54 protein-coding genes (1 of these 54 running past the window's edge) are annotated in these 55973 nt (G+C 60.4%); 37 read left to right on the top strand and 17 right to left on the bottom strand.

Annotated features, from left to right (window positions below; all coding sequences use genetic code 11):
- The 3 genes from NAV32_RS10585 to pdxH all read left to right on the top strand — a co-directional run.
- Nucleotides 1-1016 carry the 3' portion of a serine hydrolase domain-containing protein gene (locus NAV32_RS10585; protein WP_256052760.1) on the top strand. 133 nt of this gene lie to the left of the window's left edge, so only the last 1016 of its 1149 coding nucleotides appear in the window; its start codon lies off the left edge, out of view; its stop codon occupies nucleotides 1014-1016.
- A gap of 131 nt (nucleotides 1017-1147) precedes the next feature.
- Nucleotides 1148-1783 carry an OmpA family protein gene (locus NAV32_RS10580; RefSeq protein ID WP_256052759.1) on the top strand — a complete coding sequence of 212 codons (636 nt, stop codon included), beginning with the start codon at nucleotides 1148-1150 and terminating at the stop codon, nucleotides 1781-1783.
- A gap of 120 nt (nucleotides 1784-1903) precedes the next feature.
- A complete protein-coding gene (gene pdxH / locus NAV32_RS10575) occupies nucleotides 1904-2551 on the top strand; it encodes a pyridoxamine 5'-phosphate oxidase (RefSeq protein ID WP_256052758.1) in 648 nt (215 codons plus the stop codon).
- A gap of 51 nt (nucleotides 2552-2602) precedes the next feature.
- Here pdxH and NAV32_RS10570 read toward each other — a convergent pair whose 3' ends face one another.
- Nucleotides 2603-2833 carry a hypothetical protein gene (locus NAV32_RS10570; RefSeq protein ID WP_256052757.1) on the bottom strand — a complete coding sequence of 77 codons (231 nt, stop codon included), beginning with the start codon at nucleotides 2831-2833 and terminating at the stop codon, nucleotides 2603-2605.
- A gap of 219 nt (nucleotides 2834-3052) precedes the next feature.
- Here NAV32_RS10570 and NAV32_RS10565 point away from each other — a divergent pair, with 219 nt between their 5' ends.
- The 7 genes from NAV32_RS10565 to NAV32_RS10535 all read left to right on the top strand — a co-directional run bounded on the left by NAV32_RS10565 (nucleotide 3053) and on the right by NAV32_RS10535 (nucleotide 9470).
- Complete coding sequence (locus NAV32_RS10565) at nucleotides 3053-3514, top strand: hypothetical protein (RefSeq protein ID WP_256052756.1); 462 nt, start codon at nucleotides 3053-3055, stop codon at nucleotides 3512-3514.
- 237 nt (nucleotides 3515-3751) lie between these two features.
- Complete coding sequence (locus tag NAV32_RS10560) at nucleotides 3752-6544, top strand: monovalent cation/H+ antiporter subunit A (protein WP_256052755.1); 2793 nt, start codon at nucleotides 3752-3754, stop codon at nucleotides 6542-6544.
- Nucleotides 6544-6873, top strand: a complete 330-nt coding sequence (locus NAV32_RS10555; protein WP_256052754.1) for a Na+/H+ antiporter subunit C — start codon at nucleotides 6544-6546, stop codon at nucleotides 6871-6873. The genes NAV32_RS10560 and NAV32_RS10555 overlap by 1 nt, the downstream gene beginning before the upstream one ends.
- A complete protein-coding gene (locus NAV32_RS10550; protein ID WP_256052753.1) occupies nucleotides 6870-8378 on the top strand; it encodes a monovalent cation/H+ antiporter subunit D in 1509 nt (502 codons plus the stop codon). The genes NAV32_RS10555 and NAV32_RS10550 overlap by 4 nt, the downstream gene beginning before the upstream one ends.
- A complete protein-coding gene (locus NAV32_RS10545; RefSeq protein WP_256052752.1) occupies nucleotides 8375-8869 on the top strand; it encodes a Na+/H+ antiporter subunit E in 495 nt (164 codons plus the stop codon). Before NAV32_RS10550 ends, NAV32_RS10545 begins: the two co-directional genes overlap by 4 nt.
- Nucleotides 8863-9132, top strand: a complete 270-nt coding sequence (locus tag NAV32_RS10540) for a K+/H+ antiporter subunit F (protein ID WP_256052751.1) — start codon at nucleotides 8863-8865, stop codon at nucleotides 9130-9132. The genes NAV32_RS10545 and NAV32_RS10540 overlap by 7 nt, the downstream gene beginning before the upstream one ends.
- A gap of 8 nt (nucleotides 9133-9140) precedes the next feature.
- A complete protein-coding gene (locus tag NAV32_RS10535) occupies nucleotides 9141-9470 on the top strand; it encodes a Na+/H+ antiporter subunit G (protein ID WP_256052750.1) in 330 nt (109 codons plus the stop codon).
- Nucleotides 9471-9508: 38 nt separating this feature from the next.
- Here NAV32_RS10535 and NAV32_RS10530 read toward each other — a convergent pair whose 3' ends face one another.
- On the bottom strand, nucleotides 9509-12211 hold the full coding sequence (locus NAV32_RS10530) for a [protein-PII] uridylyltransferase (protein WP_256052749.1): 2703 nt from the start codon (nucleotides 12209-12211) through the stop codon (nucleotides 9509-9511).
- 23 nt (nucleotides 12212-12234) lie between these two features.
- The gene (gene map / locus NAV32_RS10525) at nucleotides 12235-13017 is read right to left on the bottom strand and encodes a type I methionyl aminopeptidase (protein WP_256052748.1); all 783 of its coding nucleotides are present in this window, start codon (nucleotides 13015-13017) and stop codon (nucleotides 12235-12237) included.
- A gap of 209 nt (nucleotides 13018-13226) precedes the next feature.
- Between map and rpsB the strand changes: the two genes are divergently transcribed.
- The 23 genes from rpsB (at nucleotide 13227) to ispD (ending at nucleotide 39164) form a co-directional block, all read left to right on the top strand.
- On the top strand, nucleotides 13227-13967 hold the full coding sequence (gene rpsB, locus NAV32_RS10520; protein WP_256052747.1) for a 30S ribosomal protein S2: 741 nt from the start codon (nucleotides 13227-13229) through the stop codon (nucleotides 13965-13967).
- A 125-nt stretch (nucleotides 13968-14092) separates the two neighbouring features.
- Nucleotides 14093-14962 (top strand): translation elongation factor Ts, encoded by an 870-nt coding sequence (gene tsf, locus NAV32_RS10515; RefSeq protein ID WP_256052746.1) that lies wholly within the window; start codon nucleotides 14093-14095, stop codon nucleotides 14960-14962.
- Nucleotides 14963-15168: 206 nt separating this feature from the next.
- Nucleotides 15169-15912 (top strand): UMP kinase, encoded by a 744-nt coding sequence (gene pyrH, locus NAV32_RS10510; RefSeq protein ID WP_256052745.1) that lies wholly within the window; start codon nucleotides 15169-15171, stop codon nucleotides 15910-15912.
- Nucleotides 15909-16466, top strand: coding sequence for a ribosome recycling factor (gene frr, locus NAV32_RS10505; RefSeq protein WP_256052744.1), 558 nt, complete (start codon nucleotides 15909-15911; stop codon nucleotides 16464-16466). Before pyrH ends, frr begins: the two co-directional genes overlap by 4 nt.
- A gap of 152 nt (nucleotides 16467-16618) precedes the next feature.
- Nucleotides 16619-17380: a polyprenyl diphosphate synthase gene (uppS, locus tag NAV32_RS10500; protein WP_256052743.1), complete on the top strand. Its 762-nt coding sequence runs from the start codon at nucleotides 16619-16621 to the stop codon at nucleotides 17378-17380.
- Nucleotides 17374-18189: a phosphatidate cytidylyltransferase gene (locus NAV32_RS10495; protein WP_256052742.1), complete on the top strand. Its 816-nt coding sequence runs from the start codon at nucleotides 17374-17376 to the stop codon at nucleotides 18187-18189. The genes uppS and NAV32_RS10495 overlap by 7 nt, the downstream gene beginning before the upstream one ends.
- On the top strand, nucleotides 18186-19376 hold the full coding sequence (gene ispC / locus NAV32_RS10490) for a 1-deoxy-D-xylulose-5-phosphate reductoisomerase (protein WP_256052741.1): 1191 nt from the start codon (nucleotides 18186-18188) through the stop codon (nucleotides 19374-19376). The genes NAV32_RS10495 and ispC overlap by 4 nt, the downstream gene beginning before the upstream one ends.
- A 72-nt stretch (nucleotides 19377-19448) precedes the next feature.
- A complete protein-coding gene (gene rseP / locus NAV32_RS10485; RefSeq protein ID WP_256052740.1) occupies nucleotides 19449-20801 on the top strand; it encodes an RIP metalloprotease RseP in 1353 nt (450 codons plus the stop codon).
- Nucleotides 20802-20869: 68 nt separating this feature from the next.
- The gene (gene bamA / locus NAV32_RS10480) at nucleotides 20870-23224 is read left to right on the top strand and encodes an outer membrane protein assembly factor BamA (RefSeq protein ID WP_256052739.1); all 2355 of its coding nucleotides are present in this window, start codon (nucleotides 20870-20872) and stop codon (nucleotides 23222-23224) included.
- A gap of 50 nt (nucleotides 23225-23274) precedes the next feature.
- The gene (locus tag NAV32_RS10475; RefSeq protein WP_256052738.1) at nucleotides 23275-23778 is read left to right on the top strand and encodes an OmpH family outer membrane protein; all 504 of its coding nucleotides are present in this window, start codon (nucleotides 23275-23277) and stop codon (nucleotides 23776-23778) included.
- A complete protein-coding gene (gene lpxD, locus NAV32_RS10470; protein WP_256052737.1) occupies nucleotides 23778-24836 on the top strand; it encodes a UDP-3-O-(3-hydroxymyristoyl)glucosamine N-acyltransferase in 1059 nt (352 codons plus the stop codon). The genes NAV32_RS10475 and lpxD overlap by 1 nt, the downstream gene beginning before the upstream one ends.
- A 96-nt stretch (nucleotides 24837-24932) precedes the next feature.
- A complete protein-coding gene (gene fabZ, locus NAV32_RS10465; RefSeq protein ID WP_256052736.1) occupies nucleotides 24933-25373 on the top strand; it encodes a 3-hydroxyacyl-ACP dehydratase FabZ in 441 nt (146 codons plus the stop codon).
- On the top strand, nucleotides 25370-26146 hold the full coding sequence (gene lpxA / locus NAV32_RS10460) for an acyl-ACP--UDP-N-acetylglucosamine O-acyltransferase (protein ID WP_256052735.1): 777 nt from the start codon (nucleotides 25370-25372) through the stop codon (nucleotides 26144-26146). The genes fabZ and lpxA overlap by 4 nt, the downstream gene beginning before the upstream one ends.
- Nucleotide 26147: 1 nt before the next feature.
- Nucleotides 26148-27281: a lipid-A-disaccharide synthase gene (gene lpxB, locus NAV32_RS10455; RefSeq protein WP_256052734.1), complete on the top strand. Its 1134-nt coding sequence runs from the start codon at nucleotides 26148-26150 to the stop codon at nucleotides 27279-27281.
- Complete coding sequence (rnhB, locus tag NAV32_RS10450) at nucleotides 27281-27907, top strand: ribonuclease HII (RefSeq protein ID WP_256052733.1); 627 nt, start codon at nucleotides 27281-27283, stop codon at nucleotides 27905-27907. Before lpxB ends, rnhB begins: the two co-directional genes overlap by 1 nt.
- A gap of 80 nt (nucleotides 27908-27987) precedes the next feature.
- Nucleotides 27988-31509, top strand: coding sequence for a DNA polymerase III subunit alpha (gene dnaE, locus NAV32_RS10445; protein WP_256052732.1), 3522 nt, complete (start codon nucleotides 27988-27990; stop codon nucleotides 31507-31509).
- Between the two features lie 188 nt (nucleotides 31510-31697).
- Entirely contained in the window at nucleotides 31698-32648 is a 951-nt protein-coding gene (locus NAV32_RS10440; protein WP_256052731.1) for an acetyl-CoA carboxylase carboxyltransferase subunit alpha, read from the top strand.
- 116 nt (nucleotides 32649-32764) lie between these two features.
- On the top strand, nucleotides 32765-34048 hold the full coding sequence (gene tilS / locus NAV32_RS10435) for a tRNA lysidine(34) synthetase TilS (RefSeq protein ID WP_256052730.1): 1284 nt from the start codon (nucleotides 32765-32767) through the stop codon (nucleotides 34046-34048).
- A 171-nt stretch (nucleotides 34049-34219) separates the two neighbouring features.
- A complete protein-coding gene (locus NAV32_RS10430; protein WP_256052729.1) occupies nucleotides 34220-35851 on the top strand; it encodes a CTP synthase in 1632 nt (543 codons plus the stop codon).
- A complete protein-coding gene (gene kdsA / locus NAV32_RS10425; RefSeq protein WP_104097124.1) occupies nucleotides 35848-36693 on the top strand; it encodes a 3-deoxy-8-phosphooctulonate synthase in 846 nt (281 codons plus the stop codon). Before NAV32_RS10430 ends, kdsA begins: the two co-directional genes overlap by 4 nt.
- 33 nt (nucleotides 36694-36726) lie before the next feature.
- A complete protein-coding gene (gene eno, locus NAV32_RS10420) occupies nucleotides 36727-38016 on the top strand; it encodes a phosphopyruvate hydratase (RefSeq protein WP_256052728.1) in 1290 nt (429 codons plus the stop codon).
- A gap of 174 nt (nucleotides 38017-38190) precedes the next feature.
- The gene (gene ftsB, locus NAV32_RS10415; protein ID WP_256052727.1) at nucleotides 38191-38469 is read left to right on the top strand and encodes a cell division protein FtsB; all 279 of its coding nucleotides are present in this window, start codon (nucleotides 38191-38193) and stop codon (nucleotides 38467-38469) included.
- Entirely contained in the window at nucleotides 38466-39164 is a 699-nt protein-coding gene (gene ispD / locus NAV32_RS10410) for a 2-C-methyl-D-erythritol 4-phosphate cytidylyltransferase (RefSeq protein WP_256052726.1), read from the top strand. The genes ftsB and ispD overlap by 4 nt, the downstream gene beginning before the upstream one ends.
- 24 nt (nucleotides 39165-39188) lie before the next feature.
- Here the strand turns inward: ispD and NAV32_RS10405 are convergent, their stop codons facing one another.
- Both NAV32_RS10405 and NAV32_RS10400 read right to left on the bottom strand, forming a co-directional pair.
- The gene (locus tag NAV32_RS10405) at nucleotides 39189-40355 is read right to left on the bottom strand and encodes a hypothetical protein (protein ID WP_256052725.1); all 1167 of its coding nucleotides are present in this window, start codon (nucleotides 40353-40355) and stop codon (nucleotides 39189-39191) included.
- A 190-nt stretch (nucleotides 40356-40545) separates the two neighbouring features.
- Nucleotides 40546-41439, bottom strand: coding sequence for a LysR substrate-binding domain-containing protein (locus NAV32_RS10400; protein WP_256052724.1), 894 nt, complete (start codon nucleotides 41437-41439; stop codon nucleotides 40546-40548).
- A gap of 124 nt (nucleotides 41440-41563) precedes the next feature.
- Between NAV32_RS10400 and NAV32_RS10395 the strand changes: the two genes are divergently transcribed.
- Nucleotides 41564-42679, top strand: coding sequence for an S-(hydroxymethyl)glutathione dehydrogenase/class III alcohol dehydrogenase (locus tag NAV32_RS10395; protein WP_256052723.1), 1116 nt, complete (start codon nucleotides 41564-41566; stop codon nucleotides 42677-42679).
- Between the two features lie 92 nt (nucleotides 42680-42771).
- Nucleotides 42772-43617, top strand: a complete 846-nt coding sequence (gene fghA / locus NAV32_RS10390) for an S-formylglutathione hydrolase (protein ID WP_272890242.1) — start codon at nucleotides 42772-42774, stop codon at nucleotides 43615-43617.
- Nucleotides 43618-43743: 126 nt separating this feature from the next.
- Here the strand turns inward: fghA and NAV32_RS10385 are convergent, their stop codons facing one another.
- The 6 genes from NAV32_RS10385 to NAV32_RS10360 all read right to left on the bottom strand — a co-directional run bounded on the left by NAV32_RS10385 (nucleotide 43744) and on the right by NAV32_RS10360 (nucleotide 50062).
- On the bottom strand, nucleotides 43744-45090 hold the full coding sequence (locus tag NAV32_RS10385; RefSeq protein ID WP_256052722.1) for an 8-oxoguanine deaminase: 1347 nt from the start codon (nucleotides 45088-45090) through the stop codon (nucleotides 43744-43746).
- Between the two features lie 9 nt (nucleotides 45091-45099).
- Entirely contained in the window at nucleotides 45100-45801 is a 702-nt protein-coding gene (locus NAV32_RS10380) for an ABC transporter ATP-binding protein (RefSeq protein ID WP_256052721.1), read from the bottom strand.
- Between the two features lie 2 nt (nucleotides 45802-45803).
- Complete coding sequence (gene livG, locus NAV32_RS10375) at nucleotides 45804-46571, bottom strand: high-affinity branched-chain amino acid ABC transporter ATP-binding protein LivG (RefSeq protein WP_256052720.1); 768 nt, start codon at nucleotides 46569-46571, stop codon at nucleotides 45804-45806.
- The gene (locus NAV32_RS10370) at nucleotides 46568-47824 is read right to left on the bottom strand and encodes a high-affinity branched-chain amino acid ABC transporter permease LivM (RefSeq protein ID WP_256052719.1); all 1257 of its coding nucleotides are present in this window, start codon (nucleotides 47822-47824) and stop codon (nucleotides 46568-46570) included. The genes livG and NAV32_RS10370 overlap by 4 nt, the downstream gene beginning before the upstream one ends.
- A complete protein-coding gene (livH, locus tag NAV32_RS10365) occupies nucleotides 47821-48744 on the bottom strand; it encodes a high-affinity branched-chain amino acid ABC transporter permease LivH (RefSeq protein ID WP_256052718.1) in 924 nt (307 codons plus the stop codon). Before livH ends, NAV32_RS10370 begins: the two co-directional genes overlap by 4 nt.
- 199 nt (nucleotides 48745-48943) lie before the next feature.
- Complete coding sequence (locus NAV32_RS10360) at nucleotides 48944-50062, bottom strand: branched-chain amino acid ABC transporter substrate-binding protein (RefSeq protein ID WP_256052717.1); 1119 nt, start codon at nucleotides 50060-50062, stop codon at nucleotides 48944-48946.
- 198 nt (nucleotides 50063-50260) lie between these two features.
- On the opposite strand from NAV32_RS10360, the gene NAV32_RS10355 reads away from it, so the two are divergent.
- Together NAV32_RS10355 and NAV32_RS10350 are read left to right on the top strand one after the other, a co-directional pair.
- The gene (locus NAV32_RS10355; RefSeq protein ID WP_256052716.1) at nucleotides 50261-50578 is read left to right on the top strand and encodes a DUF2288 domain-containing protein; all 318 of its coding nucleotides are present in this window, start codon (nucleotides 50261-50263) and stop codon (nucleotides 50576-50578) included.
- 71 nt (nucleotides 50579-50649) lie between these two features.
- On the top strand, nucleotides 50650-50994 hold the full coding sequence (locus NAV32_RS10350; RefSeq protein WP_256052715.1) for a DUF5064 family protein: 345 nt from the start codon (nucleotides 50650-50652) through the stop codon (nucleotides 50992-50994).
- A 32-nt stretch (nucleotides 50995-51026) separates the two neighbouring features.
- Here the strand turns inward: NAV32_RS10350 and phnE are convergent, their stop codons facing one another.
- The 6 genes from phnE to NAV32_RS10320 form a co-directional block, all read right to left on the bottom strand.
- Nucleotides 51027-51794 (bottom strand): phosphonate ABC transporter, permease protein PhnE, encoded by a 768-nt coding sequence (phnE, locus tag NAV32_RS10345; RefSeq protein ID WP_256052714.1) that lies wholly within the window; start codon nucleotides 51792-51794, stop codon nucleotides 51027-51029.
- The gene (locus NAV32_RS10340; RefSeq protein WP_256052713.1) at nucleotides 51791-52624 is read right to left on the bottom strand and encodes a PhnE/PtxC family ABC transporter permease; all 834 of its coding nucleotides are present in this window, start codon (nucleotides 52622-52624) and stop codon (nucleotides 51791-51793) included. The genes phnE and NAV32_RS10340 overlap by 4 nt, the downstream gene beginning before the upstream one ends.
- Nucleotides 52618-53421 (bottom strand): phosphonate ABC transporter ATP-binding protein, encoded by an 804-nt coding sequence (locus NAV32_RS10335; RefSeq protein WP_256052712.1) that lies wholly within the window; start codon nucleotides 53419-53421, stop codon nucleotides 52618-52620. Before NAV32_RS10335 ends, NAV32_RS10340 begins: the two co-directional genes overlap by 7 nt.
- Nucleotides 53418-54269 carry a putative selenate ABC transporter substrate-binding protein gene (locus NAV32_RS10330; protein ID WP_256052711.1) on the bottom strand — a complete coding sequence of 284 codons (852 nt, stop codon included), beginning with the start codon at nucleotides 54267-54269 and terminating at the stop codon, nucleotides 53418-53420. The genes NAV32_RS10335 and NAV32_RS10330 overlap by 4 nt, the downstream gene beginning before the upstream one ends.
- A gap of 481 nt (nucleotides 54270-54750) precedes the next feature.
- The gene (locus tag NAV32_RS10325; protein ID WP_256052710.1) at nucleotides 54751-55209 is read right to left on the bottom strand and encodes a DUF1353 domain-containing protein; all 459 of its coding nucleotides are present in this window, start codon (nucleotides 55207-55209) and stop codon (nucleotides 54751-54753) included.
- Nucleotides 55206-55922 (bottom strand): hypothetical protein, encoded by a 717-nt coding sequence (locus tag NAV32_RS10320; RefSeq protein WP_256052709.1) that lies wholly within the window; start codon nucleotides 55920-55922, stop codon nucleotides 55206-55208. The genes NAV32_RS10325 and NAV32_RS10320 overlap by 4 nt, the downstream gene beginning before the upstream one ends.
- Nucleotides 55923-55973 lie beyond the last annotated feature (51 nt).

Raw genomic sequence — 55973 nt, 5'->3', positions numbered from 1 at the left:
GGGCAGGTACCGCCGACAATGCGGGCGAGCAGGTGTGGCAAGGCGACACCCTGGTCAATCTGTTTTCCTGCACCAAGACCTTTACGGCGGTGGCGGCGTTACAGCTGGTTGAAGAGGGCAAGCTTGAGCTGGACGCGCCAGTTGCAAGGCTGTGGCCCGAGTTTGCCGCAAACGGCAAGCAGGCCATCACCCTTCGCCAATTGCTGTGTCATCAGGCTGGATTGCCAGCGATACGGCAACCGCTTCCCGCAGAAGCCCTGTACGACTGGAATGCCATGACTGCTGCGCTCGCAGCTGAGCGTCCCTGGTGGGCGCCTGGGGATGGTCATGGCTACGCCGCGATCACTTATGGCTGGCTGCTGGGCGAGCTGATTCGCCGCGCCGACGGGCGGGAGCCGGGCGAGGCGATAGTCGCGCGAACCGCCCGCCCGCTAAACCTGGATTTCCATCTCGGACTTGCCGCTGACGAAGATGATCGTGTCGCCTACCTGACGCGGCTGAAGAATAATCCGGGTGACGCGGCCAGTCAGCGTCTACTGAAGGCGATGATGAGCGATCCGCAATCGCTGACTGCTCGGGCCTTTGCCAATCCTCCGTCAGTCATGAACAGCGCCAACAAGCCCGAATGGCGGCGTATGGCGCAGCCTGCGGCCAACGGACATGGCAATGCGCGCTCACTGGCCGGCTTTTACCAGGGGCTTCTCAACGGAGACCTGCTTGAACCGATGTTGCTGACAGAAATGACACGTGAGCACAGTATCGGCGAAGATCGCACCCTGCTGACACGTACCCGCTTTGCGCTGGGATGCTGGTTGGATCAGCCGGATGTGGCCAATGCGACCTTCGGTATGGGGCCGGGTGCCTTTGGCCATCCGGGCGCGGGAGGCTGTATTGGCTTTGCTGATCCGCAGCGCGAGCTGGCATTCGGTTTTGTTACCAACAGCTTGGGTCCTTACGTGTTGATGGACCCTCGGGCGCAGCGCCTGGCGCGAACGGTAAAAGCCTGTCTGGGGTGAGCCGCTCGTCTGTTTGTGGCAACACGACTTTTCAGAACAAGGACCTGCGTCCACAATCTGAAGCAAATCCTTGCTTAAGCTGCCTGCCTGCTACCTGCAGCATCACCATTCACTTTCACGGAATCTGCTACATGAACCTGCTGAAAAGCGCATCCCTGATTGTCCTCATGGCCCTTGCCGGCTGCAGCTCGAAAAGTGAAAAGCCTGCTGAAACGGCGGCTGCGCCAGAGCCGGTGATTGATCACGCCTGGCTGGATGATTATGAGCCGCGTCTACGCGATGCGCTGAAGGAAAGCCGTTTTGAAGTCGAGCGACGCAAGGGCATGCTGGTGGTCACGGCGCCGGTGGATGCCACCTTCAATCCAGACCGTCCAGGCATGTTGCTGCCTGTGACTCTGGGGCCAATCAGTCGTGTGGCAAAGATGGTCGAGGGCGATGAAAAAACCGCCGTAGTGGTTCTTGGACATGCCGACAGTACCGGCTCGCTGGAAATCAATCGCGACATCAGTCGTCAGCGTGCAGGCGCCGTGGCTGCCATCTTTCGCCTCAGCGGACTCAAGCATGACCGCTTGCGGATTCGAGGAGTGGGTTCGGACATGCCTCGTGCCTCCAACGAACATGAAGAAGGTCGTGCACTGAATCGTCGTGTCGAGATGATGCTTGCGCCGCAAACCACGCTGCTGGCCTTGATCAGCCAATACAGCACGCCGCCAGCGCCAGCCGAGCCGACCCGGATAGCCGCAGCCGAAGTCAGCAAAGCCAAGTAATCCATGCTGTTCCCGATTGGAGGCAGGAAGTGTCTGTTTGAGCTTGTTTTGCGCTGAATCAAGCGGAGTGTGGTCCCAAACCGACTAAGCTTCGACTTCGACTGTTTCAGGAATGCCGCGATGACTCAGACCCTGGCCGATATGCGCCGCGACTACACGCGTGATGGACTCAGTGAAACCAATGCGCCGAATGAGCCTTTCGGCCTGTTCCGCCAGTGGTTCAGTGATGCGGTTCAGACCGAGCAATTGCCGGTCGAACCGAATGCCATGACTCTCGCCACGGTTGACGCCGGGGGCCGTCCGCATTGCCGCGTGCTGCTGCTCAAGGCGCTGGACGAGCGCGGCTTCACCTTTTTCAGCAACTACGAAAGCGCCAAGGCGGAACAACTTGAAGCCTGTCCGTTTGCGGCGATGACATTTTTCTGGCCGAGTCTTGAACGGCAGGTGCGCATCGAAGGGCGGGTCGAGAAGGTCAGTGCTGCCGACTCGGACGCCTATTATCAGGTGCGGCCTCTGGGCAGTCGTCTTGGCGCCTGGGCTTCGCCACAGAGCCGGGTGATCCGCGACCGTGCCGAACTGGAGAGGCTGCTTGCCGAGGCCGAGCAGCGTTTCCTCGACAAAGAACCGCATTGCCCGCCGCACTGGGGCGGTTATCGGTTGCTCCCCGAACGCATGGAGTTTTGGCAGGGTCGTTCGAGTCGACTGCATGATCGACTCAATTACCGGCTTGTAGCCAGTGATTGGCAGTGTGAGCGTCTTGCGCCCTAAGCGCGCATGAAAAGCCGCTCTGGTGCAACGCCGGAGCGGCTGTCGGCTCGATCAGTTGTGGTTTTCCAGCTCCCTCTCAAGCCAGTCTTGTAAATCCTTTCTTTTTACCTTCGCCGCTTTTGCGGCTGCCAGTCTTTCCAGTATCCAGGTGCGCCTGAGTGGGTCATTACCCGCCAGGGAAAGCGCCAGGTCGCGGTCGGCCCAGCGCCTGAAACGCACAAACAGCCAGGCATGAAATGCCAGTCCGGCAATAGTGGTGACGGCTATGATGAAGTAATCCATGGAGAGTCTCATGAGTTGCAGAGGGCTTTTCGTCTGTGCGGGGCGGGATAGCCTCGGGTACAGTAGGTCTAACAAAGGGCCTGTTGAGGTTTTGTCGGGCCGGGATGAAGATCAAAGGATAGCCTGAGCATGCTGAGTCAGGGCGAGTCTGTTGCCAAGAGCTTCTTCGCCGCAGGCCCTGGCGGCTACAGGTATCAATGTCGTTTCAGGAGAGTACATATGCGCAACCCTGTCTTAGTTGCTTCGTTCGCCGTCATGGCACTGGTCGTGGGCGGCTGCACATCCAATCTGACTGGTGATTCCTATTCTCGCGATGAAGCGCGAACGGTACAGACCGTTCGCTACGGAACCATTGAGTCCCTCCGTCCGGTCAAGATCGAAGGGACCAAGACACCTATAGGCGGCGGTGCCGGCGCTGTTGTGGGTGGCATTGCCGGTAGCGGTGTTGGCGGCGGTCGTGGCAGCGCAGTAGCCGCTGTAATCGGCGCTGTGGCCGGCGGCATGCTTGGCGCTGCGGCGGAAGAAGGTATCACGCGCACCCAAGGCGTCGAGATTACCCTGCGCGAAGACGATGGAAGTCTGCGTGCCTATGTCCAGCAGGTCGAGCCCAATCAGGTGTTTCGAGTTGGCCAGCGGGTGCGCGTCATGACTGTCGATGGCACCAGCCGCGTAGCGCCCTGATACTTTCGGCTGGTGCGGTGGTTTTATACCGCACCAGTTGTTAGGTTGAGTCCCGTCATGCGAAAAGTGTGGTCCACGCAAGTGGAGCGCGCTTTCGTTTTTAGAAATATATCAATCCATGACGTTACGGTAGTCGGTGTGGATAATCGTCGCACGCCGTCATGCCTCTTTGGGCTGAGTGCTGGCCTACAAAGGATATAACTGCCACGCATTTGCGTGGCTCAAGGGGTTTTGTTCATGGCGCTTGCGCTGATAATCGCTCTGCCATTCCTCGGGATATGCCTGCCGTTGCTGTTTGAGCGGCTTGGTCGGTCCGCCTGTGCTTTCGGTGCGGGTCTGGCCCCGCTGGCTGCACTGGTTCTCCTCATTTCCAAGCGTGCCGCTGTGTTCGACGGTGAAGTCGAAGTGCAGATGCTGCCCTGGTTGCCGGAGCTGGGGTTGAACCTGAGTCTGAGGCTTGATGGGCTGGGCTTCCTGTTCGCCTTGCTGATCCTGGGTATTGGCCTGCTGGTCATTCTATATGCGCGTTACTACCTGTCGAAGCATGAGCCGATGGGGCGCTTCTATGGGTTCTTCCTGCTGTTCATGGGTGCGATGCTCGGCGTTGTGCTGTCGGAAAACCTGCTGTTGATGCTGATGTTCTGGGAGTTGACCAGTCTCTCGTCATTCCTGCTGATCGGCTTCTGGAATCACCGCGCCGATGCCCGTCAGGGTGCTCGCATGGCATTGGCCGTGACGGGCGGTGGCGGGCTGGCATTGCTGGCCGGCATCCTGCTGATCGGTCATATCGTCGGTAGCTATGAATTGAGTACGGTGCTGGTCTCGGGCGACCTGATCCGTGCCCATGCCTTGTATCCCGTGGCGCTGATTCTGGTGCTGCTCGGCGTTTTCACCAAGTCAGCGCAATTTCCGTTTCACTTCTGGTTGCCGCAGGCGATGGCAGCACCGACGCCAGTTTCGGCATTCCTGCATTCGGCCACCATGGTCAAGGCAGGGGTTTTCCTGCTGGCCCGCTTGTACCCGGCTCTGTCTGATTCGGAATGGTGGTTCTATCTGGTCAGCATGACCGGGCTGGCGACATTGCTGATCGGTGCGGTGATGGCGCTGTTCCAGCACGATCTCAAGGGGCTGCTGGCCTACTCAACCATCAGCCATCTGGGGCTGATCACCCTGTTATTTGGTCTCGACTCGCGCCTGGCGGCGGTGGCGGCGATCTTTCACATTATCAACCACGCCACCTTCAAGGCCTCGCTGTTCATGGCCGCAGGCATCATCGACCACGAGACCGGTACCCGTGATATGCGGCGTATCAACGGCATGATGAAATACATGCCGCACACGGCAGTGCTGGCGATGATCGCCTCGTTGGCGATGGCCGGCGTGCCGCTGCTCAATGGCTTCCTGAGCAAGGAAATGTTTTTCGCCGAAACCCTCGACCAGCATTTGCTGGGCAGCTTCTACTGGACCATTCCGGCGCTGGCGACCCTGGCGGGTGCCTTCTCGGTGGCCTATTCACTGCGTTTCGTGCATGACGTGTTCTTCAATGGCGAGCCGATCGACTTGCCCAAGTTCCCACCGCATGAGCCTGCGCGCTACATGAAGATTCCGGTGGAGATCCTGGTGCTGCTCTGTCTGATGGTCGGGATGCTGCCAGCCTACACCGTGGCGCCCTTGCTGGCGGTTGCGGTTGCCGGAACGCTGAATGGCGCGGTGCCTGAATACAGCCTGACGATCTGGCACGGCTTCAATCTGCCGCTGTTGATGAGTTTTGTTGCGCTGGTCGGTGGAGTGCTCATCTATGGGCTGCGCAAGTGGGTATTTCGCTGGTACGAGGGGCTTCCCCACGTTGATTCTCTGGACGTTTTCAGGCGCGTGATCAGCGAGATTACCGCAGGCGCGCGCTGGGTAACCGAACGTCTGGAGAATGGCTCACTGCAGCGCTATCTGATGCTGGTGCTGGTCAGTTCGCTGGTGCTGGTGATCTATGCTCTTACGCCGCTGGAGGCGCTCAGTGGCCCGGTTGCGCTCACCCCGCTGGATATCATTACCGTCGGCGGAATGGTGGTTCTGAGTCTGACCTCGCTGCTGACAGTGCTCTTCCACCGCAGACGACTGGTGGCGCTCATGGTGCTTAGTGTAGTCGGGCTCATGGTGGCGCTGGTCTTCGCTCGTTTTTCCGCGCCTGACCTCGCGTTGACTCAGCTGTCGGTCGAGGTGGTGACCATCATCCTGCTTATTCTGGCGTTGTTCTTCATGCCTGACCGGACTCCTGCAGAGTCGAGCAGCCTGCGCAGCTTTCGTGATCTGATTCTGGCCGGCGGCTTCGGTACCATGATCGCCTTGCTCACCTATGCCGTGCTTACGCGCCCTTACGACAGCATCGCGTCCTTCTTCCTGGAGAACAGTGTTTCCGGTGGCGGTGGAACCAATGTGGTCAATGTGATCCTTGTGGACTTCCGTGGTTTCGATACCTTGGGCGAGATAGCGGTACTGGCCATTGCTGCGGTGGGCATCTATGGATTGCTCAAGGGGCTGCACCTGCCTCATCCGCTGCGTGACTATGGCGGAAGGCTGTGGAGTACCGACAGCCATCCGATGGTGCTGGATGCGTTGTCTCGTGCCTTGCTGCCGATGGCCTTGCTGATTTCCGTGTTCATTTTCCTGCGCGGGCACAACCTGCCGGGTGGCGGCTTTATTGCCGGCCTGATAACGGCAGTTGCACTGATCCTGCAGTACATATCCCACGGCGTGACCTGGGCGCAGCAGCGTCAACCCTTCAGCTACCACGGCGTAGCCGGGCTTGGCGTGTTCATCGCATGTTTGACCGGATTGGGCAGCTGGCTATTCGGTTATCCGTTCCTGACCTCCGCCTTCGATCATTTCCATCTTCCCTTTATTGGCGAGTTTGAGCTGGCCACAGCCATGCTGTTCGACCTGGGCGTTTATCTCGCGGTAGTCGGCTCAACCCTGCTGATCCTGTCCAATATTGGTCACGTCAGTCAGGACGAATCGTGCAAGGAGGTACTCTGATGGAGGCTGTACTGGCGGTAACGCTGGGGATCATGATGGCCAGTGGTGTTTACCTGCTGCTTCGTGCGCGAATATTCCCGGTGGTGATGGGGCTGACGCTCATATCCTACGCGGTGAACCTGTTTATTTTCTCCATGGGGCGACTGGCCACGGGTGTGCCGGCGGTTATCGGCAGGAGCGCCGACTATGGTGATCCGCTCCCGCAGGCATTGGTGCTGACCGCCATCGTCATCGGCTTCGCCATGACGGCATTCATCGTGGTGCTGGCTCTGCGTGGTCTGGGTGAGCTGAAAACCGACCATGTGGACGGTCGGGAGCCGCGCGAATGAATCATGTGTTGATCCTTCCTGTCCTGCTGCCGCTGCTCGTTGGCAGTCTGTTGCTGCTGACTCACAGGCTAGGCGCGCCTTTCAAGCGTCTGTTGTCGTTGCTGGCAACCTGGTTGCTGGTGCCGCTGGCCCTGTGGCTGCTGCTGCAGGCCAATAGCGGCACGCTGTTTGTCTACCAGTTGGGCAACTGGTCGCCGCCGTTCGGCATCATGCTGCTGCTCGACCGTCTGAGCGCAATGATGTTGCTGGTGACGGCCGTGCTGGCGGGGTTTGCAATCCTTTATGCCTCCCGCGGTGACGATGAAAAAGGGCCGAACCTCCATGCGCTGTTCCAGTTTCAGCTGGCTGGAATCAACGGGGCTTTCCTGACCGGTGACCTGTTCAACCTGTTCGTGTTCTTCGAGATCCTGCTGATTTCGTCCTATGCGTTGTTGCTGCATGGTCACGGTGCGAAGCGCGTGCAGGCCGGCATTCATTACGTGGTATTGAATCTGCTGGGCTCGGGGCTGTTCCTGATTGGTGTCAGCATGCTCTACGGCCTCACCGGGACTTTGAACATGGCTGATCTGGCCATCCGGGTCGGTGCGGCTGATCCTGCCGATGCACCACTGCTGGCGGCGGCGGGTTATCTGCTGCTGATTGTATTCGCCCTGAAAGGCGCGATCCTGCCACTGTACTTTTGGCTTCCGAGAGCCTATGCCTCCGCGACGGCACCGGTTGCGGCACTGTTCGCAATCATGACCAAGCTCGGCCTCTATGCCATTGTCCGGGTGTTCACGCTGATTTACGGCAGCGAGGCGGGCGTTCTGAACAACATGGTTCTGGACTGGCTGTGGCCATTGGCGATGCTCACCCTGGGTGCTGGTGTGCTGGGCGCGCTTGGGTCGCGCAACCTGCAGATACTGCTGTCCTATCTGGTGGTGGTTTCAGTGGGAACCCTGTTGGCCGGGTTTGCCATGGGCACCGAGGAAGGTCTGAGTGCTGCGCTCTATTACCTGCTGCACAGTACGCTGGTCGCAGGCGGCCTGTTCCTGCTGGCGGACCTGATTTCCCGCCAGCGGGGTGATGTGGGTTCTGAACTGGTATCCGCGCCAGCGCTGAGGCAACCGTTGCTACTGGGAGCGCTATTCTTTTTCGGCGCCATCTCGGTTGCCGGGTTGCCACCGTTTTCCGGCTTCCTGGGCAAGCTGATGCTGTTGCAGGCGGTTACACCCGGCAACGGCGCGCTGGTGCTCTGGCCGGTCGTGCTGGTGGGTGGTCTGGGTATGGTGATTGCGCTGAGTCGCGCCGGTAGCACACTCTTCTGGCGATCGAATGAGGGGGTGGAAGAAGCTGTGACGGCGCCAAGCGATTCGTTGCGCATGCTGGCAACGCTCGGCTTGCTGTTGGGCAGTGTGCTTCTGGTCGTTGCTGCGCAGCCGGTGCAGGCCTATGTGCAGGCCACGGCAGCCCAGTTGTTTGATCTTGGCCCTTATCTGCAGATTATTCAGGGAGGTGGTGCATGAGCGGGTCTCGTCTGTTGCCGAATCCCATGCTGACGCTTCTGCTGGCAGCGCTCTGGCTGTTGATGAACAACACCCTTGGGGTCGGCCATATCGTGCTGGGACTGTTCCTCGGCTGGGCCATCCCGCTGCTGGTGGCGGGTTTCCTCATCGAGGTGCCGCGCGTGCGCAAGCCGCTCAAGCTTTGCCTGTTCATGCTGATGGTCTTCTACGACATCGTGATCGCCAACATCCATGTGGCCCGACTGGTGCTCGGTTCGAAAGAAAAACTGCAGCCCGCCTTCATCGAAGTGCCGATGCTGATTGAAAACGAGTTCGTGCTGGCGACCCTGACCAGCATCATCTCGCTGACCCCCGGCACGGTATCGGCTGGCCTGAGCAAGGATCACAAAAATCTGATCCTGCATTCGCTGGATGTGCCGGATATCCAGGCGCTGGTTGCCGTGGTGAAGAGTCGCTACGAGGCCCCGCTGTTGGAGATTTTTGAATGCTAGCCTACGTGATCCCCTTCTGTGCGGGCCTGCTGGGCGTGGCGGCGCTGCTTAATATCATTCGGCTGATCAAGGGGCCGGATATGCCCGATCGGGTATTGGCGCTCGATACGCTCTATATCAACGCGCTGGCGCTGATCGTGCTGTTCGGTATCTGGCTGGCTTCCGATCTGTTCTTCGAGGCCGCCTTGCTGATTGCGGTAATGGGCTTCGTCAGTACCGTCGCGGTGTGCAAGCATCTGCTGCACGGCGACATCATCGATTAGGAGAGCACATGCCGTTCTGGATTGAGTTGCTGGTCAGCGTGTTCCTGATCATCGGAAGCATTTTCGCGCTGGTTGGAGCGATAGGCCTGTATCGCCTGCCTGACTTTTATACCCGTCTGCATGGGCCGACCAAGGCCACCACACTTGGAGTGGGCGGGATCCTCATCGCCTCGATGCTGTTTTTCAGCTATCACAATGACGGCTTGAGCCTGCACGAGCTGCTGATCACCCTCTTTCTGTTCATCACCGCTCCGGTCAGCGCTCACATGCTGGCCAAGGCTGCGATGCAGCAGAAGCTGTTCAGTGTCGAGCGTACCAAAGGCAAGCCCTGGGATTGATCACCGCCTGCCCGGGCTGAGCGGCAAGCGCCAACTCTTCAGATTTCGATGCTGCTGGGTGAGGGCTGGTGTTCATTTTCCTGTGTCAGTTGCCTGACCAGGGCCTGTTGCAGCAAGGTGCAGAACTGCGGGTCCGATAGTGGCTGATTGTCTGCATTGGTCACGAAAAACACGTCTTCAACCCGCTCGCCCATGGTGGCGATCTTGGCGTTCTGCACCGACAGGTCGAAGTCCAGAAACAGCTGGCCAATCCGTGCCAGCAGGCCGGGGCGATCCGGTGCTATGACTTCTATGATGGTCTGCGGTCGCTGGGTATCGTTGTGGATGGTGACTTGCGGCGGGAAGGCAAAGTGCTTGAGCTGCCGGGGCACGTGCCGCTTGATGATCGTCAGGTACTCTTCCGGTTTGCGCAGCGCCTCGATCAACCCGTGGCGAATCTCCTGGATGCGTTCGGAATCGTGGCCAATCGGTGTGCCATCGGCGTCCAGGACGATATAGGTATCGAGGGTGAACTGGCTGCTTGACGTGATGATGCGGGCGTCGTGGATGTTCAGGTTGAGCTGATCCATCGCGGCTACGGTCACGGCAAAGAAGTCATGCTGGTCGGCAGCGTAGATGAAGATCTGGGTGCCACCCTCGAACTCGCGTTGTGTGGTTTCCTTGATCAGTACCAGCGGCTCGCTGCTGTCACCATGCTGGAGGATGGCTTCGGTATGCCAGGCCACATCGGTCGCGGAGTGACGCATGAAATAATCGTCGCCCAATTGTGACCAGAGCTGTTCGGCGTCGTCCGGGTCGGTACCGTTGCGCACAAGGCTGTCCAACGCGGCGCGCTGGGTCTGGCGAATCTGCTCTTCACGCTCCAGAGGGTTTTCAAGGCCGCGCTTGAGCGCTCGCAGGGTTTCGGTATGCAACTGGCGCAGCAGGCTGGCACGCCAGGAGTTCCAGAGGGTCGGGTTGGTGGCGTTGATGTCTGCCACGGTGAGGACATACAGATAGTCCAGATGCGTTTCGTCGCCGACCAGCTGGGCGAAATCGTTAATCACCTGTGGATCGGAAAGATCCTTGCGTTGTGCCGTGGTGGACATGATCAGGTGATTGGCTACCAGCCAGACCACCAGGCGCGTATCCCAAGCGGGCAGCTTGTGACGCACGCAGAAAGCCTGGGCATCGACTGCCCCGAGTTCCGAGTGATCGCCGCCACGGCCCTTGGCGATGTCGTGATAAAGGCCGGCGATATAGATCAGTTCCGGCTTGGGCAGCATCCCCACCAACTGACTGGCCAGAGGGTATTTTTCGGCAACGCCAGGTTTGCTCAGTTTGCGCAGGTACTTGATGACGTTGAGCGTATGCGCATCGACGGTATAAATGTGGAAAAGATCGTGCTGCATCTGTCCAACGATATGGCCAAACTCCGGCAGGTAACGGCCCAGAATTCCATAACGGTTCATCCGGCGAAGGTTGCGATGGATGCCTTCCTTACACTTGAGTAATTCGATGAAAAGGCTGGTGTTGCGGATGTCGCGGCGGAATTCGTCATCGATCAGGTGGCGGTGATCGCGTAGCAGACGGATGGTTTCGGCACGTACCCCCTTGATCTCCGGGTGTTGCGCGAGAAGGACGAAAACCTCCAGAAGCGCAAAGGGGCGATGCGTGAAGACCGAGTCCTTGGCAACTTCCAGATAACGGTCGCGTACCAGGAAGCGGCTGTTGAGCGGGACGGCATCGCCGCTGTCGCCTTCCCAGAGGATTACCTCGGCAAAGTGCTGACCTACCAGGTCGCTGAGTTCGGAAATGCTCATCACGACCCGGTAGTACTTCTGCATGAAGCGTTCGATGGCCAGCTTGGCGTCACTGTCTTCATAGCCGAGCAGGGCGGCGAGGCTGCGCTGGTGATCGAACAGCAGACGATCCTCGGCGCGTCCGGCCAGCATGTGCAGCCCGTAGCGGACCCGCCAGATAAAAGCCTGACTGGACACCAGCAGCGAATACTCGCCCTCGGTGAGGAAGCCCTGATCGACGATGGCACTCAGGTTCAGACTGCCGAACTGACGTCGTGCAATCCACAGGATTGTCTGGATATCGCGCAGTCCGCCCGGAGAGCCTTTGACGTTGGGTTCCAGGTTGTATTCGGTGTTGTTGTATTTTGCATGGCGGGCGCGCTGTTCGTTGCGCTTGGCCAAGAAGAACTCTTTGCTCGGCCACATCTCGCTGGGGCTGGTCACCTTCAGCATGTTCTGTCGCAGCCGCTCAGGGCCGGCGATGGTGCGGCTCTCCATCAGATTGGTGATGACGGTGAGGTCCGCGCGTGCCTCTTCGGCGCATTCGGCCACCGAGCGGACGCTCTGGCCAACTTCCAGGCCTATATCCCAGAGCAGGGTCAGAAAGCCTTCGATGGCGTCGCGGAACAGCTCCTGGTCGCTGTTGTCGAGCAGGATCAGCAGGTCGATATCGGAATAGGGATGCAGCTCGCCGCGCCCGTAGCCGCCAACAGCCACCAGTGCTATATCGGCCTCGCTGTTCCAGTCGAAGCGCGCCCAGGCGGCGCGCAGTATCTGGTCGATGAACCAGGCGCGGTCGACGATCAGGCGACGGATATCGCATCCTGCGAGAAAGCGTGCGTCCAGCACCTGACGAGCGTTGCCGATGACCTTCTTGAAGGCGGGAATCGGACTGGCCTTGAGTGCCAGCTCCGCCTGGAACTGGCTGCGGTCGAAGAGTTCGGGATCAACCTGTGGCATGCCAGTTCTCCGTCAAGCGGTATTCAGGGGCGAGTGCGAGCTATGGTGTCGTCGCTGCGCAGGGTAAAGATTTCGTAGCCTTCGGCAGTCACGACCAGAGTGTGCTCCCACTGTGCGGACAGCTTGCGATCCTTGGTGATGGCTGTCCAGCCGTCGCCCAACAGTCGGGTTTCCGAGCGGCCCTGGTTGATCATCGGCTCGATGGTGAAGGTCATGCCTTCCTTCAGTTCCAGGCCGGTGCCGGCACGTCCGTAATGCAGTACCTGGGGCTCCTCATGGAAAACCTTGCCGATGCCGTGGCCGCAGTATTCGCGCACCACGGAGAAGCCGTTCTTCTCGGCGTGCTTCTGGATCGCTTCGCCGATGTCGCCGAGGCGGGCGCCGGGACGCACAAGTTCGATCCCTTTATAGAGGCATTCCTGAGTCACCCTGCACAGGCGTTCGGCCCACTCGGTGGCCTTGCCGACGATGAACATCTTGCTGGTGTCGCCGTGGTAGCCGTCCTTGATGACGGTGATGTCGATATTGAGGATGTCGCCATCCTTCAGCGGCTTGTCGTTGGGGATGCCATGACAGACGACATGGTTGATCGAGGTGCAGATCGACTTCGGGTAGCCCTTGTAGTTGAGCGGTGCCGGAATGGCCTGCTGCACGTTGACGATGTACTCGTGGCAGATTCGATCAAGCTCTTCGGTGGTGACGCCCGGTTTTACATGATCACCGATCATCTCCAGTACTTCGGCCGCCAGGCGGCCGGCGATGCGCATCTTCTCGATATCTTCTGGCGTCTTGATGGAGACAGTCATTGTGGGCTCTCGGCACGAAAGGAAGGGCGACATGTTACCAGCTTGAAGCTTCTGGCTTGTAGCTGCTTTCTATGCTATAAAACGCGCCGCTCAACGGGACTGCCCGCTGCGCTTGACCCCACACACGTGTCGACACGGTATCCTGGGTGCTCGAAAGAGTTGGATATCGGGGCGCGTGGAGGCCTAACCCGCTTTATCGAGGAAGTATCATGACTCAAGTCACCATGCGCGACATGCTGAAGGCCGGTGTGCACTTCGGCCACCAGACCCGTTACTGGAACCCGAAGATGAACAAGTTCATCTTCGGCGCGCGCAACAAGATTCATATCATCAATCTTGAAAAAACCCTGCCGATGTTCAACGACGCACTGCAGTTCGTTGAGAAGCTGGCTGCAGGCAAGAACAAGATTCTGTTCGTCGGCACCAAGCGTTCCGCTGGCAAGATCGTTCGCGAAGAGGCTGCTCGTTGCGGCTCGCCGTACGTCGATCATCGCTGGTTGGGCGGCATGCTGACCAACTACAAGACCATCCGCGCCTCGATCAAGCGCCTGCGTGAGCTGGAAATCCAGTCTCAGGACGGTACTTTCGACAAGCTGACCAAGAAAGAAGCCCTGATGCGCACCCGTGATCTGGAAAAACTGGATCGCAGCCTGGGTGGTATCAAGGATATGGGCGGCCTGCCGGACGCCATGTTCGTCGTCGACGTCGATCACGAGCGCATTGCAATCTCCGAAGCCAACAAGCTGGGCATCCCGGTCATCGGCATCGTCGATACCAACAGCAGCCCTGAAGGCGTGGATTACATCATCCCCGGTAACGATGATGCCATCCGTGCCGTGCAACTCTACCTGGGCGCCATGGCCGACGCCGTAATGCGCGGTCGCCAGAACGGCGCCGGTGGTGCTGACGAGTTCGTCGAAGAAGCAGCCCCCGAGGCCGCTCAAGGCTGAGCGAGTGGTACCGCCTAGTTGAACCCGGTGAACAAGAAGGGGGCTATGCCCCCTTTTTGCCACTTCCGAATTGATCGCTCTGGTAAGGGGCGATGATCGATAACGAATCGAGAGGATTTGCGAACATGGCAGAGATTACTGCAGCCCTGGTTAAAGAACTGCGCGAGCGCACTGGCCAAGGCATGATGGATTGCAAAAAGGCACTCACTGCTGCTGGCGGTGATATCGAAAAAGCCATCGACGACATGCGTGCTGCGGGCGCCATCAAGGCTGCCAAGAAAGCTGGCAACATCGCCGCCGAAGGTTCCATCGCGATCAAGGTCGCCGACGACAACACGCGTGCCGTGATCATCGAAGTCAACTCCCAGACCGATTTCCTGGCTCTGCAGGAAGACTTCAAGAATTTCGTCAGCAACAGCGTCGAGCAAGCCTTCGCTGAAAACATGACCGATGCCGCTCCGCTGATCGCTGCTCAGGAAAGCAACCGTGAGGCGCTCATTGCCAAGTGCGGCGAGAACGTCAACATTCGTCGCCTGACTGCCGTCTCCGGCGAAACCGTGGGTGCTTACCTGCACGGCCACCGTATCGGTGTTCTGGTTGTGCTCAAGGGTGGTAGCGAAGAGCTGGCCAAGCATGTTGCCATGCACGTCGCCGCCAGCAACCCGGCCGTGGTCAGCCCGGACCAGGTGTCCGAGGAACTGATTGCCAAGGAAAAGGAAATCTTCCTGCAGCTGAACGCCGAGAAGATTGCCGGCAAGCCGGAAAACATCGTCGAGAACATGGTCAAGGGTCGCATCAACAAGTTCCTCGCCGAAGCCAGCCTGGTCGAGCAAGCCTTCATCATGGATTCGGAAGTAAAAGTTGGTGAGCTGGTGAAGAAAGCCGGTGCCGAGATCGTTTCCTTCGTGCGTTATGAAGTAGGCGAAGGTATCGAGCGCGCCGAGGTCGACTTCGCTGCTGAAGTGGCCGCTCAGGTCGCCGCGACCAAGCAGTAAAGCTTCCTGCTGTTCTCAAAGAGGCTGCCCGCTTACGCGCGCGGCCTTTTTGTCGAACTGGGATAAAGAAATCGTTTTTTGTCCCTGTATAGTCATCGCTTGGCACCAATACGCAATTGCGCTGTCATAGCGCAGATATTTTCTGGTTGTACGGCCATGCCGGTCATGCAACCTGGTCATACAACGCCGCAGGAGAAACAACGCCAATGGCTCAGCAGATGAGTGCACGCAATCCACGCTACAAACGGATTCTGCTCAAATTAAGCGGCGAAGCCCTGATGGGTTCGGAAGATTTCGGCATCGATCCCAAGGTGCTGGATCGCATGGCCCTGGAAGTTGGCCAACTGGTCGGAATTGGCGTTGAGGTGGGGTTGGTCATTGGTGGCGGTAACCTGTTCCGTGGCGCAGCGCTGTCGGCAGCAGGAATGGATCGGGTCACCGGTGACCATATGGGCATGCTGGCGACCGTCATGAATGCTCTGGCCATGCGCGATGCCCTGGAACGCTCGAATATCCCAGCGCTGGTGATGTCTGCCATCTCCATGGTCGGCGTGACCGACCATTACGACCGTCGCAAGGCGATGCGTCATCTCAAGACCGGTGAGGTGGTGATTTTTTCCGCCGGGACCGGCAACCCCTTCTTTACTACCGACTCGGCTGCATGCTTGCGCGCCATCGAGATTCACGCCGACGTCGTGCTCAAGGCTACCAAGGTTGACGGCGTCTACACCGCTGATCCCTTCAAAGACCCGAATGCCGAGAAGTTCGAGCAACTGACTTATGATGACGTGCTCGACCGCAAGCTCGGCGTGATGGACCTGACGGCCATCTGCCTGTGCCGCGACCACAAGATGCCGCTGCGGGTATTCAACATGAACAAACCCGGCGCCCTGCTCAATATCGTGCTTGGCGGCGCTGAAGGAACACTGATCGAGGAACCGAATCAATGATCAACGAGATCAAGCAAGACGCGCAGGAGCGCATGAAGAAATCCCTGGAATCGCTGGCCGGCGCCTTCGCCAAGATCCGCACTGGTCGCGCTCATCCGAGCATTCTTGATGGCGTGATGGTGTCTTACTACGGCAGCGATACGCCGCTGCGCCAGGTTGCCAACGTCACCGTCGAGGATTCCCGCACCCTGGCCCTGACCATCTTTGACAAGAGCATGATCCAGGCGGTGGAAAAAGCCATCATGACCTCCGATCTGGGGCTGAATCCGGCCACTGCAGGTACCACCATCCGCGTGCCGATGCCTGCGTTGACCGAAGAGACGCGCAAGGGCTTTACCAAACAGGCGCGTAGTGAAGCCGAGAATGCTCGTGTCGCGATACGCAATATTCGTCGTGATGCCATCGCCCAGCTCAAGGATCTGGTGAAGGAAAAGGAAATCAGTGAAGACGAGGAACGTCGCGGCCAGGATGACGTTCAAAAGCTGACCGACAAGTATGTTGCAGAGATCGACAAGGCGCTTGAAGGCAAGGAAAACGACTTGATGGCCGTTTGACCGAGCCGTGCCGGGCGCCTCCATACTGCTCCCTGGAACCGCATGTCGAGCCATTTCGGACCGGCATGCGCGGGCTATTTTGTTGCGTCCCGCAACTGCCGTCGGTGTTTCTCCTATTGTTTGCAGCGTGATTGAGCGCAGGTAGTCGTTTCATGGAAAAGGTCAGGCCGATTGCCGGGCGGAATGTACCCCGTCACGTCGCAATTATCATGGATGGCAACAATCGCTGGGCAAAGCGACGTCTCTTGCCTGGCGTGGCTGGACACAAGGCGGGCGTCGATGCGGTACGCGCAGTCATCGAGGTCTGTGCAGAGGAGGGGGTTGAGGTGCTGACCCTCTTCGCCTTTTCCAGTGAAAACTGGCAAAGGCCGGCAGAGGAGGTGGGTGCGCTGATGGAGCTGTTCTTGACGGCTTTGCGCCGCGAAGCACGCAAGCTCAATGACAACGACATCAGTCTGCGCATCATTGGTGACCGTACGCGCTTTCATCCCGAATTGCAGGCCGCGATGGCGGAGGCTGAAGCGATGACAGCCGGAAGCAATCGCTTCGTGCTCCAGGTGGCTGCCAACTACGGTGGACAATGGGACATTCTCCAGGCTACTCAGCGTATGGCGCGTGAGGTTCAGGCGGGTCAGCTGGGTGCTGAAGAGATCACCGCATCACTTTTCCAGAGCTACCTGGCGACCGGCGACATGCCGCCACCGGACTTGTGCATTCGCACCGGCGGCGAGCGGCGCATCAGCAATTTTCTGCTGTGGCAGATGGCTTACGCCGAACTCTATTTCTCCGACCTGTTTTGGCCGGATTTCAAGCACGAGGCAATGCGCGCCGCACTGGCTGATTTCTCCAGGCGTCAACGCCGCTTTGGCAAGACCGGCGACCAGCTCGAAACAGAGGTTCGTGCAGAATGTTGAAGCAACGCATCATCACCGCTGCGATTCTCCTGCCGGTCGCGCTGATCGGTTTTTTTCTGCTCGAAGGGCTCGCCTTCGCCCTGTTTATAGGGGTGGTCGTGAGCCTGGGTGCCTGGGAATGGGCAAGGCTGGCCGGCTATGCTGCTCAGCCGGCTCGGGTCGGTTATGCGCTGTTCGTGGTTGCGCTGCTGGTTCTCTTTCACCAGCTTCCGGTGCTGGCTCCCTGGCTGCTGGCCGTCAGCGTGCTCTGGTGGCTCGCCGCGACTGTGCTGGTGCTGAATTATCCGGATAGCCAGCGCCACTGGCGTGGTGGTCCGGGCAGCCTGATTATCGGTCTGTTGATCCTGCTGCCGGCATGGCAGGCGTTGGTGGTGCTTAAACAGTGGCCGCAGGGCAACTGGCTCATTGTTGCCGTCATGGTGCTGGTTTGGGTCGCCGATATCGGTGCCTATTTTTCCGGCAAGCGTTTCGGGCGGCGCAAACTGGCGCCGCAGGTCAGTCCAGGCAAGAGTTGGGAAGGGTTGGTAGGCGGCCTGCTGACCAGCCTGCTGGTTACGCTCGGGGTCGGACTCTATCGGGGCTGGTCTGCGCGTGAGCTGATCCTGGCGCTACTGGGCGCAACTGTAGTGGTGCTGATATCGGTTGTGGGTGACCTGACCGAGAGCATGTTCAAGCGCAGTGCGGGGATCAAGGACAGCAGTCAATTGCTACCGGGCCATGGCGGCGTCATGGATCGTATCGACAGCCTGACCGCAGCCGTGCCCGTATTTGCCGTTCTGTTGTGGCTTGCCGGTTGGGGTGCCTGGTGACTGAGCCCTTGCAGATAACCATTCTCGGGGCGACTGGCTCCATCGGGCTGAGTACGCTGGACGTGATTGCCCGCCATCCTGGGCGCTACCAGGCTTTCGCTCTGACAGCCTTCAATCGTATTGCCGAACTGCGCGAGCTTTGCCGTCTGCATCGCCCGCGATATGCCGTGGTGGCCAGCAGCGACCAGGCCCGGGTGTTGCAGGATCAGCTGATCAGCGACGATCTGCAGACTCGCGTGCTGGTGGGTGAGGGCGGCTTGAGTGAGGTGGCAGCCCATCCGGAAACCGATGTGGTGATGGCGGCCATTGTCGGTGCAGCCGGCCTGCGACCTACACTGTCTGCAGTCCAGGCCGACAAACGTGTATTGCTGGCAAACAAGGAAGCCCTGGTCATGTCCGGCGCGCTGTTCATGCAGGCGTTGCGCAAGAGCAGGGCGGTGCTGTTGCCTATCGACAGTGAGCACAATGCGATTTTTCAGTGCCTTCCCGGCGATTATGCCCAGGGTCTCGCAAGCGTCGGCGTGCGACGCATACTGCTCACTGCATCCGGCGGGCCGTTTCGCGAATGGCCGTTGGAGCAACTGGCCGACGTAAGCGTCGAGCAGGCTTGCACGCACCCCAACTGGTCCATGGGGCGCAAGATTTCGGTTGATTCGGCGAGCATGATGAACAAGGGGCTGGAGTTGATTGAGGCCTGCTGGCTGTTCGATGCGCGCCCGGATCAGGTGGAGGTGGTGATCCATCCCCAGAGCGTTATCCACTCGATGGTTGACTATGTTGACGGTTCGGTACTGGCGCAGTTGGGCAACCCCGACATGCGCACGCCGATTGCCCACGCGCTTGCCTGGCCTGAGCGTATCGATTCGGGTGTGTCCGCCCTGGATCTGGTGCGCATTGGTCGCCTTGATTTTCATGCGCCGGATGAGCAGCGCTTTCCATGCCTGCACATGGCGCGCCAGGCTGCACAGAATGGCGGCACGGCGCCGGCGATGCTCAATGCGGCCAATGAGGTGGCTGTCGATGCCTTCCTGAAAGGGCGGATCCGCTTCACGGAAATCGCGAGTATCATCGAGGACGTTCTGAGTCGCGAGGCGGCGGTTGCGGTGCACTGTCTTGGTGATGTTCTGGATGCCGATGCGCAGGCGCGCAAATTGGCGTCGCGCTGGCTTGAGAATCGCAATCGCTAGCGGATCGATAGTGCGCCTGCAGAGCGGGCGAGCCTCATCGCGGCAAAACGGCCTTTCGAGGCAGAGGAATTTATGAGCGCGCTGTACATGCTTGTCGGCACCCTGATTGCTTTGGGTGTGCTGGTTACCTTCCACGAATACGGGCATTTCTGGGTAGCCCGACGCTGTGGCGTCAAGGTGCTGCGTTTCTCGGTGGGTTTCGGTCGTCCGCTATTGCGCTGGCATGATCGCCAGGGAACCGAATTTGTCGTTGCGGCCATCCCGCTGGGTGGCTATGTGAAGATGCTCGACGAGCGCGAAGGCGATGTGCCGCCTGCACTGCTCGACCAGACGTTCAATCGCAAGACGGTGAAGCAGCGCTTTGCCATCGTTTCTGCCGGGCCGATTGCCAACTTTCTGCTGGCGCTGGTGTTTTTCTGGGTGCTGGCGCTGCTCGGCAGTGAACAGATCCGCCCAGTGGTGGGGGCGGTTGAAGTGGGCAGCCTTGCCGATCAAGCGGGTCTGGTGGCGGGACAGGAAATCATCGAGGTCAACGGCAAGCCCACCTCCGGCTGGGCAGAGGTCAATCTGCAGCTGATCCGTCGCCTGGGCGAGAGCGGTTCGCTGGACATGCGTGTGCGCAGCCTGAACAGCAGTCAGGAGCAGTCTGTACGACTGGAGCTGAACGACTGGCTTAGGGGTGCAGAAGAGCCGGATCCGATCGGCTCGCTGGGTATCCGTCCCTGGCGCCCGGCCATCGTGCCGGTAGTCGCCCAACTGGACCCTGAAGGACCAGCACAGGCAGCAGGTATGCACCTTGGTGACCGGATGGTCAGTCTTGATGGCGTACCGCTGCAGGAATGGCAGGAAGTTATTGATCGGGTCCGGTTGCTGCCAGGCAAGTCCGCGCAACTGGAAGTGGAGCGCGAAGGGCAGCGTCTGATGCTGCCGCTGACGCTGGCGACGCGCGGTGAAGGCGATAGTCTGCGCGGTTATCTGGGGGCTGGCGTTGCGGGCGGTGAATGGCCGGATGACATGCTGCGCACCATCAGCTACGGGCCGCTGGAAGCCGTGGGCGAGGGGCTTCGGCGGACCTGGGCCATGAGCCTTCTGACCCTCGATTCCCTGAAGAAAATGCTCTTTGGCGAGCTCTCGGTAAAAAACTTGAGCGGCCCGATAACCATTGCTAAAGTGGCGGGCGCTTCTGCACAGTCCGGCCTGGGTGACTTTCTAAACTTCCTCGCCTACCTGAGCATCAGCCTTGGAGTACTCAATCTTTTGCCTATCCCGGTCCTGGATGGCGGGCATCTGCTCTTCTATCTGGTCGAGTGGGTCCGTGGACGTCCCCTGTCGGACAGGGTCCAGGGTTGGGGAGTACAGATTGGTATCAGCCTGGTGATCGGGGTGATGCTGCTTGCGTTGGTCAATGATATTGGCCGGCTTTAATCGCCTATAACTTGATGTCGCCGCGCCCTGCGCAGGTTCAATTTTCAGGTTTGAAAAGAAAGGACTTCATGAAACGTCTGCTGCTACCTGCGGTGATATCCGCACTGATGATTGCCGAAGTTCACGCCGAGTCCTTCACCATCTCCGATATACGCGTCAACGGCCTGCAGCGGGTTTCCGCCGGCAGTGTCTTTGGCGCTCTGCCGCTGAACGTCGGCCAGGCTGCCGATGACCGTCGTCTGGTAGATGCGACCCGTGCGCTGTTCCGCACCGGTTTCTTCGAGGACATTCAGCTGGGCCGGGAAGGCGATGTGCTGGTTATCAGCGTAGTAGAGCGGCCTTCGATTTCCGGTATCGAAATCGAAGGAAACAAGGCGATCAAAACCGAAGATCTGCTTTCCGGCTTGCAGCAGTCGGGTCTCGCCGAAGGTGAGATTTTCCAGCGCGCCACCCTTGAAGGCGTGCGCAACGAATTGCAGCGTCAGTATGTGGCCCAGGGCCGTTACTCGGCCACCATCGAAACCGAAGCCGTACCGCAACCGCGCAACCGCGTCGCGTTGAAGATCACCATCAACGAAGGCTCGGTTGCCGCGATCAAGCACATCAACGTCGTGGGCAATACGGTCTTTGCCGATGATGACCTGACCGACCTGTTCGAGTTGAAGACCAGCAACTGGCTGTCGTTCTTCCGCAACGACGACAAATATGCACGTGAAAAACTTTCCGGCGACTTGGAGCGCCTGCGTTCCTACTACCTGGACCGCGGCTACATCAATATGGATATCACCTCTACCCAGGTATCCATTACGCCGGACAAGAAAGACGTCTACGTCACGGTAAACATCGACGAAGGCGACCGCTATACCGTCAGCGACGTCAAGTTGAGCGGGGACCTGAAAGTCCCCCAGGAAGAATTGCAGGCACTGCTGCTGGCGAAGGAAGGCCAGGTCTTTTCACGCAAGGTCATGACCACCACGTCGGAGCTGATTACGCGGCGTCTGGGCAACGAGGGATACACCTTTGCCAACGTCAACGGCATTCCCGAAGCCAATGACGAGGACAACACCGTCTCGATCACCTTCGTGGTCGATCCCGGCAAGCGCGCCTATGTCAACCGCATCAACTTCCGTGGCAACACCAAGACCGAAGACGAAGTGCTGCGTCGCGAAATGCGCCAGATGGAAGGTGGCTGGGCCTCGACTTATCTGATCGACCAGTCCAAGACCCGTCTTGAACGTCTGGGCTTCTTCAAGGAAGTCAACGTTGAAACGCCGCAGGTGCCTGGCACCGATGATCAGATCGACGTCAACTACAGCGTCGAGGAGCAACCGTCTGGCTCGATCATGGCGAGCATCGGTTTTGCCCAGAATGCCGGTCTGATTCTCGGCGGCTCCATCAGCCAGAACAACTTCCTTGGTACCGGTAATCGCGTCAGCATTGGCCTGACCCGCAGCGAATACCAGTCGCGTTACAACTTCGGCTTTGTCGACCCCTACTGGACCGAAGATGGCGTCAGCCTGGGCTACAACGCCTTCTACCGCACCACCGATTACGACGAGCTGGACTACGACGTGTCCAGTTATTCCGTGGACAGCCTGGGCGGTGGCATGAATATCGGCTATCCGATCAGCGAGACGTCGCGTCTGTCCTTCGGCCTGTCAGTGCAGCAGGACGACCTGGATACCGGTCGTTACACCGTTCATGAAATCTTCGATTTCATGGAAGAGGAAGGCGATAGCTTCCTCAACTTCAAGGCCTCGGTAGGCTGGTCGGAATCGACGCTCAACCGTGGCGTGCTGGCGACCCGTGGTCACTCCCAGAGCCTGGTGCTTGAAACCACCATTCCGGGCAGTGATCTGTCCTTCTACAAGCTCGATTACAGCGGCCAGCTGTTCGTGCCTGTGACCCAGAACTACACCCTGCGTATGCATACCCGCCTGGGCTATGGCGATGCCTATGGTTCCACCTCGGCCCTGCCGTTCTACGAGCACTACTACGCCGGTGGTTTCAACTCGGTGCGCGGCTTCGAGGACAGCAGCCTTGGACCTCGTAGTACCCCGAGCGATGGCACCAAGCCAGGAACTATAGCTGACCCTGATCAGGATGAGCTGCCCTACGGCGGTAACGTGCTGGTCCAGGGTGGCCTGGAAGTGCTCTTCCCGATGCCTTTCGTCAAGGATCAGCGCTCGCTGCGGACTTCCGTGTTCTGGGACGTGGGTAACGTGTACAACACCAACTGCCCGTCTGGCTCCTCGTCCAGTTGCAGCGACATCGACTTTGGCGACATGGCCAGTTCGGTCGGGGTGGGGCTGACCTGGATTACCGCCATGGGCCCGCTGAGCTTCAGTCTGGCAATGCCCGTGGTCAAGCCTGATGATGCCGATACCCAAGTATTCCAGTTCTCGCTGGGACAAACCTTTTAACGACCTGGAGCGTCTCGCTCCAGGGTTTTCTTTCAAGAGTGGTATATACCGTGCGTAAGTTGACCCAACTGCTTTTCGTTGCTGCTGCACTGGTGGCAGCCCCTGCATTTGCCGACATGAAGATCGCAGTGCTGAACTATCAGATGGCATTGCTGGAATCGGACGCCGCCAAGCGTTATTCGGTCGATGCGGAAAAGAAATTCGGCCCCCAGCTGGACAAGCTCAAAGGGCTTGAAAACGATGCCAAGCGCATTCAGGACCGTCTCGGCAAGGACGGTGACAAGATGCAGCAGGCCGAGCGTGAGCGCCTCGAGCTGGAATTCAAGCAGAAGGCCCGTGATTTCCAGTTCCTCTCCAAGGAACTCAATGAGTCCAAGGCTTCGGCTGACCGCGACATGCTCAAGCAGCTCAAGCCGAAGCTGGACAAGGCTGTCGAGGAAGTCATCAAGAAAGGCGACTACGATCTGGTACTGGAGCGTGGGGCGGTGGTCGATGTCAAACCCCAGCTTGATATTACCCGCCAGGTCATCGAGCGCATGAATCAGCTGCGCTAATGAACGGTACAGTCTTTACGCTCGGTGAACTCGCCGGGCAGCTGGGCGCCACAGTGCGTGGCGATGCGACTCAATCGGTATCCGGTCTGGCCACGTTGCAGGACGCTGGCCCGCATCAGCTCAGCTTTCTGGCCAACGCCCAGTATCGCAAGTATCTGGCCAGTACCCGTGCTGGCGCTGTGCTGCTCAAGCCGAAAGATGCCGAAGACTACGCCGGCGCCGCGCTGCTCGTGGACAATCCCTATCTTGCCTACGCGCGCATCTCGCATCTGTTCGAGACGCGCCCCAAGGCGCCCTGTGGTGCTCATCCGAGCGCTGTCATCGACCCGAGTGCACAGATCGATCCGACTGCCAGCATCGGTGCTCAGGTCGTGATCGAGGCGGACGTATGGATAGGCGCGAATGTGGTGATTGGTGCCCAGTCGTTTGTCGGCGCGCGTAGCCGTGTGGGGGCTGGCGGTCGTCTGGCTCCGCGCGTGACGCTCTGCCACGACGTCTGCATCGGTGAGCGGGTGGTGATCCAGCCGGGTGCGGTAATCGGTGGCGAAGGCTTCGGTTTCGCCAACGAAAGGGGCGGCTGGGAGAAGATTGCCCAGGTCGGCGGCGTACGTATCGGCGATGACGTCGAGATTGGTGCCAACACCACGATCGACCGCGGAGCGCTGTCCGATACGGTCATCGGTAACGGTGTAAAGCTGGATAACCAGATCATGATCGCGCACAACGTACAGATCGGTGACAACACGGCCATGGCTGGTTGCTCCGGAATTTCCGGGAGCACCAAGGTCGGGCGCAATTGCATGATCGCCGGTGGTGCAGGCCTCGTGGGGCACATCGAGGTGTGTGACAACGTGTTCATCACCGGCATGACCATGGTGACCCGGTCAATCACCGAGCCGGGCAGCTATTCCTCCGGGACGGCCATGCAGCCAGCCGGCGAATGGCGCAAGAGCGCTGCCAGGATCCGTCACCTCGACGATATGGCCCGCCGTCTGCAACAGGTGGAAAAACGTCTTTCTGCCGTGACCCCGAACGCAGATTCAACTTCAGATGCCTGATCCTTTCTTCTGATTGCCCTGCCAGCCATCCTTTCCGGCTGGCTGCACAGCCGTGATGGCGTGCTGCTCCCCTAATCATTACAGGCTTTTCCCTACATGATGGATATCAACGAGATTCGCGAATACCTTCCGCACCGCTACCCCTTCCTGCTGGTTGATCGGGTGGTGGAGCTGGATATGGACAGCAAGCGTATTCGCGCCTACAAGAACGTCACTATCAATGAGCCGTTCTTCAACGGTCACTTCCCGCAGCACCCCATCATGCCGGGCGTTCTGATCATCGAGGCGATGGCTCAGGCGGCGGGTCTGCTCGGTTTCAAGATGATGAGCACCAAGCCGGCTGACGGCACGCTTTACTTCTTCGTAGGCTCGGACAAGTTGCGTTTTCGCCAGCCCGTTGTACCAGGCGACCAGCTTGTGCTTGAGGCATCTTTCCTCAGCGCCAAACGCGGAATCTGGAAATTCGATTGTCGCGCCAGCGTTGATGGCAAACCTGTATGCTCGGCTGAAATCATCTGTGCGGAACAGAAGATATGAGCTTGATTGACCCTCGCGCTATCGTCGACCCGGCCGCACGGCTGGCCGACGACGTTCAGGTCGGACCCTGGTCGATCATCGGCCCGGACGTCGAGATCGGCGAGGGCACCGTGATTGCGTCCCATGTAGTCATCAAGGGGCCGACCCGAATCGGTTGTCACAATCGCATCTACCAGTTTTCCTCGGTAGGTGAGGACACACCTGATCTCAAGTACAAGGGCGAGCCGACGCGCCTGGTGATCGGTGATCACAACGTGATTCGCGAGGGGGTGACCATTCACCGCGGTACTGTGCAGGACCGTAGCGAAACCACTATCGGTGATCACAACCTGATCATGGCCTATGCACATATTGGCCACGACAGCGTCATTTCCAATCACTGCATCCTGGTCAACAACACCGCGCTTGCCGGTCATGTGCATGTGGGTGATTGGGCGATTCTTTCCGGCTATACCCTGGTTCATCAGTACTGCCATATCGGCGCCTTCAGTTTTTCCGGCATGGGCACTGCCATCGGCAAGGATGTACCCGCCTTCGTCACAGTGTTCGGCAATCCAGCAGCGGCGCGCAGCATGAACTTCGAAGGCATGCGCCGTCGCGGTTTCAGTGCAGAAACCATTGCCGCCCTGCGCAACGCCTACAAGGTCGTTTACCGCAAGGGGCTGACCGTCGAGCAGGCGCTTGGTGAGCTGGCCTGCGATGCCGCTGCTTTCCCCGAGGTGGCGTTGTTCCGTGACTCGATACAGGCTTCCAGCCGTGGTATTACCCGCTGATATGTCCAGACCTCTGGTAGTGGCGCTGGTCGCCGGTGAGGCTTCAGGTGACATCCTCGGTGCGGGCCTGATGCAAGCGCTCAGGGCAAAACATTCTGATATCCGCTTCGTCGGAGTCGGCGGGCCGCGCATGGAAGCCCAGGGGCTTGTCTCCTATTTTCCGCTTGAGCGCCTGTCCGTGATGGGGTTGGTGGAGGTGCTGGGTCGTCTGCCGGAACTGCTGATGCGCCGCAAGCGTCTGGTACAAACGCTGTGCGAGCTGCGCCCGGATGTGTTCATTGGCATCGACGCGCCGGATTTCAACCTGGATCTGGCCCTCAAGCTGCGGCGCGCCGGTATCAAGACCGTGCATTACGTCAGCCCTTCGGTGTGGGCCTGGCGGCAGAAGCGTGTGCTGAAGATTCGTGCTGCCTGCGACCTGATGCTTACCCTGTTTCCCTTCGAGGCGAAGTTCTACGACGAGCATCAGGTGGCTGTCTGCTTCGTCGGACATCCCCTGGCCGATGCCATTCCACTGGAGTCTGATCGCGATGCCGCACGGGACGCGCTCAACCTGCCCCGGGAAGGTCAGGTCGTAGCCCTGATGCCGGGCAGCCGCGGTGGCGAAGTCGGGCGGCTTGGAGAGCTGTTCCTGAATGCGGCTGACCGCCTGCGGGCGATGCGCCCCGGCATTCATTTCGTGATGCCTTGCGCGAACCCCGAGCGTCGGGCACAGCTTGAGCAGATGCTGGCAGGGCGCGACCTGCCGCTGACCTTGCTCGACGGTCGCTCCCATGAGGCACTCGCTGCATGCAATGCGGTGCTGATCGCTTCCGGTACGGCAACGCTCGAGGCCTTGCTGTACAAGCGCCCGATGGTGGTGGCTTACAGCGTTGCGCCGCTGACCTTCGCCATTCTCAAACGCATGGTGAAAAGCCCATACGTCGCACTTCCCAACCTGCTCGCACAACGCCTGCTGGTGCCCGAGCTGCTGCAGGATGCGGCGACACCGGAGGCCATGGCGCAATTGCTGTCGCCCCTGCTGACCCGTGGCGAGGTACAAACCGAAGGTTTTGATGCCATTCATCGGACCTTGCGTCGTGACGCCTCAAATCGCGCTGCCCAGGCGGTCCTTGAACTGGTTGAGGCTGGCTGATGCAACTGGGACTCGATTTCGCGCTGGTCGAAGAGCTGGTTGCCGGCGTCGATGAGGTGGGTCGTGGACCGCTCTGTGGTCCCGTGGTCACCGCCGCTGTGATTCTCGATCCACGGCGCCCCATCGCCGGTCTCAACGACTCCAAGAAGCTCAGCGAGGCCCGGCGCGAAGCGCTGTTCGACGAAATTCGCGAAAAGGCTCTGGCTTGGTGCATCGCACGTGCCGATGTCGAGGAGATCGACCGTCTCAATATCCTCCACGCCACCATGCTGGCCATGCAGCGCGCTGTGGAAGGGTTGAGCGTTACACCAAAGCTGGCACTGATCGATGGCAATCGTTGCCCGCAGCTTGATGTGCCTTGTGCGCCGGTGATTCAGGGTGACAGTCAGGTGCCCGCCATCGCCGCCGCCTCGATCCTGGCCAAGGTTAGTCGCGACCGCGAGATGCAGGCGCTGGATCTTCTCTACCCCGGATACGGCCTGGCTGGCCACAAGGGATACCCGACGCCTGCTCACCTCGAAGCACTGCATCGCCTGGGCGCTACGTCGATCCATCGGCGCAGTTTTGCGCCGGTGCGGATGGCGTTGCAGGCAATGGCTCAAAGCCAAGGGTGCGGCGTAGCCTAGATTCGCCACCGGCGGCTGTGGTTTCTGGCACGGCCCGGTACAATCCCCGGCTTGTCGTTTCACCAGCTCAAGGTTCGTCCATGCCCGTCTCGTTCGTCCATCTTCGTTTGCACACCGAATTCTCCCTGGTTGACGGGCTGGTGCGGGTCAAGCCGCTGATCAAGGCGGTGGCGACGGCGGGCATGCCGGCGGTGGCGGTCACCGACATGAGCAACATGTGCTCGCTGGTGAAGTTCTACAAAGCAGCGCAAGGGGCGGGGATCAAGCCGATCTGTGGCGCTGATATCTGGATGGCCAGCCGTGAGGAAGATGGTCCATTGAGCCGTCTGACCCTGCTGGCGATGAATGTCCAGGGCTATCGCAACCTCACTGAACTGGTTTCGCGTGGTTGGACCGAAGGTCAGCGCAATGACCTGGTGATCATCGAGCGTGACTGGGTGAAGCAGTCCTCGGAAGGGCTGATTGCCTTGTCCGGCGCCAAGGAGGGCGAGATCGGACTTGCCCTGCTCAACGGCGAGGAATCGCTGGCCGAGGCGCTGCTGGCCGAGTGGCAATCGGTGTTTCCCGAGCGTTTCTATCTGGAAGTGCAGCGCACCAGCCGGGTCAACGATGAGGAGCATCTGCATGCGGCAGTGGCGCTGGCCGAGCGCTGCGCTGTGCCGCTGGTGGCGACCAATGACGTGCGCTTTCTCAAGCAGGACGATTTCGAAGCCCATGAAACGCGCGTCTGCATTGGCGAAAGTCGCACCCTCGACGACTCGCGGCGACCGCGTAACTATTCCGATCAGCAGTATCTGAAAACGCCCGAGGAAATGTACGAGCTGTTCAGTGACCTCCCCGAGGCGCTGGAAAATACCGTCGAGATCGCCAGGCGCTGCAACATCGAGGTGCAGCTGGGCACCTACTTCCTGCCCGATTTCCCGGTGCCGGACGGCATGACCATGGACGATTACTTTCGCAAGGTCTCGTTCGATGGCCTCGAAGAGCGGCTGGAAGTGCTGCTGCCCCGGGATACGCCCGATTACGAGGCGAAGAGGCAGGTCTATGTCGATCGGCTGAATTTCGAGCTGGATATCATCATCCAGATGGGCTTTCCGGGTTACTTCCTGATCGTCATGGACTTTATCCAGTGGGCCAAGAGCAATGGGGTGCCTGTAGGGCCAGGCCGTGGCTCGGGTGCCGGCTCGCTGGTGGCCTATGTGCAGAAAATCACCGACCTGGACCCGCTGGCCTACGATCTGCTGTTCGAGCGCTTCCTCAACCCTGAGCGGGTTTCCATGCCCGACTTCGACGTCGACTTCTGCATGGATGGCCGCGACCGGGTCATCGATTACGTGGCTGAGAAATACGGTCGCAATGCGGTGAGCCAGATCATCACCTTCGGCACCATGGCGGCCAAGGCGGTGGTGCGTGACGTGGCGCGGGTGCAGGGCAAGTCCTACGGGCTGGCGGATCGCCTGTCGAAGATGATCCCCTTTGAAGTAGGCATGACGCTGGAAAAAGCCTACGAGATGGAAGAGCCGCTGCGCGACTTCCTTGCCGTCGATGAAGACGCCAGGGAAATCTGGGACATGGCGCTCAAGCTTGAAGGCATCACCCGCGGCACCGGCAAGCATGCCGGCGGCGTGGTGATTGCGCCGACCAAACTCACCGATTTCGCCCCCATCGCCTGCGATGACGAGGGCGGCAGCCTGGTCACCCAGTTCGACAAGGACGACGTCGAGTCTGCCGGTCTGGTCAAGTTCGACTTTCTCGGCCTGCGCACGCTGACCATCATCAAATGGGCGCTGGAAACCATCAACCGCGAACAGGCACGTAAGGGTCTCGAACCGGTCGACATCGACTTTATCCCGCTGGATGATAAGCCCACCTACTCGCTGCTGCAAAAGGCCGAAACCACGGCTGTATTCCAGCTCGAATCGCGTGGCATGAAAGAGCTGATCAAAAAGCTCAAACCCGACTGCCTGGAAGACCTGATCGCCCTCGTGGCGCTGTTCCGTCCCGGCCCGCTGCAATCGGGCATGGTCGACGACTTCATCAACCGCAAGCATGGTCGCGCGGAAATCTCCTACCCGCATTCGGATTACCAGTACGAAGGCCTCAAACCGGTTCTTGCGCCCACCTACGGCATCATCCTGTATCAGGAACAGGTGATGCAGATTGCTCAGGTCATGGCCGGCTACACGCTAGGCGGCGCCGACATGCTGCGCCGCGCCATGGGCAAGAAGAAGCCTGAGGAAATGGCCAAGCAGCGCGGCGGTTTCATCGAGGGCTGCAAGAACAACGGTATCGATGCTGATCTGGCGGGCAACATCTTCGACCTGGTAGAGAAGTTTGCCGGTTACGGCTTTAACAAGTCGCACTCGGCGGCCTACGGTCTGGTGTCCTATCAGACCGCCTGGCTCAAGGCGCATTACCCGTCGCCGTTCATGGCTGCGGTGCTTTCGGCGGACATGCACAACACCGACAAGGTGGTCACGCTGATCGAAGAATGTCGCAGCATGAAGCTGCGTATCGATGCGCCGGACGTGAACAACTCCGAATTCAAGTTCACCGTCAGCGACGACGGGCGCATCATCTACGGTCTGGGTGCGATCAAGGGTGTCGGTGAAGGGCCGGTGGAGGCCATTGTCGAATGCCGCAGTGAAGGCGGGCCGTTCAAGGACCTGTTCGACTTCTGCAGTCGGGTGGATCTCAAACGCATCAACAAGCGCACCCTCGAGGCCTTGATCCGTGGCGGTGCACTGGATCGCATGGGGCCGTATTTTTCCGATGACCCGAAGCTCTACCAGGCCGGCATTGATCAGAATCGTGCGGTGCTCTTGTCAGCCATGGAAGAGGCGATTCAGGCGGCGGAGCAGACTGCGCGCAGTTTGGATAGCGGTCATATGGATCTGTTTGGCGGCTTGTTCGCAGAGCCCGAGGCGGATGTCTATGCCAATCACCGCAAGGCGCGGGAGCTGACGCTCAAGGAGCGCCTCAAGGGCGAGAAGGACACCCTGGGTCTCTACCTCACTGGCCACCCGATTGATGAATACGAAGGCGAAGTCCGTCGCTTCGCCCGTCAGCGCATCATCGATCTGCGTCCGGCTCGCGATACCCAGACGGTCGCCGGGTTGATCGTCAACCTGCGGGTGATGAAGAACAAGAAGGGTGACAAGATGGGTTTCATCACCCTGGACGACCGCTCCGGGCGCATTGAGGCCTCGCTGTTCGCCGAAGCCTTCAATACGGCTCAGGCACTGCTACAGACCGATGCGCTGGTGGTGGTCGAAGGTGAAGTCAGCAACGACGATTTCTCCGGTGGCCTGCGTCTGCGTGCCAAGCGGGTGATGAGCCTGGAAGAAGCGCGCACCGGTCTGGCCGAGAGCTTGCGGGTCAAGGTCGGCAGCGATGCGCTCAGGGGTGACCGGGTGCGCTGGCTGGCAGACGTCTGTGGTCGTCATCGCGGGGCCTGCCCGATCACTCTGGAGTACACCGGTAGCGACGCCAAGGCGCTGTTGCAGTTTGGCGAGAGCTGGCGAATCGATCCGGCGGATCACTTGATTCAGGCATTGCGTGACCAGTTCGGGCGCGACAACGTCTTCCTGCAATACCGATAGCGGCCAGCATCGAGTTATCGCCAGGAAAACTGGCGCATGACCCGGCCACTACCCAAGCGACCCGATCTTGATCGAGTCATGATTGCGAACATTTTTTGTTCGACCTGAATGCGTCCGTCCCGTAAGGTAGGGCGCAAAAAACGGAACAGCTTCCCGGCCCCCCGGCCGTCGACGCATGACGGATGACTATGAACCCGAATTTTCTCGATTTCGAACAGCCGATCGCCGACCTGCAAGCCAAGATCGAAGAGTTGCGCCTGGTTGGTAATGACAATTCGCTGAACATTGGCGATGAAATCACCCGCCTGCAGGACAAGAGCGAGTCGCTCACCGAGAGCATCTTCGGCAATCTGACCAGCTGGCAGATCGCACGTTTGGCCCGGCACCCGCAGCGGCCCTATACCCTCGATTACATCAAGCATCTGTTCACCGAGTTCGAGGAATTGCACGGCGATCGGCACTTCTCCGACGATGCCGCCATCGTCGGCGGTACCGCACGTCTGAACGGCGAGCCGGTGATGATCATCGGCCATCAGAAGGGTCGCGAAGTGCGCGAGAAGGTTCGCCGCAACTTCGGCATGCCGCGCCCCGAAGGCTACCGCAAGGCCTGCCGTCTGATGGAGATGGCCGAGCGCTTCAAGATGCCGATCCTGACCTTCATCGACACGCCCGGCGCTTATCCTGGGATCGACGCCGAAGAGCGCAACCAGAGCGAAGCCATCGCCTGGAACCTGCGCGTGATGGCGCGGCTGAAAACGCCGATCATCGCCACTGTCATCGGTGAAGGTGGTTCCGGTGGTGCGCTGGCCATCGGTGTCTGCGACCAGCTGAACATGCTGCAGTACTCCACCTATGCGGTGATTTCGCCGGAAGGCTGTGCCTCGATTCTCTGGCGCACGGCGGACAAGGCGCCGGAAGCGGCAGATGCCATGGGTGTGACGGCTGAGCGTCTGCAAAATCTGGGTATCGTCGATCAGGTCATTCCCGAGCCGCTAGGTGGTGCTCATCGCAATCCGGTGGCGACTGCCGCGTCTGTTCGCGAAGCACTGACTTCGCAGCTCGAGATGCTTAAAGGGTTCGATGCGGATGCGCTGCTGGCGCGTCGTTACGCGCGCCTGATGAGCTACGGTATCGCTTGAGCTTAGCGGTATGACGAGAAGCGGCGGGCCTCGGTCCGCCGTTTTTCTTTCCAGGCTCGGTTTGGGCGTGCGGGCGGTTCCATTTTGGTGTCCCGCCGTTTCCCGAGGGTGCGAGCATGACACTTGAATCTCACCTCCTTTCCTCTCTGAAACCCTGGCTCGATGCGCCGGCCTGGCGCGTTGCGTTTTCAGGCGGACTGGATTCCACCGTGTTGCTGCATGCCTTGGTGCAGCTTGCCGGACGGCATCGGTTTCCACCGATTTCCGCGATCCATATCCATCATGGTTTGCAGTCTGTGGCGGACGCATGGCCGGAGCACTGTCAGCGCTTCTGCCGACAGCTGGGTGTGCCATTGCAGGTGGTCCATGTCCAGGTTGCGCCTGGTGCGAGCCAGGAACGTGCTGCACGTGAGGCGCGTTATGCCGCCTTTGCCTCCGCTCTGGAGGAGGGTGAGCTGTTGCTGACCGCGCAGCATCGTGACGATCAGGCGGAAACCCTGCTGTTTCGTCTGTTGCGCGGCTCCGGTGTGCGCGGGCTTTCCGGCATGCCGGAAAGCCGTGTGCTGGGGTCAGGCTTGCTCTTGCGTCCGTTGCTGGCGGTGGGGAGGGCGGAGCTGGAGGGTTGGGCTGCGGCGCATCAGCTGCAATGGATCAATGACCCTTCCAATCAGTGTCTCGACCATTCGCGCAATTATCTTCGCCATCAGATCGTGCCGGTGCTGCAGCAGCGCTGGCCGCAGGCGTCGGGCAATATCGCGCGCGCCGCTGCGCACCTGGGCGAGGCGCAGTCACTGCTCGACGAGCTGGCCGTGATGGATCTGCTGGCGGCTCGGGCGTCGAGTGACTGGCCCTGGTTGCCACTGCCGAGCCTGGATTTGCAGATCCTGCGTTCGTTGAGTCCGGCCCGTCAGCGCAATGCGCTGCGTCACTGGCTGGTCCCTTTTACCGCTTTGCCGGACACTGACCATTGGGCGGGCTGGCAGTCACTGCGCGATGCTGTCGCGGATGCTTCGCCATGCTGGCGTCTGGCTGGCGGGGAGCTGCATCGGGCAGGAGGGCGCGTTTGGTGGCTCTCCGGGGCTTGGCTTGAGCCTGTTGCAGGTGTATTTGCCTGGCAGGACACGTCTTCAGCCTTGATGCTGCCCGGCAATGGCCTGGTCAGGCTTGAGGGGGCAAGGCAGGGAATATTCGAGGTTCGTTATCGACAGGGTGGCGAGGCGATGTGCTTGCCTGGCCGTGGTCGACGTGATCTGAAACGCCTGCTGAATGAGGTGGCGGTTCCCGGATTCGCCCGTTCGCGCTTGCCGCTGCTCTACCTTAATGGTGAGTTGATAGCCGTCGCCAATATGCCGCAGCTTGATGTGGCGCGGGCGTCGCTCGTCTGGACGCCACCGGCGTGATGCGTGTTTGAGCTGATGGGGTCTTTCCAGTAGACTACGCTCCCGTCTCAATACAGCTTCTGCGGTTTCTTCGAATCCGTGGGCGTTGCGCTATTGCCGCCTGGTGCGCAATGGCATCTTCGCTTTCCCCCGGCGGCGCTAGCCGCTTAACGCAGACTTCTAGGGTTTTTCATGACGCGCTACATCTTCGTCACGGGTGGTGTTGTTTCTTCATTGGGGAAAGGCATCGCCTCGGCTTCATTGGCGGCCATCCTGGAGGCGCGGGGCCTGAAGGTCACGATGCTCAAGCTGGACCCTTATATCAACGTCGATCCGGGCACCATGAGCCCGTTTCAGCACGGCGAGGTGTTCGTCACCCACGACGGCGCCGAGACCGATCTCGACCTGGGCCATTACGAGCGTTTCATTCGCACGCGCATGACCCAGAACAACAACTTCACCACCGGTCGTGTCTACGAAGACGTGCTGCGCCGTGAGCGCCGTGGCGACTATCTGGGTGCGACCATTCAGGTGATTCCGCACATCACCGACGAGATCAAGCGGCGCATCATCAAGGGTGCCGGCGATGCCGAAGTGGCGCTGGTTGAAGTCGGCGGCACCGTCGGCGATATCGAGTCGCAGCCGTTCCTGGAAGCGATTCGCCAGCTGCGTGTTGAGGTTGGCGCCAAGCGCGCCATGCTGATGCATCTGACGCTGGTGCCTTACATCGCCACCGCGGGCGAGACCAAGACCAAGCCGACCCAGCATTCGGTGAAGGAATTGCGTTCCATCGGTCTGCAGCCGGATGTGCTGGTGTGCCGCTCGGAAGTGCCGATCGACCTGTCCTCGCGGCGCAAGATCGCCCTGTTCACCAACGTCGAAGAGCGTGCGGTGATCAGCCTGCCGGACGCCGACACCATCTACAAGATTCCCGGCATGCTGCATGCCCAGGGTCTGGATGACTACGTGCTCGAACGTTTTGGCCTAGAGTGCCGTGGTGCCGATCTTTCGGAATGGGATCGCGTGGTGGACGCCAAGCTGAACCCCGAAAAAGAAGTCACCATCGCCATGGTCGGCAAGTACATGGAACTTCTGGATGCTTACAAATCTCTGATCGAGGCGATGAGTCACGCTGGCATTCAGAGCCGTACCAAAGTGAACCTCCGTTATATCGACTCCGAAGACATCGAGAACCAGGGCACCGGCCTGCTGGAAGGCATGGACGCGATTCTGGTTCCGGGTGGTTTCGGTCTGCGTGGTGTGGAAGGCAAGATCGCCACGGTGCAGTACGCTCGCGAAAACAAGATTCCCTACCTCGGCATCTGCCTTGGCATGCAGGTGGCGGTGATCGAGTTCGCCCGCAACGTGCTGGGCTGGAGCGACGCCAACTCCACCGAATTCGACAAGGACAGTAAGCATCCCGTGGTGGGCCTGATCACCGAGTGGGCCGATGCCACCGGTGTGGTGGAGACTCGCAGCGACGCCTCCGATCTGGGTGGCACCATGCGTCTGGGTGCCCAGGAGTGCGGTCTGGAGACCGGCTCCAAGGTGTTCGACTGCTATGGACAGGAGCGCATCGTCGAGCGTCATCGACATCGCTACGAAGTGAACAACAACCTGTTGCCAAAATTGCAGGAAGCGGGGTTGAAAATCACCGGACGGTCCGGTGACGGTGCGCTGGTCGAGGTCGTGGAAGCGCCCGATCATCCCTGGTTCGTGGCCTGTCAGTTCCACCCCGAATTCACCTCCACGCCGCGTGACGGTCATCCGCTGTTCAGCGGTTTTGTCCAGGCGGCGCTGGATTACAAGGCGAGCAAGGCATGAGCCAGAAGATCATCCGCGTCGGCAACATAGAAATCGCCAATGACAAGCCGTTCGTGCTGTTTGGCGGTATCAATGTGCTCGAATCGCGTGACCTGGCCATGCGGGCCTGTGAAGAATATGTGCGCGTGACCGAGAAACTGGGCATTCCCTACGTGTTCAAGGCCAGTTTCGACAAGGCCAACCGATCCTCGATCAACTCCTTCCGTGGCCCGGGGCTGGAAGAGGGCATGCGGATCTTCGAGGACGTGAAAAAGGCCTTCGGCGTGCCGGTCATCACCGACGTTCACGAACCGCATCAGGCGCAACCCGTGGCCGATGTCTGCGACATCATCCAGCTGCCGGCCTTCCTCTCCCGCCAGACTGATCTGGTGGTGGCCATGGCCAGAACCGGCGCGGTGATCAACATCAAGAAGGCCCAGTTCCTGGCACCCCAGGAAATGAAGCACATCCTCACCAAGTGCGAGGAAGCGGGCAACGATCAACTGATCCTGTGCGAGCGCGGCTCCTCGTTCGGCTACAACAACCTGGTGGTCGACATGCTTGGCTTCGGCATCATGAAGCAGATGAACTACCCGGTGTTCTTCGACGTGACCCACGCGCTGCAGATGCCGGGTGGTCGTGCCGATTCGGCTGGTGGTCGCCGGGCGCAGGTGACCGAGCTGGCCCGTGCTGGTCTCAGCCAGGGGCTTGCCGGCCTGTTCCTCGAGGCCCATCCGGACCCGGACAACGCCAAGTGCGACGGACCCTGCGCATTGCGTCTGGACAAGCTCGAGCCTTTCCTTGCCCAGCTCAAGCAGCTGGACGACCTGATCAAGAATTTTTCGCCAATCGAAACTGCTTGAAGCCTTGCAGCTATCTACGGAGTGTTAATAAAAATGGCAAAGATCGTCGACATCAAGGGGCGTGAAGTTCTCGATTCCCGTGGCAACCCTACTGTGGAAGCCGACGTGATTCTCGATAACGGTATCGTCGGCAGCGCCTGTGCACCCTCAGGTGCGTCCACCGGTTCGCGCGAGGCACTGGAGCTGCGCGATGGCGACAAGAGCCGTTATATGGGCAAGGGAGTACTGAAGGCTGTCGGCAACATCAATGGCCCGATCCGTGATCTGCTGCTGGGCAAGGACCCGGTCGATCAGAAGGCACTGGATCGCGCGATGATCGAACTCGACGGTACCGACAACAAGGCCAAGCTGGGCGCGAATGCCATCCTCGCCGTGTCCCTGGCTGCTGCCAAGGCTGCTGCGCAGGATCAGGACCTGCCGCTCTACGCGCACATTGCCAACCTCAACGGCACGCCGGGCCAGTACTCCATGCCGGTGCCGATGATGAACATCATCAACGGCGGCGAGCATGCCGACAACAACGTCGACATTCAGGAATTCATGGTCCAGCCGGTTGGCGCCAAGACCTTTTCCGATGCCCTTCGCATGGGTACCGAGATCTTCCACAACCTCAAGGCGGTGCTCCAGGCGCGTGGCCTGAGCACCTCGGTTGGCGACGAAGGCGGTTTCGCACCGAACCTGGCGTCCAACGAAGATGCCCTGGCAGCCATCGCCGAAGCGGTCGAGAAGGCTGGCTACAAACTGGGTACCGACGTGACCCTGGCGCTGGATTGCGCTTCCAGCGAGTTCTACAAGGACGGCAAGTACGACCTGGCCGGTGAAGGCAAGGTTTTCGATGCGGCAGGCTTTGCCGATTACCTGGCGGGTCTGGCCCAGCGTTATCCGATCATCTCCATTGAAGATGGCATGGATGAGTCCGACTGGGACGGCTGGAAGGTGCTGACCGACAAGATCGGTGAGAAGGTGCAGCTGGTCGGCGACGACCTGTTCGTGACCAATACCCGGATTCTCAAGGAAGGTATTGAAAAGGGTATCGGTAACTCGATCCTGATCAAGTTCAACCAGATCGGCTCGCTGACCGAGACGTTGGAAGCCATCCAGATGGCCAAGGCAGCCGGCTATACCGCGGTGATCTCCCACCGCAGCGGCGAAACCGAAGACCACACCATCGCCGACCTGGCTGTTGGCACTGCCGCTGGTCAGATCAAGACCGGTTCACTGTGCCGTTCGGATCGCGTTTCCAAGTACAACCAGCTGCTGCGCATCGAAGAGCAGCTGGCCGGAAAGGCGCCGTATAAGGGTCGTGCCGAGTTTCGCGGCTAAAGCCTGACGTGATAGAAAGGGCGGCGAAAGCCGCCTTTTTTTGTGAGCCAAGGTCCGTCCTGATGCCGTGTGCCCGCGCATCGTGGATCAATTGGAGGCAGATGAGGTCGGACTATGTCGCCGCTTGCACTTACACCGTCTCTGGAAACCAACCGAATTCATTTGATGCCCTCCATGCGTACTCCCTACTGGTTGTTCGTCGTTCTGATCCTGCTGCTGGGTGGCCTGCAGTACCGCCTCTGGGTGGGCGAAGGCAGCATTGCCCAGATCAGTGGGCTGAACAGACAGATCGCCGAGCAGCAGGGTGAGAACCAGCGTCTGCTGGAGCGCAATCGCATTCTCGAAGCGGAAGTGATGGAGCTCAAGCAGGGCATGGAAACCGTGGAAGAGCGCGCTCGCCAGGAGCTGGGCATGGTCAAAGAGGGTGAAACCCTCTATCAGCTCAGCGAATGAGCAAGCATCCGTCTTTCTGGGTAGTGATTCCGGCTGCCGGGGTGGGCAGCCGGATGCGCGCGGATCGTCCAAAGCAGTACCTGCAACTGGCCGACCGAACGATTCTTGAACATACCCTCGATTGTTTTCTCGGGCATCCAGGCCTGAAGGGCATGGTCGTGAGCCTGGCTGCCGACGATCCCTGGTGGCCCTCCCTCGGTTACGCCAGCGATCCGCGCATTCGACGGGCCGAAGGCGGCGTCGAGCGTGCCGATTCGGTACTTGGCGGTTTGCGCCTGCTCAGTGAGCTGGGAGCTGGCGCGGACGACTGGGTGCTGGTTCACGATGCGGCGCGGCCCAATCTCGCGCGTGAGGATCTCGACAGATTGTTGAGCGAGTTGGCGGGCGATCCGGTCGGTGGCCTGCTCGCCGTGCCGGTGCGCGATACGCTCAAGCGTGTGGGGCCTGATGGTCGTGTGTTGGAGACAGTGGATCGCAGCGTGATCTGGCAGGCTTATACACCGCAGATGTTTCGCTTCAGCGCGTTACAGGAGGCGCTTGTCGGCGCGCTTGCTGAAAACGTGGCGATTACTGACGAAGCCTCGGCACTGGAGTGGGCCGGGCAGTCACCCCGCTTGATCGAAGGCCGGGCGGATAACCTGAAAATTACCCGCCCGGAAGACCTTCAGTGGCTGCAGCAGCGCTGGAAATCCTGACCGACACCGCTTCCGCTGGATGCATCAGAAGCGATAAATCGCTGCCGCACCGCTCTGCGTGGGCATTCGCTCTAGCGGAACCACGATAACCTCGCCACCTTGCTCCAAGGTCCAGATGGTCAACTCGTCCAGTAGATCGGGTGTGGTTGCGGCCTCATCTTCTGCGGGTGTTGCCTTGCCTTCAGCCTTGTCGACTCGACCGGGTATCTGTCGTTCCGCCTCTACCAGCAGGGTCGCCACGCGGCCCTGTACGGCTGCCTGACCGATTTCCTCCAACTGATCCGAAGCCAGCCCTTTGCCGTGAGAGGTGCCGAACTGGTTGATCAGACCTTCGAGGCGCTTCAGGTAGCGTGGCTGCATGACCAGCCAGCTTTCTTCCCTGATCTCGTTGAGCGTCAACGCGCCCTGTCCGATCTCGATGCCTTCGGGCAACAGATGCTCGTTCTGGCTGATTCGACGGAAGTGGGATTGCTGTTCCGGCAGCGCGGCCAGGATCAGCGGCAAGCCACTGGGGCGAGAGTGATGTTCGATGATGGTGCGGTCTACCTCGCGAAAATACCGGTCACGGTCGCGGTCAATTTCCGCCTGTTTGCCGCTGCCGCCCGCCTCGTTCTGCATCGGGTCTCCTCGTTCGCTGGCGCGGCTGTAGCCTTGCGAAAAACCGCTCTGGCTCTTCTCGGTCAGCTCGGTACCCAGTGCTTCGGCAAGGGTGCGCGGTACGTTCTCGTGCAGGTGGATTTCATCCAGCGCATCGCGATTGCCGCCCAGCAGCCGCACCGAGTCCCGTGACAGACATAGGATCTGATAGCGATCTGCGGACTGCGCGATACGCACCAGGGGTTTGACATGCATGCGGTCGTTGGCCACTGCAAATTCCGGCACCTTGCGCTGCAGCCGGAAGTACTCGAAGTAGCCCTGGCAGCCAAATACGGCCAGCCCGTCGAGGTTGTGGTTCCAGAAGTCAGCATTGTCCATCAAGGCGTAAAACGGCTGGAGCAGGGCTTCGGTCTGGTTTCCCCAGCCCTGCTGTCTGAGCGAGTCTTCCAGTTGGCGAACCAGATGCCTGAATCGGATGGGGTCCTGTTGGCGCTCGGGGAAGCTGCGGTGAGTAGGCTGGTAAAGGGACAGGCAGGGGGCCTCGCGTTGGGCCAGCAGCTGATTGAGGGTTTTACTATCGAGCAGTCTGTTCATGCACGGCCTCGTTCGTTCGGGTGGTAGGGTCCTCGCGGGGTATACCGATGATCGGTGCTTGGCAGCGACTGCGATCAATGGTCAAAGGCGGTTACTGAATACGACGTGGTCGCAGTACGCGGGTTCCTGCTCTGACCGGCAGTCGGACGCGCGGGCGGTAAGACATTGTTTCAGCGCGCCATGGAGTTGCTCAGGACCGGCGGTATTCCGGGCGTCTGGCCAGTCCCTCTTTCAGCGCCTGGATCAGCAGGCGCACCTTTGGCAGCGGATAGCGGCGTTGCAGGTAGACGGCCCAGACAGCGGTATTGGGCGGTCGATTGGCCTCGAGCAGCGACACCAGCTCCCCACGGCGCAGAGGTTCCTGAACGTAGTAATCCGGCAGCTGACAGAGGCCGAAGCCGCGCAGGGCGGCATCCAGTACCGCCTGGCCGCTGTTGCAGCGCCAGTTGCCACTAGGCTTGAACGGTTGCTCGCGACCATCGACCTGCAATAACCAGGTATCGCTCGTGCCTACCAGGCAGTTGTGCCGTGCCAGTTCCGAAAGGGTGTGCGGGCGCCCGTAGCGTTCAAGATAGGCCGGTGCAGCGCACAGAAACATGGCCCGTGGCGCGATGCGTGTTGCCACCAGTCGTGATTCGTTGAGCCGGCCCAGGCGGATGGCCAGGTCGTAGCCTTCCTGCACCAGATCCAGGGTACGGTTGGACAACTCGATCTCAACCCGCAGCTGTGGATGCTGCGCCATGAACTCGTTGAGCAGCGGCACGATGAAGCGCTCGCCATAAGCCACGGCGGCGGTCATGCGCAGCAGCCCGGCAGGTGCTGCGTGCAAATCGCTGATGACGTGAAAGGCGTCGTCGCGCTCTTCGATCAGGCGCTGGCAGCGAGCGAGGAATGTATGGCCAGCTTCAGTCAGCGAGACGCGGCGCGTGGTGCGATAGAACAGCCGGGCCTGTAGCCGCTCTTCGAGCCGTGCCACCTGGCGGCTGACATGAGAGGAAGACACGCGCAGGTGTTCGGCGGCGCGCATGAAGCTGCCGCATTCAGCGACGGCGACGAATTCGTCGAGACCTTCCCAGCGGTTCATGCCGGCTCCAGAGAGTGAAAGACTCGATTGTCCCTGTATGGCAACAATGTTTCCACGTTTGAATCATTAACCCAGAGTGCCGATGAAACTACACTCTGCTCCATTCACCCAGGAGGAGCCCTGCATGACCATCAAATCACGCGCCGCCGTCGCTTTCGGCCCCAATCAGCCGCTACAGATCGTCGAAGTGGATGTCGAGCCGCCCAAGGCCGGCGAGGTGCTGGTGCGCATCGTCGCTACCGGCGTCTGCCATACCGATGCGTATACCTTGTCCGGTGAAGATTCCGAAGGCGTGTTTCCCTGCATCCTTGGTCATGAGGGCGGCGGTATCGTCGAAGCTGTGGGCGAGGGTGTGACGTCGGTGGCCGTGGGCGACCACGTCATTCCGCTGTACACCGCCGAATGCCGGCAGTGCAAATTCTGCACATCCGGCAAGACCAACCTGTGCAGCTCGGTGCGCGCCACCCAGGGCAAGGGCCTGATGCCGGACGGCACCACCCGCTTCAGCTACCAGGGCCAGCCGATCTATCACTACATGGGCACTTCGACGTTCTCCGAATACACCGTATTGCCGGAAGTCTCGGTCGCCAAGATTCCCAAGGAAGCGCCGCTGGACAAGGTCTGCCTGCTGGGTTGCGGCGTGACCACCGGTATCGGTGCGGTGCTCAACACCGCCAAGGTGGAAGAGGGCGCCACGGTGGCCATCTTCGGCCTCGGTGGCATCGGTCTGGCGGCGATCATCGGGGCGAAAATGGCCGGAGCCAGCCGGATCATTGCCATCGACATCAACCCGTCCAAATTCCCTATCGCCGAAGAGCTGGGCGCCACCGACTTCGTCAATCCCAAGGATCACGACAAGCCGATCCAGGAAGTCATCGTCGAGATGACCGACGGCGGCGTGGATTACTCCTTCGAGTGCATCGGTAACGTGCAACTGATGCGCGCTGCGCTGGAATGTGCGCACAAGGGGTGGGGCGAGTCGATCATCATCGGCGTCGCTGGCGCTGGCCAGGAAATCAGTACCCGTCCGTTCCAGCTGGTTACCGGTCGCGTCTGGCGCGGCAGTGCCTTCGGTGGCGTCAAGGGACGCACCGAGCTGCCCAGCTACGTGGAGAAGTCACAGAGCGGCGAGATCCCGCTGGATACCTTCATCACCCACAACATGGGGCTAGAGGAGATCAACAAGGCTTTCGACCTCATGCATGAAGGCAAGAGCATTCGTACCGTCATTCATTTCTGATCCGTAGGGTGGATAACGCCGTCGCCAGACGGCTTGTCCACCTCGGTCGGTGGAAAACGCTTCGCGGTTTCCACCCTACGTGAGGCATATCCATGACTCTTGAGAATATTTCTTGCAACAAGAGCTTCGGCGGCTGGCACAAGCGCTATCGCCACCGTTCCAGCAGTCTGAACTGCGACATGGTGTTCGCCGTGTACCTGCCGCCCCAGGCGGAGCAGGGCGAGAAGCTGCCGGTGCTCTATTGGCTGTCGGGGCTGACCTGCACCGACGAGAACTTCATGCAGAAGGCTTCCGCGCAGCAACTGGCAGCGGAGCTGGGGCTGATCATCGTTGCGCCGGACACCAGCCCGCGCGGTACTGATGTGCCGGACGACCCGGACGGTGCCTGGGATTTCGGCTTGGGTGCCGGCTTCTACCTCAACGCCACCCAGGAGCCCTGGGCGCAGCATTACCGCATGTACGACTACGTGGTCCATGAGCTGCCGGCGCTGATCGAGGCTAATTTCCCTGTCTCCGATAAGCGCGGTATCAGTGGGCACTCAATGGGCGGCCATGGTGCGTTGGTCTGTGCACTGAAGAATCCGGGGCGGTATAGCTCGGTTTCAGCTTTTTCGCCCATCACCAATCCCGCCAGTTGCCCCTGGGGCGAGAAGGCTTTTTCCCGTTATCTGGGTGAAGACCGCTCACGCTGGCGGGAATGGGATGCTTGTGCGCTGTTGGCCGAAGCGGGAGAGAAGTTGCCGATCCTGGTCGACCAGGGTGATCGCGATGACTTCATGGAAAACCAGCTCAAACCCGAGGCGCTGGAGGCTGCGGCCAAGGCGGCCAATCACCCGCTGACGCTGCGTATCCAGCCGGGTTACGACCACAGCTACTACTTCATCGCCAGCTTCATCGACGACCACCTGCGGCATCATGCCCAGGCGTTGCAGGGCTGAGGCCGCAGGTGGTTGGTCGACGCGTGGAAGATGCTTCGCAGTCTTCCACCCTACGCTCTGTTCACGCAGCCTGCAGATCGAAAGATGTAGGTCGGGTTAGCTGAAGGCGTAACCCGACTGTCGTCCTCAGCCGCCAGCCAGATGACTAGCGGCCTGGCGGTGGTCGGCGATCAAACCGGCCAGATCCAGCCCTTCGATCTGGCCGTCAATCACCTTCCAGCGACCGCCAATCATTACCCGGTCGGCCCTGTCGGCAGCGCACAACAACAGTGCGGCAATGGGGTCGTGACTGCCGGAAAAGCGCAGCTCGTCAAGCTTGAACAGAGCCAGATCAGCCTGCTTGCCCGGCGCGATCTCGCCGATGTCGGAACGTCCCAGTAGCTGTGCCGAGCCACGGGTTGCCCAGCCAAGGACCTTCTCGGGCGTGATCTTTCCGGCGCCGTAGCGCAGGCGCTGGATGAACAGCGCCTGACGGGCTTCCAGCAGCATGTTCGAGGTGTCATTGGATGCTGAGCCATCGACGCCCAGCCCGATGGTTGCACCCTCGTCTTCGAGTTGCAGTGTTCGAGAGATTCCCGAAGCCAGGCGCATGTTCGAGCTGGGGCAGTGGCAGATGCCGACACCCGCTGCACCGAGGCGGTCGATTTCGATCTGGTTGAAATGGATGCCGTGGGCCAGCCAGGTCTGCGGGCCGAGCCAGCCGACACTTTTCAGGTAATCGACGCTGCGCATGCTGAAACGGCGGATGCAGGCCTGCTGTTCGTCTGGCGTTTCGCCCAGGTGGGTATGCAGGCGCAGGCCGTGGGTTTGCGCCAGTTCGGCGCTGGCGCACATCAGTTCGCGGGTCACCGCAAAGGGTGAAGAGGGTGCCAGGGCAATCTGGATCTGCGCGCCATCGTCGCGCTCATGGTACTGCTCGGCCAGGCGCTGGCTGTCGGCCAGAATCACCTCGGCGCTCTGCACGCAGGCGCTGTTGTGCGACCCGGCGACGTTTATCGAGCCACGGCACAGGGTGGCGCGCATGCCCAGTTCGCGCACGGCCTCGACCTCGATGTCGATGGCCTGCTCCAGCCCTTCGGGAAACAGATAATGATGGTCCGCAGTCGTGGTGCAACCCGAGAGCAGCAGCTCGGCCAGTGCGACCTTGCTGGCCAGGGCGAGCTGCGCGGGTGTCAGCCTTGACCAGACGGGATACAGCGCCGGCAGCCAGTCGAGCACCGGGGCGTTGACCGCAGGCCCCCAGGCGCGGGTCAGTGTCTGGTGGAAGTGATGGTGCGCATTGACCAGCCCCGGCAGGACCACATGTTCGCGGGCATCGAAGGTTTCATCGACCGGGCGAGCCGGTGTCTGCCCTGCGGCCAGCAGCTCGACGATGACGCCGTTTTCGATCACCAGTCCGCCGGGCGCCCGATGATCGTTGGCCGTAAAAAGCGCGAGGGGGTTGCTGATCCAGAGCCGATTCCTTTCTGCCATGCGTGCCTCCTAACCGCCCAGGTAGGCGTCGCGAACCCTGGGGTTGACCAGCAGCTCTTCGCCGCTGCCCTGCATGACGATGTGGCCGTTCTCCAGTACATAGCCGCGATCAGCCAGCTTGAGCGCCTGATTGGCGTTCTGCTCGACCAGAAAGATGGTCACGCCATCTGCGCGCAACTGCTCGATGATCTCGAAGATCTGCTGGATGATGATCGGCGCAAGCCCCAGCGAAGGCTCGTCAAGCAGCAGCAAACGGGGCTTGCTCATCAGGGCGCGGGCGATGGCCAGCATCTGCTGTTCTCCACCGGACATGGTGCCGCCGCGCTGCTGATAGCGCTCCTTCAGGCGCGGGAACAGCAACATGACCTTGTCCAGCTGTTCCTGGAAGTCTGCCTTGCCGGTAAAGAAGCCACCCATCGCGAGGTTTTCCTCCACGGTCAGGCGGGCAAAGATGCGACGTCCTTCGGGCACCACGGCAATGTCCTTGCGCATGATGTCGCAGGTCTGTTTTCCCACCAGCTCATCCCCCTCGAAGCGGATGCTGCCTTCGGAGGCTTGCGGCGAACCGCAGAGGGTCATCAGCAGGGTGGATTTGCCGGCGCCATTGGCTCCGATCAGGGTGACGATTTCGCCTTTGCGGACCTCGACGTTGACCTGATGCAGTGCCTGGATTTTGCCGTAGCAGGTCGAGACGTTTTCAAAATACAGCATGCTTACGCCTCTCCCAGATAGGCTTTGATCACGTCCGGATTGTCACGGACCTGCTCCGGCGTACCGTTGGCCAGCGGGCAGCCCTGGTTGATCACGTAGATGTGGTCGGAAATGCTCATGACCAGCTTCATGTCGTGCTCGATCAGCAGCACCGTGACCCCGTGGGTGTCACGCAGGACGCCGATCAGCGCCTTGAGGTCCTCGGTTTCCTTCGGATTGAGACCGGCAGCCGGTTCGTCGAGCATGAGGATGCGCGGGCGCGTCATCATGCAGCGGGCGATTTCCAGGCGGCGCTGCTGGCCATAGGCGAGCGTGCCGGCCGGGCGGTTGGCCACTTCGGTGAGGTTGACCTGCTCCAGCCAGTGCGCAGCGAAATCCATCGCCGCGCGTTCGCTTTTGCGAAAGGCCCTGGTCTTCAGCAGTCCGGACAGGAGACCCGTGTCGAGATGACGATGCTGGGCCACCAGCAGGTTTTCCACGGTGGTCATGTCCTTGAACAGGCGGACATTCTGAAACGTGCGGACCACGCCCTTGCGCGCGATCTTGTGCCCCGGCAGGCCCTGGATCGCCTCGCCGTCCAGCAGGATTTCACCTGAGGTCGGCTGGTAGAAGCCGGTCAGACAGTTGAATACGGTGGTCTTGCCGGCGCCGTTCGGGCCGATCATCGAGACCACCTGTTTATCCCGTACGGCCAGTTCCACTCCGTTGACGGCCAGCAGGCCGCCGAAGCGCATGGTCAGGCCGCGTACTTCGAGAATCGGGCGACTCATTGCTTCAGCTCCATGTGGGGACGCTGCATGGGCAGCAGGCCCTGCGGACGCCAGATCATCATCAGCACCATCAGGGCGCCGAACATCAGCATGCGGTATTCGCTGAACTCGCGCATCAGCTCGGGCAGCAGGATCATCACGATAGCCGCGAGGATCACCCCCAGCTGCGAGCCCATGCCGCCCAGTACGACGATGGCGAGGATGATCGCCGATTCGATGAAGGTGAAGGACTCCGGCGACACCAGCCCCTGGCGGGCGGCGAAGAAGCTGCCGGCGAAACCGGCGAAGGTTGCGCCGATGGTGAAGGCCGAGAGTTTGATCACCGTGGGGTTCATGCCCAGCGCGCGGCAGGCAATCTCGTCTTCGCGCAGCGCTTCCCAGGCTCGGCCAATGGGCATGCGCAGCAGGCGGTTGATCACGAACAGCGTCAGCAACACCAGCAACAGGGCAATCAGGTAGAGGAAGATCACCTTGTTGATGGAGTTGTAGGCGACACCGAAGAACTCGTGGAAGGTCTGCATGCCCTCGGCGGCACGGCGGTCGAAGCTCAGGCCGAACAGGGTCGGTTTGTCGATGCCACTGATGCCGTTGGGGCCGCCGGTCAACTCGGTCATGTTGCGCAGCAGCAGGCGGATGATTTCACCGAAGCCCAGGGTCACGATGGCCAGGTAATCGCCGCGCAATCGCAATACCGGAAAGCCCAGCACGAAACCGAACAGCGCCGCCATGGCACCGGCAATCGGCAGGCTGAGCCAGAAACCGAAGCCGTAGTAATGCGACAGCAGTGCGTAGGTGTAGGCACCGACCGCGTAAAAGCCGACGTAACCCAGATCGAGCAGGCCGGCCAGGCCCACGACGATGTTCAGGCCCAGGCCGAGCATCACGTAGATCAGGATCAGCGTGGCGATATCCACTGCACCGCGCGAACCATAGAAAGGCCAGACAAGCGCCACGAGTATCAGTGCGATGATGATGTAGCGCTGGGTCGAGGGCAGGGTCAGGAAGTTTCCTGCACCGGCCGGAACGCTGGGCAGGCTTGGGCTGGCTGCCCATCCGGCAGCCAGCCGGGTGCGAAACAACTGCCAGGCGAACATGGCCACGGCGCAGGCGGCGATGATCCAGAAGGTATCGGCTTCGGCGCCCTGCACCTCGATGCGGATGCCCACCGTGGTGAGCTTCAGGCCGAATACCGGAACCGCGACGGCAATGACCAGCAGGGCGCTGAAGAAGGCTGTGCGCAGATTGCGAGTCATACCTTTTCCACCTCCGGGCGACCGAGGATGCCGGTAGGGCGGAACAGCAGGACCAGGATCAGCAGCGTGAAGGCCACCACGTCCTTGTACTGGTCGCCGAAGATATCGGCGCCGAACGCCTCTGCCACGCCGAGAACCAGGCCGCCGAGCATGGCGCCAGGGATGCTGCCGATGCCGCCCAGCACAGCGGCGGTAAAGGCCTTGATGCCGGCGAGAAAGCCAATATGCGGGTTGATCACCCCGTATTGCATGCTGATCAGCACCGCTGCGACCGCCGCCAGCGCCGCGCCGATGACAAAGGTCAGGGAGATGATGCTGTTGGTGTTGATGCCTAGCAGGTTGGCCATCTTCAGGTCTTCGGCGCAGGCACGACAGGCGCGGCCCAGGCGGGAGCGGGAGATGAACAGCGTGAGGCCCATCATGGCGACAATGGTGACGACGAAGATCAGCACCTGCATATAGGAAATCACCACCCCGTTCATGATGCTTTCGCCGATCACGAAGTTGCCGGGCATGGGGTTGGGGATGGCCTTGTCCTTGGAATCCTGGGCCAGCAGCACGAGGTTCTGCAGGAAGATCGACATGCCGATGGCGGAGATCAGAGGAATCAGCCGGTTGCTGCCACGCAACGGTCGGTAAGCGACCCGTTCGATGCTGTAGCCGTAGGCGCTGGTGACGATCATGCTGGCGACGAAGGCGCCGATCATCAGGATGGGCAGGGCATCAAGCCCCATCATCGACAGTCCGACAATGGCGATGAAGGTCACGTAAGAGCCGATCATGTAGACCTCGCCATGGGCGAAGTTGATCATGCCGATGATCCCGTAAACCATCGTGTAGCCGATGGCGATCAGGGCGTAGGTGCTGCCAACGGTCAGGCCGTTGATCAGCTGTTGAAAATAGTGGTAGAGCTCAGGCATCGCTTTTCTCCTGAACACCCAACAGCCTGCTCGACCGCTGGCGCGGACCTGCTTCGAACACGCTGCATGGAGAATGCGGCGCCAAGGGCTTGGTTGAAGGTGTTGCCGGGGTCGCCCGAATGACTTGTGGCCGGGGCTATCCCGATCAGCTGAAACGAAACCCACAGCAGCGCGGTGGGTTCGCTCGGATGGTTATCGGTTACTTGGCTTCGGACTTGGTGCCGTCCTTGTGCCATTGGTAAACCACGAAGTTGAAGTCCTTCAGGTCACCCTTCTCGTCGAACGAGAGGTTGCCGGTCGGGGTATCGAAGGTATTGCTGCGCAAGGCTTCGGCCACCTTGTCGGTGTCGGTGCTGCCTGCTTTCTCGATGCCCTCGGCAATGACCTGTACTGCAGCATAGGAGGGGAACACGAAGGGGCCACTCGGATCCTGCTTCTTGGCCTTGAAGGCTTCGACCAGCGCCTGGTTGCGCGGGTCCTGATCAAAGGATTTCGGCAGCGTGACCAGCATGCCTTCGGATGCCGGGCCGGCAATGGCGGAGATTTCCGAATTGCCAACGCCCTCCGGTCCCATGAAGCGCACATTGAGGCCCTTTTCCCTCGACTGGCGCAGCAGCAGGCCCATTTCCGGGTGATAGCCACCGTAATAGACGAAGTCGACCCCTTCACGTCTGAGCTTGGCAATCAGCGAGGAAAAATCCTTGTCACCGGCGTTGATACCTTCGAACAGTCCAACCTTGACGTTTTTGCTTTCCAGGGTCTGCTTGACCGAAGTGGCAATGCCTTCGCCGTACTGCTGCTTGTCATGAATGACCGCAACGTTGTTCGGCTTGATCTGGTCGGCGATGAAGTTGCCCGCGGTCGGGCCTTGCAGGCTGTCCAGGCCAATGGTGCGGAAGATCAGCTGGTAGCCGCGGGCGGTAATGTCAGGACTGGTGGACGCGGCGGTGATCATCAGGATGCCTTCGTCTTCGTAAATATCGGACGCCGGCTGAGTGGAGCTGGAGCACAGATGCCCGACCACGAAGCTGATCCCGTCATTGACGATCTTGTTGGCGACTGCAACCGCCTGCTTGGGGTCGCAGGCATCGTCGTAGACCACACTCTGCAGCTGCTGGCCGTTGACGCCGCCCTTCTTGTTGATCTGGTCGATGGCCATCTGGGCGCCCATGAACTGCATGTCACCGTACTGCGCGACCGCTCCGGTGACGGGGCCGGCCAGCGCAATCCTGATGGTGTCAGCGGCCAGGCTGTAGCTCGTTGTGCTGGTTAATGCGATGGCCAGAAACAGTTTGCAAAGAGGCTGCTTGATTTTCATATGCGCTCCACTTTCATAATTATTGTTTGGAACCTGTGACCTGCGGTGTCGCCTGGGTGCGAACGTCCCTGAACCGCACGGCAACTGTACCGGCACAGTGTAGAAGCGTCAGCACCCGTTTGCACAGTCAGAGACCCACGGCTTGATGGTGCCCGCCCGGACGCTATCATTACGCCGCACCCTTATTGAGCGAGTCCCATGAGCGAAGAATCAAGCACCCTTTATGCCAAACTGCTGGCTGAAACCGCCTCCATTACCTGGGAAGAGCTGCAGCCCTTTTTCGCGCGTGGCGTACTGCTGCGAGTCGCCCGCGATTTCGATCTGATCGCGGCGGCGCAGGCGGTTGCCGAGGATGATCGGGAAAAGGTTGCGGCATGGCTGGACGAGGGGCATATGGGTCGACTCGAAACGGAGCAGGCGGAAGACTGGCTGTCACGTGATCCTTCCCTATGGGCTGTAGTGGTCGCCCCCTGGGTACTGGTTCAAGAAAGGGCAGCGAAGCCGGGTCTGCACTGATTTAAATCACGGTTGATATCAGAGTGGCATGATGAAATGCGCGCTTCCGCAAAGCAGAAGCAAGGATTCGCATGTTCAAGCCAGGCCGTCTATCCCGTGTCCACTTTCCCCACGGTTGCTCCCGGCAGCATTTTGCCTGCGATATCGAGTACAGCGTGCACAATGACCCGGACAGTGGCCAGGTGCTGCAGGTCAGCATGCGTGGAGAGGTGGATGGCAAGCCCTTCAGCGAAGAGTTCGAGCTGCATCGCGACATTGCCTACAACGTGTTCAGCCGCGTCGCGCGCATTGCCGTGCGCCACGGTCTGTGCCTGCCCGGCGGGCCGGTGCTGCACGGGCGTGCCGATTACGATGCGATGTTTGCCGACATACGCAACAAGCTGAGCCTGACTGCGGACGAGCCGCTGCCCTGGTGACCTGCCGCAGGATGGGCCAATGAAAGCCTCAGTCAGCTGCGCACCCAACGCTGCCTGGCCCACCCGCTGAGCGCATCGACGGCCAGCACCATCAGCAGCATGGCGAGAATCACCGTCGAGGCCTGGGCTTCCTGGAACAGGCTAAGGCTCATGTAGAGCATCTGACCCAGGCCACCGGCACCGACGAAGCCGAGCACGCTGGCCATGCGGATATTATTTTCCCAGCGATACAGCGTATAGGCCACCAGTTGCGGCCAGAGCGTAGGCAGGGTGCCGTAGCAGAACGCGCCGATGCGCCCGCTGCCGGATAGGCGTAACGCCTCGGCAGGAGCGCTGGGCGTGTTTTCCAGTCCTTCGGCGAACAGCCGGCCCAGAACGCCAGCGGTGTGCAAGGCTAGCGCCAGGGTGCCGGCATTCGGTCCGAGCCCTGCGGCCAGCACCATCAGCGCAGCCCAGACCAGCTCGGGAATGGCCCGCAGGGCATTGAGCAGCAGGCGCGCGCCGCCTTGGGCGATCAGGCCGAAACGTCCGGCGGCGGGCAACGCCAACAGCAGGCCGAGCAGAGCCGCCAGGAGCGTACCGACGGCTGACATGGCCAGGGTTTCCAGGCTGCCATAACCGATAGCCCGCAGATGGCTGGCCGACAGGTCCGGGTTGAGGAAGCCCGAGGCATAGCTTGCCATCTGCCCCATCCCGTCCGTGCTGAACAGGGCGCTGGCTTCGAGCTGCAGGTAGGCGAACGAGCCGATCACGGCGGCGATCAGCAACAACGGCAGGACGTAGCGCGATAGCGACTTCATACGAACCTCCGTCGCAGCAACTGGCTGAGCAGGTCTGCCAGCAGCACCAGCAAGAGGAAGGTCAGCAGCATGCTCGCCACCTCGCCGCCGGCGAACATGCGCATCGACAGATCCATCTGCTGGCCCAGCCCGCCGGCGCCAACGAAGCCCATCACTACCGAGGCGCGGATCGCGCACTCCCAGCGGTAGACCGTGTACGACAGCATCTCCCCCGAAGCCTGGGGCAGTACGGCGTAGGCGAAGGCCTGCAGCCGCGTGCTGCCGGCGCCGAGCAGGGCGCGGGTTGGCAGGGGATCGACCGACTCGAAGATTTCCGCATAGACCTTGCCAAGCATTCCGGCATAGGTGATGGCGATGGCCAACACCCCGGCGGTCGGGCCGAGGCCGACAGCGCGGACGAACAACAGCGCCCAGACGATTTCCGGCACGCTGCGCAGGATGATCAGCAGCCCGCGTACCGGCCAGCGCAACGCCTGTGCCCAGCGATGCGGACGTCCGCCCCGGCTGAGCGCGGATATCGACAGGGCGCGGGTGGCGATCAGCGCGCAGGGCAGTGCGACGGCCAGCGCCAGGGCCATGCCAGCGGTGGCAATGGCCAGGGTTTCCAGCGTTGCCTTCCAGAGCAGGGCGAGGAAGTCGCGGTCATGCTCGGGTGGCCAGAACGCGGAAAGGAAGACGCCCATGGTGTCGGCGTTGCTGCCATCGAACAGCACGCCGATATCCAGCTCGCTCAGCGACAGCCCCGGCCACAGCAGAGCCAGCGCCAGCAGGGTCAGCAGCAGGCGTGAGCGGGCGGCGGGGTCGCGCTGGGTGAGAGCAGGATTCAGCATCGCGGAATATGCAGGGTCTGCTGCAGAAGGGGTTCAACAGCAGGGGTGCCGGTCAGCTGGTCATTGGCATAGAGCGCGTCGAGCTCGGCCTGGCTGACCTCTGCCGAAGCCTTGTCGAACACAATGTGCCCGTCACGTACGCCAATCACGCGCGGAAAGTGTTCCAGCGCCAGTTCCACGGCGTGCAGGCTGGCGAGCAAGGTTGCCTGACGGCGCTCGGCTTCGCGGTTGAGGATGTTCAGCGACCAGCTGGCCAGGACCGGGTCCATGGCTGAAACCGGTTCGTCGGCGAGGATCAGTTCCGGTGCCTGGTACAGCACGCGCGCGATGCCTACACGTTGCAGTTGACCACCGGAGAGCTGGTCGCAGCGCTGGTAGAGCTTGTCAGCCAGGTCCAGCCGGCTCAGCGCCTCGGCAGCGCCGTGCCTGTCCAGCGGATAAAGCAGGCTGAGCAGGCTGCGGCCAAGCGACCATTGACCAAGCTGGCCGGCCAGCACCGAGGTGATCACCCGCTGTCGCGGTGGCAGGGGGGGCGCTTGGTGAACCAGGCCGATGCGCGCGCGCAGCCTTTGGCGGGCAGTGGCAGACAGCGACCAGGGTTCGCAATTGAGCAGCGTGAACTGGCCGGAGTGCGGCTGCAGATGAGTCGCCAGCAGGCGCAGCAGCGTCGTCTTGCCGGCCCCGGAAGGGCCGATGATGGCGACGCGCTCGCCTCTGCTGACCTGAAGTTCGATGCTCTGCAGCGCTACCTGGCCGTTGGCGTGGGCATAGCCCACGCCGGACAGGCCTAGCGTCACTTCAGCAGGCCGGCTGCGCGGGCGGCTTCTTCGATGCCTTTGTAGTTTTCCGGGCGGGTTTCGATAAAGCGGCTGGCGGCCTGCAGGTCGAGGATTGCCTTGTGTTCCGGGTTGGCCGGGTCGAGGGCGAGGAAGGCCGCTTTGATCTTCTCGACCAGCGCCGGATCGAGGTTGCCGCGTACCGTCCAGTTGTAGTCGTAGTAGGGTGGGGTGGTGGAAATCACCCGTACCTTGTCGGTGTCGATCTTGCCGGCCTCGACCAGCTTGTCCCACACCGAGGCGTTGAGCACACCGGCGTCGGCCTTGCCGGCTTCGACCCAGGCAGCGGTCGCGTCATGCGCGCCGGAATAGGCGATGCGCTTGAAGAACTGCTCGGGATCAATGCCGTCCTTGAGCATGAAGTAGCGGGGCATCAGGCTGCCAGAGGTGGACGACACGGAGCCGAAGGCAAAGGTCTTGCCTTTGAGGTCCTGAAGCGACTGTACCTCTGGATCGGCGGTGATGAACTTGCTGGTGAACTTCTCGTCCTGCTCACGCTGTACCAGCGGAATGGCATCGCCAGTCTTCAGGCGGGTCTGGACAAAAGTGAAACCACCCAGCCAGGCCAGGTCGAGCCGGTTCGAGGCAAGGGACTCGACCACGGCGGCATAGTCGGAAACCGGTGTGAACTTGACCGGCATGCCCAATTCTTTTTCCAGGTATTTGCCCAGCGGCTCGAACTTGCGGATCAGTTCGGTGGGGGCTTCATCGGGAATGGCGGATACCCGCAGCGTTTCGGCAGCATGCGAAGTGGCAATAGTCAGGGAAACGGCAAGGCCGGCAACGGCTGCCAAGGTGCGCTTAATCATTGTGGTTCTCCGGTTAAATAGCGGAAAAAGCGCGGCGATTATAGAGGTAGACGGGCGCTGGGGGGCAAGCGGTGCGGGAGAAGCCTGGCAGGTAGGTGAATGAAATCATGTAAGCGCGCGCCGCATTTGGCATAGCTTGGCGCGCCATTTGGCATAGTGACGACGCGCACCACCCACTGTATTTCGCGGTGGGCTTGGCATTGCATGATCGTCAGCATTATTTGCAGGGAATGGCTGAGGAAGGGGCAGTCGGTGCCCACTATTAGTGATGGACAACCTTGTCCGGTCTAATGGGTATCTGAGATGCTGACTGATCCGCTGTTTGTGATGGCTGCACTGCATAGCATCGCGCTGCTAGCATGGTTTTGGGCATGGCACCGCCATCCACTGCTAATGCTCGCCGGCGTTGGTATTGCCATGTTTCTCAGCCTGGGATAATCCACCGCCATCCTGGGCGCCTTAGCTCCCAGGATGGTCTTCGTCATCTTGACCTGTAGCGCCAGTGCCCTCCGAGACGGACGCCTGCATACATGAGCCAGGCCCGCCAGCGGGCCACCCCGCTGGAGCGTAGGGCGTTATAGAACACCCTGTCGGATGCTTTGCGACTTAACTCACCCGTGGCGTACAGGCGGTCGTGGATAGTCGCAGCAGCATGGCCATACCCGACGACGCCAGCGTATAGCGCAAGCACGCCATAGCTTGCCATGCCCACCAGCGCGCCCAATGGCGCCATGAACCAGCCAATCACCAGGCCCAGCACCAACAGGCCAACGGCGATGTTGCGCAGCGGGCGGACACTAGCGAAGTCTGTTTCAAAGCCGACCGGCACCACCACTTCTGCATAGTCGACATCCCAGTACAGGAACTTGGCCAGCAGACGCCCTGTGTAGCCGCCTTGGAGCAATTGCACATTCAAAGGAAGTGGGAATCGCTCCATCATGGCCACCACTTGTTATCGATGAAGTCTGCCGGGATTGGCTCCATCTGCTTGAGGTCCGAGCCAGCCATGATGTGAGCCTTCTTGTTCAGCGCGGCCACACGCCCAAATTCAACCACGGTGGGCGCATCCATTGGCACCCGCGAGTTGTCCAGGGCGATCCAGAAAAAGTCCTCAGCCGGGTCAGCCCAGCGCAGGTCGCCGGGTTGCGCTCCGCCAACAATGGCCATAAAGGCCAGCTGAGCTGATCCTGCGATGTTCTCTCGGTCGCCGCTGCGAGACTGATAAAGCACGCCCTGGAACTCCACGCCGGCATCAATGCGCCTGTCCCGCTCTGCGTCGACTTGCTTCTGTAGCCGCGACCGCGCGGCCACCACGTTCGCAACGTGCAGTTCGGGGTCAAACTCCCAGCCCGAGCCGCTCCAACGGTGATCGGGCGATGGGCGTGGTTCAGTAGTAAGATCCTCGGGCAATTCGCCCAACTGATCGTACTGCTGAGCCACGCCGGTTGCCGTGCTATAGACAGTGCCGCGATGATTGGCGAGTTGCGTCGGGGCACCCTCAACCAGCGCCCATACGTGACCGGCTGATGGCTCAGTTAGCGGCTCAGGCAGTTTGATGGCGTTGCCCGGCAACTGTATGCCGATGCCGGGGATAACAGGGAGTTCTACCGGGCCGTTGATGATTCCCGTGCCGTCGATAATGTAGATAGTCATGAGCACCTCAGATCAGTTTGATTCGACCGGGATAGGCGATGTTTCGGGGGG

Source organism: Stutzerimonas stutzeri, assembly GCF_024448695.1.
Taxonomy (GTDB): domain Bacteria; phylum Pseudomonadota; class Gammaproteobacteria; order Pseudomonadales; family Pseudomonadaceae; genus Stutzerimonas; species Stutzerimonas stutzeri_T.
Note: the sequence above shows the minus strand (reverse complement) of the source record. Positions and strands in the feature narration are given on the sequence as shown.

What these genes read in the sequence shown, in the direction of transcription:
- NAV32_RS10330 (WP_256052711.1), bottom strand. Translation starts at nt 54,269, where the DNA reads ATGATTAAGCGCACCTTGGCAGCCGTTGCCGGCCTTGCCGTTTCCCTG.
- lpxA (WP_256052735.1), top strand. Translation starts at nt 25,370, where the DNA reads ATGAGCTTGATTGACCCTCGCGCTATCGTCGACCCGGCCGCACGGCTG.
- NAV32_RS10495 (WP_256052742.1), top strand. Translation starts at nt 17,374, where the DNA reads ATGTTGAAGCAACGCATCATCACCGCTGCGATTCTCCTGCCGGTCGCG.
- NAV32_RS10360 (WP_256052717.1), bottom strand. Translation starts at nt 50,062, where the DNA reads ATGAAAATCAAGCAGCCTCTTTGCAAACTGTTTCTGGCCATCGCATTA.
- uppS (WP_256052743.1), top strand. Translation starts at nt 16,619, where the DNA reads ATGGAAAAGGTCAGGCCGATTGCCGGGCGGAATGTACCCCGTCACGTC.
- bamA (WP_256052739.1), top strand. Translation starts at nt 20,870, where the DNA reads ATGAAACGTCTGCTGCTACCTGCGGTGATATCCGCACTGATGATTGCC.
- frr (WP_256052744.1), top strand. Translation starts at nt 15,909, where the DNA reads ATGATCAACGAGATCAAGCAAGACGCGCAGGAGCGCATGAAGAAATCC.
- phnE (WP_256052714.1), bottom strand. Translation starts at nt 51,794, where the DNA reads ATGAAGTCGCTATCGCGCTACGTCCTGCCGTTGTTGCTGATCGCCGCC.
- pdxH (WP_256052758.1), top strand. Translation starts at nt 1,904, where the DNA reads ATGACTCAGACCCTGGCCGATATGCGCCGCGACTACACGCGTGATGGA.
- rpsB (WP_256052747.1), top strand. Translation starts at nt 13,227, where the DNA reads ATGACTCAAGTCACCATGCGCGACATGCTGAAGGCCGGTGTGCACTTC.
- NAV32_RS10380 (WP_256052721.1), bottom strand. Translation starts at nt 45,801, where the DNA reads ATGCTGTATTTTGAAAACGTCTCGACCTGCTACGGCAAAATCCAGGCA.
- rseP (WP_256052740.1), top strand. Translation starts at nt 19,449, where the DNA reads ATGAGCGCGCTGTACATGCTTGTCGGCACCCTGATTGCTTTGGGTGTG.
- NAV32_RS10355 (WP_256052716.1), top strand. Translation starts at nt 50,261, where the DNA reads ATGAGCGAAGAATCAAGCACCCTTTATGCCAAACTGCTGGCTGAAACC.
- dnaE (WP_256052732.1), top strand. Translation starts at nt 27,988, where the DNA reads ATGCCCGTCTCGTTCGTCCATCTTCGTTTGCACACCGAATTCTCCCTG.
- NAV32_RS10320 (WP_256052709.1), bottom strand. Translation starts at nt 55,922, where the DNA reads ATGACTATCTACATTATCGACGGCACGGGAATCATCAACGGCCCGGTA.
- kdsA (WP_104097124.1), top strand. Translation starts at nt 35,848, where the DNA reads ATGAGCCAGAAGATCATCCGCGTCGGCAACATAGAAATCGCCAATGAC.
- NAV32_RS10530 (WP_256052749.1), bottom strand. Translation starts at nt 12,211, where the DNA reads ATGCCACAGGTTGATCCCGAACTCTTCGACCGCAGCCAGTTCCAGGCG.
- NAV32_RS10405 (WP_256052725.1), bottom strand. Translation starts at nt 40,355, where the DNA reads ATGAACAGACTGCTCGATAGTAAAACCCTCAATCAGCTGCTGGCCCAA.
- ftsB (WP_256052727.1), top strand. Translation starts at nt 38,191, where the DNA reads ATGCGTACTCCCTACTGGTTGTTCGTCGTTCTGATCCTGCTGCTGGGT.
- map (WP_256052748.1), bottom strand. Translation starts at nt 13,017, where the DNA reads ATGACTGTCTCCATCAAGACGCCAGAAGATATCGAGAAGATGCGCATC.
- rnhB (WP_256052733.1), top strand. Translation starts at nt 27,281, where the DNA reads ATGCAACTGGGACTCGATTTCGCGCTGGTCGAAGAGCTGGTTGCCGGC.
- NAV32_RS10440 (WP_256052731.1), top strand. Translation starts at nt 31,698, where the DNA reads ATGAACCCGAATTTTCTCGATTTCGAACAGCCGATCGCCGACCTGCAA.
- NAV32_RS10385 (WP_256052722.1), bottom strand. Translation starts at nt 45,090, where the DNA reads ATGGCAGAAAGGAATCGGCTCTGGATCAGCAACCCCCTCGCGCTTTTT.
- NAV32_RS10555 (WP_256052754.1), top strand. Translation starts at nt 6,544, where the DNA reads ATGGAGGCTGTACTGGCGGTAACGCTGGGGATCATGATGGCCAGTGGT.
- lpxB (WP_256052734.1), top strand. Translation starts at nt 26,148, where the DNA reads ATGTCCAGACCTCTGGTAGTGGCGCTGGTCGCCGGTGAGGCTTCAGGT.
- NAV32_RS10395 (WP_256052723.1), top strand. Translation starts at nt 41,564, where the DNA reads ATGACCATCAAATCACGCGCCGCCGTCGCTTTCGGCCCCAATCAGCCG.
- NAV32_RS10430 (WP_256052729.1), top strand. Translation starts at nt 34,220, where the DNA reads ATGACGCGCTACATCTTCGTCACGGGTGGTGTTGTTTCTTCATTGGGG.
- NAV32_RS10580 (WP_256052759.1), top strand. Translation starts at nt 1,148, where the DNA reads ATGAACCTGCTGAAAAGCGCATCCCTGATTGTCCTCATGGCCCTTGCC.
- NAV32_RS10540 (WP_256052751.1), top strand. Translation starts at nt 8,863, where the DNA reads ATGCTAGCCTACGTGATCCCCTTCTGTGCGGGCCTGCTGGGCGTGGCG.
- NAV32_RS10400 (WP_256052724.1), bottom strand. Translation starts at nt 41,439, where the DNA reads ATGAACCGCTGGGAAGGTCTCGACGAATTCGTCGCCGTCGCTGAATGC.
- NAV32_RS10550 (WP_256052753.1), top strand. Translation starts at nt 6,870, where the DNA reads ATGAATCATGTGTTGATCCTTCCTGTCCTGCTGCCGCTGCTCGTTGGC.
- NAV32_RS10565 (WP_256052756.1), top strand. Translation starts at nt 3,053, where the DNA reads ATGCGCAACCCTGTCTTAGTTGCTTCGTTCGCCGTCATGGCACTGGTC.
- NAV32_RS10350 (WP_256052715.1), top strand. Translation starts at nt 50,650, where the DNA reads ATGTTCAAGCCAGGCCGTCTATCCCGTGTCCACTTTCCCCACGGTTGC.
- eno (WP_256052728.1), top strand. Translation starts at nt 36,727, where the DNA reads ATGGCAAAGATCGTCGACATCAAGGGGCGTGAAGTTCTCGATTCCCGT.
- lpxD (WP_256052737.1), top strand. Translation starts at nt 23,778, where the DNA reads ATGAACGGTACAGTCTTTACGCTCGGTGAACTCGCCGGGCAGCTGGGC.
- fghA (WP_272890242.1), top strand. Translation starts at nt 42,772, where the DNA reads ATGACTCTTGAGAATATTTCTTGCAACAAGAGCTTCGGCGGCTGGCAC.
- NAV32_RS10545 (WP_256052752.1), top strand. Translation starts at nt 8,375, where the DNA reads ATGAGCGGGTCTCGTCTGTTGCCGAATCCCATGCTGACGCTTCTGCTG.
- livH (WP_256052718.1), bottom strand. Translation starts at nt 48,744, where the DNA reads ATGCCTGAGCTCTACCACTATTTTCAACAGCTGATCAACGGCCTGACC.
- livG (WP_256052720.1), bottom strand. Translation starts at nt 46,571, where the DNA reads ATGAGTCGCCCGATTCTCGAAGTACGCGGCCTGACCATGCGCTTCGGC.
- ispD (WP_256052726.1), top strand. Translation starts at nt 38,466, where the DNA reads ATGAGCAAGCATCCGTCTTTCTGGGTAGTGATTCCGGCTGCCGGGGTG.
- fabZ (WP_256052736.1), top strand. Translation starts at nt 24,933, where the DNA reads ATGATGGATATCAACGAGATTCGCGAATACCTTCCGCACCGCTACCCC.
- NAV32_RS10560 (WP_256052755.1), top strand. Translation starts at nt 3,752, where the DNA reads ATGGCGCTTGCGCTGATAATCGCTCTGCCATTCCTCGGGATATGCCTG.
- NAV32_RS10370 (WP_256052719.1), bottom strand. Translation starts at nt 47,824, where the DNA reads ATGACTCGCAATCTGCGCACAGCCTTCTTCAGCGCCCTGCTGGTCATT.
- NAV32_RS10340 (WP_256052713.1), bottom strand. Translation starts at nt 52,624, where the DNA reads ATGCTGAATCCTGCTCTCACCCAGCGCGACCCCGCCGCCCGCTCACGC.
- NAV32_RS10535 (WP_256052750.1), top strand. Translation starts at nt 9,141, where the DNA reads ATGCCGTTCTGGATTGAGTTGCTGGTCAGCGTGTTCCTGATCATCGGA.
- pyrH (WP_256052745.1), top strand. Translation starts at nt 15,169, where the DNA reads ATGGCTCAGCAGATGAGTGCACGCAATCCACGCTACAAACGGATTCTG.
- NAV32_RS10325 (WP_256052710.1), bottom strand. Translation starts at nt 55,209, where the DNA reads ATGATGGAGCGATTCCCACTTCCTTTGAATGTGCAATTGCTCCAAGGC.
- tilS (WP_256052730.1), top strand. Translation starts at nt 32,765, where the DNA reads ATGACACTTGAATCTCACCTCCTTTCCTCTCTGAAACCCTGGCTCGAT.
- NAV32_RS10570 (WP_256052757.1), bottom strand. Translation starts at nt 2,833, where the DNA reads ATGGATTACTTCATCATAGCCGTCACCACTATTGCCGGACTGGCATTT.
- tsf (WP_256052746.1), top strand. Translation starts at nt 14,093, where the DNA reads ATGGCAGAGATTACTGCAGCCCTGGTTAAAGAACTGCGCGAGCGCACT.